Source organism: Pseudobutyrivibrio sp. UC1225, assembly GCF_900115215.1.
Classification (GTDB): Bacteria; Bacillota; Clostridia; order Lachnospirales; family Lachnospiraceae; genus Pseudobutyrivibrio.
This window is the reverse complement of the sequence record NZ_FOVQ01000004.1, coordinates 1-57671: the sequence shown is the minus strand read 5'-3', so window position 1 is coordinate 57671 and position 57671 is coordinate 1. Positions and strand designations below refer to the sequence as shown.

The following is a 57671-nucleotide window of genomic DNA, read 5'->3' as shown; positions in this document are numbered from 1 at the left end:
TCAGAATCATCAAGGTGCGAGTACACAGTTACTCGCTCTTGTTTTCTGTCGATAATCCAATATTCCCTAACACCTGCATTCTGATATTTTCCAAGCTTAACTATGTAGTCTTTGGTCTTTGAACTAGGAGAGACAACCTCAAGAACCCAGTCTGGTGCACCATAAATAACCCTGTCTTTTACTTTATCAGGGTCACAGACTATAACTACATCTGGCTCCACAACAGTTTTGTCATCCTTGTCTAGCTGGACTCCAACTGGCGAGATTAGAGGCAGGCAATTTCCACCTTTTTCTCTGACATATTTAATGGCTTCAAAATAGACAAGACCTGCTACACGCTGGTGCCAAATAGTTGGCTCAGCCATATCATAGAAAACACCATCAATAAGCTCAGCCCTTCTATCATCGGGAAGGTTTAGCCAATCTTCTACAGTATTATATTTTTTCTTTGCAAAGACACTTAAATCCAATGCACCGGATTCATCATTTATAAAATCCCTAATGGCATTTTCGATGGCCAATAGTTTATCTGCACGAGGTCGTTTTGTGGCACCGCTGAAAATCTTAGTAATAGTACTATATGAGACGCCTGAAAGCTCGGAAAGCTTTTCATTTGTAATTTGTTTTTCTTCCTTTAATTTTTTTAATTCTAAAATTTCCATATATTTCCAATCACCTTTCCATTTCTTTCTTGATTTTACCATCTGAATTTTGCTATGTCAATAAATCGTATAATCATATACAATATAAGTCATTAGTGTAAAATCGAAATAGGTAAGATATAAGAGAGTAAATGAAAAATGGAGAAATGCTATGAATAAAGAAGAAAAAAATGGTGTCACTTATATGACATTTAATTCACTTAAAAATGCTGGAGTTAAACATGCATTTTCTACTAGGCTAGGAGGTGTAAGCAAGGGGGTATTCGAATCCCTGAACCTGCGTACTAATAGTGAAGATAATGTTGATAATATACATGAGAATTATAGGATAATGTGCAAAGCAATTGATATGAATTACGACCGCATGTGCTTTTCAATGCAGACTCATACAGCAAATGTAATTGTTGTAGATGAAAAGGACGCGGGCAATGGAATTACAAAGCCTCTTCCATATAAGGATGTGGATGGAATTGTCACAAATGTCAAGGATATGCCATTAGTTACAGCCCATGCGGATTGCGTACCGCTGTTTTTTTATGACCCAGTTAAGCAGGTTGTGGGGCTGTCACATTCTGGCTGGAAAGGAACCGTTGGAAAAATCGGTAAAGTCACTGTAGAAAAAATGACAGAAGCTTTTGGCTCAAAGCCAGAGGATATCTTGTGCGGAATTGGACCAAGCATATGCAAAAACTGCTATGAAGTTAGTGCTGATGTGGCAGAGGCAATTGTTGGTGCATTTGGAGAAGCTCACAAGCCACAAATTCTTAGTAAGTCTTTATTTAATCCAACAGACAATAATAAATACATGCTTGATTTATGGGTAGCTTGCAAAATCGCACTTTTAGAGGCAGGTGTTATAGAGGAGCACATAGAAGTTACCGATTATTGCACCAGATGTCATCCAGATTTATTCTTTTCACACAGAGTGATGGGAGCAAACCGTGGAGGACAAGCTGCTTTTATTTCGTTGTAACTTTAAAAATTTTTAGGAGAATATTAATTATGAAAAAAGTTATTTTTATAGATGTTGATGGTACTTTGGTAGACTATGAAAATAATCTTCCAGAGAGTGCTGTTTCTGCCATAAGGAAAGCTAGAGAGAATGGGCACAAGGTATATATCTGCACAGGAAGAAGTGAGGCAGAGGTATATCAGAATATTTGGGATATTGGATTAGATGGAATGATTGGCGGAAATGGTTCCTATGTCAAAGATGGAAGCACAGTAGTTATGCATCAGCTGATAACAGCAGAACAGTGTAAACATATTGTTGACTGGTGTAATTCAAGAAATTTGGATTTTTATCTTGAAAGTAATAACGGACTTTTTGGCAGTGAGCATTTTGAAGAGAATTCCTTGCCAGTTTTACAGGAGTATTCATCACGTAAAGGAAGAGGTACAAACATAACTGTCCGTCAGATTTTTCCAGATATGATTTTTGATGGCGAGTTGTATCGCGGGGATGTAAATAAAGTATCTTTTGTTCTAAATAGTTATCAGGATCATTTAGATTCAATTGAAGAATTCCCTGATTTGACTGCAGGCACCTGGGGCGGTGCAGGTGAGAAAGCACTCTTTGGAGATTTAGGTGTAAAAGGAATATCTAAAAAGCATGCGGTAGATGTTTTGTTGGAGCATCTTGGTGTATCAAAAGAAGATACCATAGCCTTTGGCGATGCAAAGGTGGATATCCCTATGTTTGAAGCATGTGGTTATTCTGTAGCCATGGGCTCAGGCGGTGAAGAATGTAAAGATGCCGCAGACTATATTACAGATGACGTGGATAAGGATGGATTATACAAAGCCTTTGAATACTTAAATTTGATATAAAGAATACTTAATTTTACAAGGGAGAATAGGACACATGAAGAAGTTAAAACTAATCAATGATGACTACCAGGGTCATGTGGATATAATGAGACATGCCTGCAGAGGTATTGTGATAAGGGATGGTAAAATTCTTTTAAGTTATGTAGAGAAATATGATAACTATATGCTTCCAGGTGGAGGAGTAGAAGGGGATGAATCCTTAGAGGAATGCTGTGCACGCGAAGTACTAGAAGAAACAGGAATTGTTGTAAAACCCACAGATTACTATCTTGAGATAGAAGAACTATTTGATGTGTGGCAGCATTTTAATCATTATTTTATCTGTGAGTTTGTAGAAGATACAGGTGTACTTAATCTTACAGAAGCTGAAAAGCTCGCAAACTACAAGCATGTATGGCTTCCTATAGATGAGGCTAAGCAGATTTTTGGAGAGTACGAGAAGTATCATAATACTAAGATTGAGCTTTATGGACTTTACCGCAGGGAGTATGAGGCTTTAAAAAACTTGTTGTAGTTCAGATTACAGTTTTATTTGAAAAATTTAGAAAAACACTGTAGAGAAAATTCTTTGTTGAATCTTTGATACCTATATAAAAGATTAGTGTCTATTATTTGATGACAAGTTAGGAATACTGCATCATTATTATACTCAAAATATGTTAAAATGAGTATTATTAATTATTTCAGTACAGTGTTTTTTTATATTTTATAAATAACACTGTAACATCATAAATTTAAAATTTTTGACTACAGTGTTTTTGAGAATATTGGTAAAAAAACTGTAAAACAACACAATAGAAAAATGTTGTGACTCAGATAAAATATTATGAATATGGCATGAGGAGGGGGAATCATGCACTTCGTGGATGCAAAAGGAATATTAACAAATAGTGGTGGACACTGCGGTATGAATATTTACCGTGGCTGTTCTCATGGTTGTATATATTGTGATAGTAGAAGCAAGTGCTATCAGTTTACTCATCCTTTTGAGGATATTGAGGTGAAGCAGAATGCACCTGAGCTTTTGGAGAAGGCACTAAAATCTAAAAGGCAAAAGTGCATGATAGGTACAGGCTCCATGTCAGATCCATATATGCACTGCGAGAAAGAACTGGAGCTGACAAAACGATGCCTGGATGTGATTCGTAAATACGAATTCGGAGTCACCATAATTACTAAGTCAGATTTAATTCTAAGAGATATAGATTTATTGGATGAAATAAATCAAACGGCGAAGTGTGTAGTTCAGATGACACTCACTACCTATGATGATGACCTATGCAAAATTCTTGAACCAAATGTTTGCAACACAAAACGCAGAATAGAAGTTCTGGAGGAAATGCAGAAGCGTGGAATTCCTACAGTTGTATGGCTTACTCCTATATTGCCATTTATAAATGATACTGAAGAAAACATCTCAGCTATCTTACAAGAATGTGCTCGAGTTGGAGTAAAGGGAATTATAGATTTTGGAATGGGACTTACTCTTAGAGAAGGTGACAGGGAATATTATTATGATGCTCTCGATAAGCATTTCCCATGTCTTAAGGAGAAATATATCAAAAACTATGGAAATGCCTACGAACTACCAAGCCCTAATGCAAAAGCTCTATCTAAACTATTCCACAACTATTGCAAAGAACAGAATATTATGTCCAATCCAAATGATATATTTCAGTATCTAAATGAATTCCCAGAAAAATATTCCCAGTTAAGTTTATTTGATTTTTAATTGTCATATAAAACTATATTGGGTATAATAAATCTGTTCGAAAAAATCAGACAAAAGAGGTAACCATGAGAGAACGAGATAAATACTCGGTGCAGTTGTAATGCTGACAGCAGGTTGTACCGAGGTTATCAGTAATTGATGCTGTCACATATACTGCGCCGAATTAATTAACTAGATTCTAATTACTAAATATATAAGGAGCAGAATATGAACACAGAAAGAATAAATGAATTAAGAAAAGAATGGGAAGCTGAGGAGAAGATAGCTCATATCCATGGATGGGATTTTTCACATAACCACGGTCGCTATGAAGAGGAGGAAGACCTCCCTTGGGATTATGAAAGAATAATCGCAGAGTACCGCACCGATGACAAAAAGATGCTTGATTTTGACACAGGCGGCGGTGAGTTTTTATTATCTCTTAAGCACCCATATGAAAATACAGCAGCTACAGAAGGTTTCCCACCAAATGTGGAGTTATGCAAGGAAACACTTTTACCGCTTGGCATTGATTTCAAGGCATGTGATGATGCTGCAAACATCCCATTTGAGGATGATTCTTTTGATTTAATTATCAACCGACATGGTGATTTTGATCCAGAGGAGACTCACAGAATCCTAAAGCAAGACGGTTTGTTTATCACTGAGCAGGTTGGTGCAGATAATGACAGAGACTTGGCAGAGATGGTATTGCCTGAGGTAGAGGCACCATTTCCTGAACTTAAATTATCTATCCAGAAGGAGAAATTTGAGAAGGCAGGATTTGAAATCGTCAGAGCTGAGGAAGCATATCGTCCAATTCGTTTTTACGATATTGGTGCTTTTGTATGGTTTGTACACATCATTGAATGGGAGTTCCCAGGCTTCTCTGTAGATAAATGCTTCGACAAGCTTTTAGAGATGCAGGAAATAATAGATAAAAATGGAGTTTTAGAAGGAACAATCCATAGATATCTTATCGTTGCTAAGAAGAAGTAATGATATATAATAAATGTAAAAATACTAGGCAGGGCAATTCGCTCTGCCTAGACGTATATTAAGGGGGAATAATATATGAAGTTAGTAATCCATGATATGTCGGAAGAAGAATGGGAGAAGATATCAGACGACTATTTTCATTGGAAAGTATTATCACAAAGGAGAACTATACAGCCATGCGTAGGCTGTTTTGGCTGTTGGGTTAAGACTCCTGGGCAATGTGTTCTTAATGATGATTATGCGAATATGGGCTCGCTTATTCATGAGGCAGAGGAGATTGTAGTTATCTCCAAATACACATATGGCGGCTTTAGCAGCTACGTGAAAAATGTGTTTGATAGATGTATAGGCTGGCTGTTGCCATATTTTGAAGTGGTAAATGGAGAGACCCATCATAAGAAGCGCTACCCTGAGAAGAAGGCTATGACCTTCATTTTCAGAGGTAATGGTCTTACAGAAGAGGATAAGGAAAAAGCTAGAAGATATGTAGAGGCGGTTTGCCTTAATTTCCGTGGAATCATTAAAGATATTCGTTTTGAAGAATGTGAAGACGAAATAATCACAAAACAAAGCGAAAGCAATCCAATTGTTCAAAGCCACAAGGTAATCTTACTTAATGGCAGTGTAAGAGGTAATGAATCCAACTCTAAGAAGTTTTTAGACAGAGTTGCCAAGGAGATAGAAGGTTCTGTGGAGTCTATAAACTTATCTTCCTACAACAACCATTATGATAAGCTGTTGGAAAAGTTATCTACAGCAGATAGATTAGTTCTAGGCCTCCCAATGTATGTTGATGGAATCCCATCAGCCCTTCTTAGGTTAATGGAAAAGATAGAGAAGACTGATATAGGCTCGGGCAAAAAGATTTATGCTGTTGTAAACATGGGATTTTATGAGAGCTCGCAGATTAAAAATGTTCTTAGTTCAGTTAAAGACTGGAGCGATAAATGTGGCTTTGAATATTGCGGCGGTTTGGCAATTGGTGCAGGGGGAATGATGGGCTCGATGTCAACAGTACCAAGTTACGTAAAATGTCCTGCGCAAAATGTTGTTAACGGTTTGGAAGCCATTGGAATGTTAGTTAACACGTCGCAGAAAACAGATGATATTTATGCTGATGCTTTTAAGTACCCAAGATTTCTGTATATTAAGGCTGCTAATGCAGGTTGGCATAAATATGCTGAACAGTACGGACTTAAAAAGAAGGATTTAAAGAAGCGCCTAGGGTAGATAAGTAAAAAACGGGCGACACCAACTCGAAATCTCTTGATTCCTAGCTGATGCCGCCCCTGAAATTCGATCCCAATGGACTATACCTCTCATTCTGCTTTACTTTTCATTGTTGCTGTCCATTTGAAAACTTTTAATCATTGATGGACCTCATAATGAAATTGTCGCGTGTGTTAAATCTTAAATCTCTGGTGGACTGTACCCCCATTCTCTAGATTTTAACAAATAACTTTGGTTTTAAAATTAATCCTCTGGTGGACCATACCTCCAATCACTAGATTTTAATAAAACCATTTCAATAACTACTTAATGTTTTGGTGGACCGTACCTCCCTTTCTCTTTTTTCCTATAACATCTTTTGTACTTATTATTATAACGTGCACTTCTTAAATTGCAAGACAAAATTAGTGTATACAATATAATTGTCAGATAGCTCAATGTTCGAGTAGATGTTTTGTGAAAATTAACGGTTGTAAAAATACTGCTTTAAGTTCCTTACAATAAATGCAACAATTTCCTTGACTTCATACCTATAATTCCTTAGAATACTAAATGTTCGCAGGAATGGCGGAATTGGCAGACGCGCAGGCTTCAGGTGCCTGTGGTAGCAATATCGTGTGGGTTCAAGTCCCATTTCCTGCACACATAACCTAGACACAAAAAAGTGCCTAGGTTTTTTTATGCAAAAAAAAGGATATCCTTTTTTTCTGTGTAATTTGTTTTATAGAAGTGTCGTGTAATGCATATTTGGGAGGCTAAAATGGGCACAATTCGAGAGATGATTGAGCAGATGGAAAGGGAGACTTTGAGCCCTTATGCCACACTCAATGAAAATTCACGTGGCCGCGAAAAAGATGAGCCACAATGTGATATCCGCCCTCTATTTCAGAGGGATCGAGACAGAATTCTTCATAGCAAGGCATTTCGCCGTTTGAAGAACAAGACTCAGGTTTTTCTCACTCCTCAGGGAGATCATTACAGAACCAGATTATCTCACACATTGGAAGTTTCACAGAATGCCAGAACCATTGCAAAGGCTTTGAGACTTAACGAGGATTTGGTAGAGGCAATTGCTTTAGGGCACGATTTGGGTCACACCCCATTTGGACATGCAGGTGAGGCGCAGCTTAATGCTATGTGCTCCACTGGCTTTGTGCACTCTGAACAGAGTGTCCGCATTGTAGAAAAGCTTGAGAAGGGCGGTCAGGGCCTTAATCTTACATGGGAGGTTCGCGATGGTATTCGCAATCACCAGACAGAAGGTCATCCAGCCACTCCTGAGGGGCAGATTGTTCGCCTATCCGATAAGATTGCCTATGTAAACAGCGATGTGGATGATGCTATCCGCGCGCAGATTCTTACCGAGGAATCTATTCCTATGAGCGTAAGAAAGACTCTTGGAATGACTTCTGCAGTTCGTCTGGATACACTTATCCACGACGTTATCATCAGCAGTCAGAACAGCCCAGAGATTAAAATGTCACCTGAAATTGCCGAGGCCATGAAAGAACTCAGGGATTTCATGTTTGCAAATGTCTATAAGGATTCTATTGCAAAGGTGGAAGAGGTCAAGGCAAAGCGTATGATTCGTGAGCTTTTCGAGTATTATCAGGTTCACTTTGATGAGTTGCCTGACAGATATCGTGCCATGGAGGACGATGGAGAGACTCAGGAGCGTATTATCTGTGATTACATTTCAGGTATGACAGATCAATATTGCATCACAAAATTCAACGAATATTTTATGCCAAAGGCTTGGATTGTAGATGGATTTTAAAAATATAAATATAGTAAGTTAGGAAGAATAATGGCGATTTATCCAGAAGAAGTTGTTGAGGAGGTGCGTAATCGCACCAACATCGTTGATGTAATCTCACAATATGTTAACTTACAAAAAAAGGGCAGCCAGTATTTTGGTTTATGTCCCTTTCATAATGAAAAGACAGGTTCGTTTTCCGTAAGCCCTCAGAAGCAGATGTATTATTGTTTCGGTTGTGGCAAGGGAGGAAATGTTTTCAGCTTTTTGATGGATTATGAAAACATGACCTTCAAGGAAGCTGTGGAGGAGTTGGCACCGAAGTGTGGCGTCACCCTTCCTCAACGAGAAATGACAGCTCAGGATCGACAGCGAGCCGACAGGCGCAGCCGCCTATTTGAAATTAATAAGGAAGCGGCGGCCTACTATTATAAGATGCTTCGTTCAGATGCTGGAAAGCAGGCTATGGAGTATTTCACCAAGCGTGAGCTGACACCAGATACCATGCATAAGTTTGGTTTGGGTTGCACCAGCAAATATTCTGATTCCCTATATAAATATCTCAGGGACAAAGGCTACGATGACAATATTTTAAAGGACTGCGGTCTTATCACTATTGATGAGAAGCGAGGCGGTCATGATAAGTTTTGGAATCGAGCGATGTTTCCTATATTTGATGCCAACGGCAAAGTAGTTGCCTTCGGTGGTCGAGTAATGGGAGATGGAGAGCCTAAATATTTGAATTCTCCAGAGACGGAGATTTTCAACAAATCAAAGACACTTTTTGGATTGTATTTTGCCAGAAAGACAAGGCGCGAACAGTTTATACTGTGCGAAGGCTACATGGATGTCATTTCCCTGCATCAGGCAGGTTTTGATAATGCAGTTGCATCTCTTGGTACTGCCCTTACAGCAGGCCATGCCAGCATGCTCAAAAGATATGTTAAGGATGTTTACCTTAGCTACGATTCAGATGGCGCAGGTCAAAAGGCAGCACTTCGCGCAATACCAATTCTTAAGAATGCAGGTATTTCATGTCGCATCATCAACATGAGCCCTTACAAGGATCCTGATGAATTTATTAAGAATCTAGGGGCTGAAGAATATGAGAAGCGCATTCAGAATGCTGAAAACAGCTTCATGTATCAGGTTCGCATGCTTCAGAACAATTACGACATGACTGATCCTGAAAAGAAATCAGACTTCCAAAAGGAAGCGGCGCGTATGATTGTCACAGAATTCCCTACTCAGCTTGAGCGGGAAAACTACACAGAGTCTGTAGCAGCTAAATTCAACATCCCTAAGGATGCCTTGGCTAAATATATATTGGAGCTTGGACAGTCAGGCATTACAGCCAGAAGAGACACAGGCTCAGGTGAGGACTATCAGAAAAAGTCCTTAAAGCCTAAGGATGATGGCATGAAAATGTCACAAAGGCTATTACTTACATGGCTGGTTGAGACCCCAGATGTTTACCCAAAGATTTCACTTTATGTGAATCCGGAGGATTTCGAATCTGGTGTATACCGGACAGTAGCAGAGGAAGTTTTCAAATACTGTGATGAAGGAAATCCAGTGGACACAGCAAGAATCGTGGATTTGTTCATGGAGGACGAGGAGCGCAAGACAGTTGCAGCCCTATTCAATACCACAGTTGGAGAGCTTACCGATAACAGTGATCTTAGCAAGGCTCTTAAAGAGACCCTGCTTAGAATAAAGAAGAACTCCCTTGAGCTGGCTCAGAAAAATGGAGCCGATTTAAAAAGCCTCGTGGAGGGAAAAAAGACACTACAACGCCTTGAGCGTTTAGACATTTCACTTTAGAAAGGAATAAAAATGGCAAAGAAGAAAGTAGATGAGTTAATCGAAAACGGAGATTTAAATGCTGCTGCTGAGGCATTCTTAGCTGAAGCAGAGGCAGATGCTGAAGACGCAGAGGACATCGATGATGCTGAATCAGATGATAAAGATGTAGACTTTGGCGATCTCGAAGAAATTTCAGCTGAGGACCTTGAGTTCGATGAGCATGATTTCGACAACATCGATGAGACAGAGGATGACGATGATGTAGATGAGTTCCTTGCATCAGTAGGTGCAAAGACATCTATGGATATGGATGATGAGGACGAGGATGATGATATTGATTCCTTCGGTAACGATGAGCTTGACTCAAAGGTTACTGAGCTTATCAAAATCGCAAAGTCTCAGAAGAACATCCTTGAGGACTATGAGATTTCTGAGTTCTTAAAGGATTACAAAATTGATGCAAAGCAGATGGAGCGCATCCTGACTTACCTTGATAAGAAGGGTATCGATGTAAACTTCTCATCTGGCCCTTCAGATGCACTTTTACTTGCAAGTGATGATGAGGATTTAGAAGATATCGATATGTCAGTGCCTGATTCTGTCAGCATTGAAGATCCTGTACGTATGTATCTTAAGGAAATCGGTAAGGTACCACTTCTTTCAGCAGAGGAAGAGGTTGAGCTTGCTCAGCGTATGGAGGAAGGTGATCAGGAGGCAAAGAATAAGCTTGCTGAGGCAAACCTTCGTCTTGTAGTTTCTATCGCTAAGCGTTATGTAGGTCGTGGTATGCTTTTTCTTGATCTTATTCAGGAAGGTAACCTTGGTCTTATGAAGGCTGTAGAAAAGTTCGATTATCACAAGGGATACAAGTTCTCTACATATGCTACATGGTGGATTCGTCAGGCTATCACACGTGCTATCGCTGATCAGGCCCGTACAATTCGTATTCCTGTACATATGGTTGAGACTATCAACAAACTTATCAGAGTTTCTAGACAGTTACTCCAGGAGTACGGCCGTGAACCGACTCCAGAGGAAATCGCTGCAGCAATGGGTATTACTGTAGACAGAGTACACGAGATTCTTAAGATTTCTCAGGAGCCAGTTTCTCTTGAGACACCTATCGGTGAGGAGGAAGATAGCCACCTTGGAGATTTCCTTCCAGATGAGAACGTACCAGTTCCAGCTGAGGCAGCTACTTTCACACTTTTAAAGGAGCAGCTTCACGAGGTTCTCGATACACTTACAGAGCGTGAGCAGCGCGTACTTATCCTTAGATTCGGTCTTGAGGATGGCAAGGCTCGCACCCTTGAAGAGGTAGGTAAGGAGTTCAACGTTACACGTGAGCGTATCCGTCAGATTGAGGCAAAGGCACTTAGAAAGCTTCGTCACCCAAGCCGCAGCCGCAAGCTTAAGGATTATCTCGATCAGTAAAGGCATAACAAAATCCGAACATAAGTGAAGGATTTTATTATGCTCAAGAACTGCCCATTGCCGAAGGCAATTTGCATGGCAGTTTTTCCTTAGAAATAAAAACAAGGAAAGAACAAATTTTAATGATAAAATTGTCACCAAGATTACAAATTGTATATGACATGATTCCTGCCTGTGACACTGTTGCAGATGTGGGCTGTGACCACGGATATCTCAGCATCGCACTCCTTGAAAACGGTGTTGCAAAAAAGGTGATTCCAATGGATGTAAACAAGGGGCCTCTCAGTAAGGCCTCAGAAAACCTTCAGGCAGCAGGCTTTATGGCTCAGGCAGACCTTAGATTGTCAGATGGTCTTGCAAAGCTTTCGCCAGAGGAAGCAGATGTCATATGCATTTGTGGCATGGGCGGCGCTCTTATCCAGAGAATAATAGGAGCGGGTATTACTGTTGCCAAATCAGCCAAGCTAATGATTATCGAGCCACAGTCAGAATACCTTGAGCTTAGAACCTTCCTTATGGAACATGGCTTTGTTATTGATGACGAAGACCTTACCTGTGAGGAAAACAAAATTTATCCTATTATTAAGCTTCATTATGAAGCTGATGAGAGCAAACGTATTGCCTATAACACCGCTCAGCTAGAATATGGACCTAAGGTTATTGAAAAAGCACCAGAGCTTTTAATTAAGCTTTTGGATAAAAACGAAAGTGAATATAGCTCAATTATTAACAAGCTTGAGCAAGGGGGCGCTTCTGAAGCTGCAGCTGCAAGATGTCGGGAGCTTAGAGCCGAGCTTGAAATAATAAACCAGATTAAAAATTCACTGTAGGAGGAGAAGGGACTATGGCGAAAGTAATCATAGGCGGTAAGGAAGAAACTTACGAGGAAGGCACACGCTTAGTTGACATTGCAGAAAAGCACCAGTCTGAATACAAGGATGATATTGTGCTTGCAAAGTACAAGGGCAGCCTTACTGAGCTTAGCAAAGCTGTTACAGGTGTAGCGGAGTTACAGTTCCTTACCACAGCTGATAAGGATGGACGCAGAGCCTATAGACGAAGTGTAGTATTTCTTCTTCAGCGTGCCCTTATGGATGTTTATCCATTGCCAGCAAATCCATATCTTAGAGTTGAACATTCTCTTGGACAGGGCGATTTCTGTACTTTAGAGGGTGTTGGCGAGATTACAGAAGAGGATTTGCAGGAGCTGAAAAAGGTAATGCTTGATTTGGTCGAGAAGGACGTACCTCTTAAGAAGTATTCCATCAAGACTACGCAGGCCAAGGAGATGTTCCACAGCTTCAATATGAAGGACAAGGAACAGCTTTTAAAGTACCGTACCAGCTCAAATATTAATGTATATGATTTAGATGGCTGTATAGACTATTTCTATGGATATATGGTCCCATCTACCAGATATCTTAAGTATTTTGATTTACTTAAATTCGAGCATGGCTTCATGCTTATGTATCCAGACGGAAGTCTTCCTGGCATAGACACCAGAGTAGTTGCAGAGTTTAAAAAGCCTATGAAGCTTTTCAGCGTTCAGCAGGCTGCCTCTGATTTTGGTCAGATAATGGGAGTGCCTACAGTGGGTGCTTTAAATGAGGTTATTGCCAAAGGAAAGATTAGGGATTTAGTTCTTTCCCAGGAGGCCATTTTTGAGAGAAATATCGGTGAGCTCGCTGGTATTATCGCTTCTAATAAGGATGTTAAGTTTGTTATGATGGCAGGTCCTTCATCATCAGGTAAGACCACATTTTCTCACAAGCTTTCAGCTCAGCTTAGAGCTTTAGGCTGCGTGCCTCATCCGCTTCCACTGGATGATTTCTATTTAAACAGAGATCAGATGCCAATTGATGAGTATGGCGAGAAGGATTTTGAGGCTATAGAAGGTCTTGATATTCCTTATTTCAATGAATGCATGGTCAAGCTCCTCAAGGGAGAGCGTGTTCTTTTACCAAATTTCAATTTCAAAATTGGTAAAAGAGAGTATAATGACCATTATATGCAGCTTGGCAAGAATGATATTCTTGTTATCGAGGGTATTCATGGTCTTAACGACAGAATGAGCTCATCGCTTCCAGCAGAATCTAAGTATAAGATTTATCTTTCAGCGTTGACACAGCTTTCTATTGATGAGCACAATCCACTGTCTACAGCAGACGGTAGATTGATTCGTCGAATTGTCAGAGATGCTAGAACCAGAGCCACAACAGCAGCTGAAACTATTGCTATGTGGGATTCAGTTCGCCGCGGAGAGGAGAAGAATATCTTCCCATTCCAGGAAAAGGCTGATTATATATTTAATACAGCTTTAATTTATGAGATGGCTGTGTTAAAATTGTATGTCGATCCGATGCTTTACGCTATTGAGCCTGATCATCCTATGTATGCTGAGGCAAAGCGTCTTATAAAGCTTTTGGATTATTTCCTTCCAATGGCACCAGATGTTATTCCTAACAATTCACTGGTTCGCGAGTTTATTGGAGGTTCATGTATTCTATAAGAGTACACCTAAAAAAGTTCATAAAGGTCCGATGAGTAGTCGCTGCATAGTCGTAATAGCTATGGAGAGGAAAGTCCGGGCTTCACAGGGCAAGGATGCCGGCTAACGGCCGGTGGAGGTAACTCCAAGGATAGTGCAACAGAGATATACCGCCCGCTTTTGCGGGTAAGGGTGGAAAGGCGGTGTAAGAGACCACCGTGCTGCTGGTAACAGCGGTAGCCATGTAAACCCCATCCGAAGCAAGTTCTAAACGGTGCGTACGCGGCCCGCCAGCACCAGGTTGAACGCTTGAGGCTGTTGGCAACAGCAGTCCTAGATAGATGACTACTTTAAATGACATAACCCGGCTCACAGTCGGGCCTTTTTTTATCCGAATGAATTGTCTGACTATAGTTCATTTCTACCAATAGAGTATAGAGTTTCGTTAGTTTTCGTGTGAATTATTAACGAATGTGAATTTTCTGTGTCCTGATGACTAAAATCGTGCTATAATTACATTAAGTAATGGGAGAAAACGAGTTATGGAGGTACATATTGTTTATGCTTTAGAAGGATGGTGAAAAATGAATTATCAGGTAGGCGATTTTTTAGTTCATGAGGGAAGTGGTGTTTGTAAAATTGAGGACATCGATGATATGGAGCTTATGGGCAAGGGTTCAAAAAAGACCTACTACTGCATGGCACCTGTATTCAAAGCTGGAGCAAAAGTATTCACTCCAATTACTGGTTCTACAATCAGATTACGTCCGGTAGCAGAGGAAACTACATTTACTAAAATTCTTGATAATATTGATGATATCGAATGTATCAATGAGCCAAACGACAGAATGCTTCAGGAGAAGTTCAAAGAGGTTATGGCTGAGTTTACACCAGAGTCTCTTGCACGTGTGGTAAAGACGGTTCTTATCAGAAAATGGCAGCGTATTGAGTCAGGCAAGAAGGTTATGGCCTTAGATGAGAAGATTCTCAGTGTGGCAGGTCGTAAGCTTTACGAGGAAATGGCTTTTTCTATGGGAAAGGATATCCCTTATGCACAGCATTTGTTTGAAGATGCCGTTAAGATACATTTCTCAAATAAATTACTCATAGGTGCATAAATTTAATGAAGATTTCATATTCTGATTTATCAGCTTCAATAAAAAATAATAGTGGTCTTGTTACAGCGCTAAATGTGCTGGACAAGGCCATTACTTATATTACGATTTTATTTTATCTTGGGCTGCTAGTATACGCAGCTATCTCTATTCCTAAAATGGGGGCTACCCTTTTGTACAGAAGTATTGTCATTCCAGGTGTTTCCTTTATTATTGTGAGCCTTTTTAGAAAGGTTGCCAGCGCACCTCGCCCATACGAGGTTTATGGCTTCACACCAGCTCTCAATAAGGACACTAAAGGGAAAAGCTTTCCAAGCAGACATGTTTTCTCTATTTTCATGGTAGCAATCACATTTTTCCAGGTTTCCATTCCCGTAGGAGTATTTTTATTAGTGCTTGGCGTGGGTCTTGCAGTAATAAGAGTGGTAGGAGGAGTTCATTTTATAAGGGATGTCATAGCCGGAGCCATCATAGCCATAATAATTGGTGTGACCTGCTTTTGGTTTTTTTGTGGCGTTTTTGGACTCATTATGCTACCATTTTAATAGATACAATTTTACGGAGATTATATATGAAGAAGAATGCAAAGAGGGCGTTAGCTGTGCTGTTTAGCATTCTTGGCACAGTTTTAGGGTTGTACATAGGCGGATATCTTTTATTCGTGCGCTCTGTTTATTGGCTTATTATTGGATTTACAGGAGGCACTCTCACAGCGGGGATGATTCTTGTAAATGTTATTAAGATTTTTATAGCATCGACAGTTGGAGGAGCTATTTGGTGCTTGTGCGACATCATTGCAGGACATTTTCGCGATATTCCAGAGGATGATTAGCATATCAGCGGGTCTTTATCCTTTAATGGGGATTTGGGATAAGGGCATATGATTATTGGTCTTAATATTTTATGACAATAAATGATTGGGAGGTAATATGTAATGACTGGAAACGTAATTGTGGGACAATCAGGCGGACCGACCGCCGCAATTAACTCTTCTTTAGCAGGAGTTTACAGGACAGCAAAGGACCGTGGCGCTGGAAAAGTTTACGGCATGCTGCATGGTATCAAAGGCTTGATGGACGAGCAATACATCGACCTTTCTGATTACATCAAGAACGACTTGGATGTAGAGCTCTTGAAGCGTACCCCAGCAGCTTATTTAGGTTCTTGCCGTTTCAAGCTTCCAGAAATCCATGAGGATATGGAAACTTACGAGAAAATCTTCGCTATTCTCAAAAAGCTGGAAATCGAAGCTTTGATCTACATTGGTGGAAATGATTCCATGGACACCATCAAAAAGCTTTCCGACTATGCTATTCTTACAGGTTCTGACATCAGGTTCATTGGTTGTCCAAAGACAATCGACAACGACCTGGCTCTTACAGATCACACACCAGGCTATGGCAGTGCCGCTAAATACATCGGTACATCTGTCAAGGAAATCATCCGTGATAGCTATTGCTTAGAGTATGACAAGGGACTTGTTACAATCGTTGAGATTATGGGACGTAACGCAGGTTGGCTTACCGGAGCTTCCATCCTTGCAAAGGGAGAAGATTGTGAAGGTCCTGATTTGATTTATTTGCCAGAGGTTCCATTTGATATTGAAAAATTCAAAGAGAGAGTTCTCAAGCTTTTAAAGACACAGTCATCTGTTGTAATTTGTATTTCTGAAGGTATCCATACAAAGGACGGAAAATATGTATGTGAGCTTGGAAATAATGTAGAGTTCGTAGATGCATTCAATCACAAGCAGCTTACAGGTACAGCAGCTTATCTTTGCAATTACATCGCAGCTGAGGTTGGTTGCAAGACCAGAGCAATCGAGCTTTCTACATTACAGCGTGCAGGTTCGCACCTTGCATCACGTGTAGATATCCTTGAGGCTTATCAGGTTGGTGGTGCTGCAGTTCTTGCCGCAGACGAAGGCGATACAGGTAAGATGGTTACACTTACTCGTCATTCAGATGATCCTTATCAGTGTGGAACAGAGGTTAAGGATGTTCATAAGATTGCTAACGACGAGAAGCTCGTACCTCGTAACTGGATCACACATGATGGCACATATGTCACAGAGGCATTTATTACATATGTAAGACCACTCATTCAGGGTGATGTTTCACCAATTATGGTTGATGGTATTCCACGTCACATCTACAGACCAACAACCACAAAGAAATAATTTTTTAGATTTATTATTTTTTGGAGGGGACAAATGCAGGTATTTCATGGAACAATTTTAACTTGTGATGAAAACAATACCATTGCTAATTATTTGGTAGAGCGCGAGGGTCGTATTGCATACATAGGAACAAAGCTTCCTACTCAGTACGAGGTGGTTCCACCTATCGAGTTGGGAAATAGTGTTTTGGTTCCTGCCTTCGCTGATACCCACATGCATTATTCGGGCTTTTCCGTTTTGCATAAAATGTTTCCTATTAACGATACGGATTCCAACGCTAAGATTTTGGATCAGCTGAGAGAATACGCTACTCGTACCAGAGAAAATATAATTGTCGGCTTTGGCGCTACAGAGTTTGCCGTATCCGAAGGGCACCTTATTTTAAAGGAGCAGATGGATGTGGCATGCCCTGATAAGCCAGCCTTCATTATCAAGCATGACGCTCATTCTGGCGTAGCCAATAGCCTGTTTCTTGATGCAATCAAATCCAAGGTTTCAAATCTCAGAGGCTACAATGCCACCACAGGTGAGTTAAAGCAGGAGGCTTTCTTAGCAGCCTGTGAATTTATTACTCATGGTATGTCTACAAAGAAGGTAATCGATTCCATGGTTGAGACTTCTGATTTTCTTGCCAGCAAAGGTATTGGCTTGATTTGTTCTGCCAGTGGAATGGGATTTATCCGTGATTATGATTTTGATATGGAGCGTTCAGTTGCCAAAGGTCTTGATAATGGAATGCAGGTAAGGGTTGCTTATCAGTGTTCTAATATTGACAAGCTTGCCAAGAAGGATATGACCAGAGTCGTATTCGGCAACCTTGACGGAACCCTCGCTAATAAGGACGCAGCATTAAATGACAACTATGTAACTATAAATAATAAGGGCGTATCCTACTTCAGCGATGCTGATGTGCAGGAGTTCTGTATCAATGCCAACAGAGCAGGCTATCAAATTGCTCTTCATGCAGTTGGTGATGCTGCATTTGAACAGGCTGTCAATGCTATTTCAATGGCCTTGGAGGATTATCCAAGATACGACCATAGACACATAATTCTTCATGGTACGTTGCCTACTGAAAAGGCATTGAGAATTTGCGCTAAATACAACATTATGATTTCTGTACAGCCATCGTTGCTTTCGCATATTGATGGCGTTAAGGAATTTGTTGATGGAATACTTTCGGAGGATAGAGCAAAGGGAATTAATCCTCTGAAGACTATCACTGATATGGGTATCAAGGTTTGCTTCAATTCTGATGCACCAGCCTCTGATCCAGACCCAATCATGTGGATTCATGACGCATGTAATAATCCAAATCCAGAGGAGTCAGTATCCGTCTATGAGGCTCTTAGAATGGCCACTATTAACGGTGCGCTTTCTTGCTTCGATGAAAAGGAGCGTGGTACTCTCGAAATGGGAAAGAGCTGCGATTTGGCAGTTCTTGATAAGAATCCATATGAGATTCCGGTAGATGAGCTAAAGACCATAAATGTGTCCGAGCTTTATCTTAAAGGAAAACCATATAAACGTTCTCGAACCGGCTCAATGGCCACAATGCTTCGAGGAATGTTTCCACAATAGCGTAAATACGCACTAATTACAAATAAGAGAGCACCCGTAGCTATCAAGCTCTAAGTGTTGCTGAAAGGAACATCTAGTGACTGAAAGCAATATCTTAGGCTTGAGAGCGTGACGAGGTGCTTTTGTGTTTAGGGAGAATTAAATGTCATTATCTTTAATAGTCGGTAGCTCCGGCAGTGGCAAATCTACAAATATATACAGCAGGATAATTCAGGAATCCATGGAGCATAAGGATAAGAATTATCTTGTTATTGTTCCAGAGCAGTACACCATGTCCACACAGCGTCTGCTTGTATCCATGCATCCAAACAAATGCATTATGAATATAGATGTCCTTTCCTTCAATCGTCTGGCCTACAGAGTTTTTGAGGAGCTTGGCACTGCGGTGCAGTCTGTTTTGGATGATACGGGAAAGTCCCTTGTAATCCGTAAGCTGGTAAATAATAAGCTAAACGATATCAAGGCCCTTAGGAACAATATCACCAGAGTCAGCTATATCACTCAGATAAAATCTCTTATCTCAGAAATGACTCAGTATAATATCACCCCTGAAAAGCTTCAGGAGATGATGAGCTCGCCGGTGATGTCAGAAAGCTTCAGAAGAAAAGCCTCCGATTTGCTGGTAATCTATCAGGCATTTTTGGATTTCATCGAGGGCAGATATGTCACCACAGAATCCATTTTGTCTACTTTAAATGAGATGCTGGACAGCTCTGATATTGTCACAGGCTCTACCGTAGTTTTAGATGGGTTTACAGGTTTTACACCTATCCAGTATCAGCTTGTGGAGCACATGCTTCAGATTTGCGATGAGGTAGCAGTGACAATTACTGCAGATGAAAATACTGCGTTATTCGAGATGAAGTCTGAGGATGATGTTTTTGCCATGTCTTCAGAATTTGCTGTAAAGCTAAATCAGATTGCTAAAAGAATTGGAAAAGAGATTAATGAGCCAGTTTTCATTTCAGATGAAAATGGGTGGCTTTCTCAAAATCCTGCACTCCAGTTTTTAGAGAGAAATATTTTTAGAAATGACCTTCAGTTTCAGGGGGATAATGCTCCTGAATCTATCAAGCTCACCAGTCTTCGCAGTCCAAGAGACGAGCTAAAATTTGTGGCAATCACCATCAACAAACTTGTCCGAAACGGAATGCGTTACAAGGACATTGCTGTGGTTGCACCTAACATGGAAAATTACAGATATCTATTGCCAGGGATTTGGTCTGATTACCAGATACCTTTCTTTATTGATGCCAAAACAGAGATTTTGTTCCATCCTATGTCTGAGGCAATAGATTCTTTATTTGATATTTTTGATAATGATTTTAGAAAAGAAGATGTCTTTAGATTTTTAAGAACAGATCTTACAGTTTTAGAAACCGATGAAATCGATTATCTTGAAAACTATATTCTTGCAACGGGCATCCGTGGAAAAAAGAAATATTTTCATCCTTTTGCCATTCGTTCAAATCAGTTCAAAAGCGATGAAGATTTAATTCGTGTAAACGAAATCAGAAGTAAATTCATTCAGCCATTTATCGATTTTGATAATGCCGTAGGCAAGACAGATACTGTTCGAAACATTGCCACAGCCCTTTATAAATTTCTTCTATATTTTGATGTGGAAGGAAAGATTAATGAACGTGGAAATCTCTATCAGGATAGTAATGCGGTAAAGGCAAAGGAATACAGTCAGATTTATCCAATCATCATGGATATTTTGGACAAGATGGTTAACATTCTTGATCAGGAGACTATGAAGCTGGATGAGTTCCACGACATCTATGAGGCGGGTCTTTCAGCTGCATCCATAGGTGTTATTCCGCCTGCAAATGACAGCGTAATTTTAGGAGACATTGAGCGAACCAGACTTTCAAATATCAAGGTTCTTTTCTGCCTTGGAGCATCAGATGACGCCATCCCAAAGAAGGTGGAAAATGGTGGTATTCTTTCTCAGCTGGAGAGAGAACAGCTATTGGAGCAGGGCTTCGAGTTGGCACCTTCTGACAGACAAAAATCCTTCAGACAGCGATTTTATTTATATTTGATGCTGACAAAGCCAAATCAGAAATTGTATATTACAATGCCACGAGTGGATGGAGCTGGAAAATCTGTAAATCCTTCTTATCTTGTGGAGGTAATCACAAAGCTTTTCCCTCAGGTTTCTCTTAACGAGATAGAAGAGTTTGCAGTTTCAGATAAGCTCTTATCTAAAAAGAGTGCCGTAAATTATCTTATAGAGTTAATTAATCAGGCTTCGGCGGAAGGTGTTGAGTGCCTGTCTCCTGAGGAATTAAATACCTTTAAGGGGCTTATTGAGTGGGCAAAGGCAGAGGACAGTCTGTCCCTTGATACTATCCTTTCTGGAGCATTCTATCAGCATCAGCCAGAGTCAGTTTCAAAGGATATCATGTTGGCAGTTAATGAGGCCTTTAATTCAGATGAAACGGTATCTGGCTCAGTATCTCGTTTTGAGCTTTACAACGAGTGTGCTTATAAGTATTTCCTTACGTATATTATGAGGCTTCAGGAAAGAGAAAAATTCGAGTTATCCAGCATGGATATGGGTAACTTTTACCATGAGGCTATCCAGCGTTATTCTGATAATCTAAAAGCAGATGGAAAGAAATGGAAGAATGTATCAAATGAAGAAAGAGATGCATATTTAGATACTGCTTTCAATCAGACCTTTGAGGCAATGTCAAAGGTTTCTACCCTGGAGGATTACACTCAGAAATATATTGTGGAATCCATGAGAGAGACCTTGCGTCATACTGTGGAAATCATTACCACACAGGTTTCCAGAGGTGAATTTGAACCTGCATTTTTCGAGGAAAAAATATCCGCTGAAATTAGAGATAGAGAAAGTGATGAGCTGGTTGCAAACCTAAAAGGTAAGGTAGATAGAATTGACCTGACAGACTCAGCTGACATGGCAGTTCGTATCATAGATTATAAATCCAGCGGTCATAAGCTGGATTTGGAGGAGTGTTATTACGGTCTTTCTATGCAGCTTCCTATCTACATGAGTGTAGTTCTTGATAAGCTGAAAGAGAAATATCCAAATGCTACACTTCATCCATCCGCCATGCTTTACTATGAAATGGCAAATAAATATGTTGAACGTACAGGCACCCTTGCAGGCACGAATGAAGAGCGCTTAAAGCTCAGTCGAATGGAAGGTCTGCTGTCCGCAGAAGAGAGCGATTTACTTGCTAATGATTCCACAGTTGGTACTGATGATGGACAGACATCTAAATCATCTATCGTACCTTACGGTGTGAAAAAAGATGGTGAGGTAGATGCAAATACCAATGCCGTCAGTCTTGAGGGCATTAATACTGTTTTAGAGTATTCTAAATATTCGGCAGCTGAAACTGCCAAGCACATAATTGATGGTGATTTTGATTGTGCACCAGCCAGATTAGGTAATATCGATGCATGTCAATATTGTAGCTTTAAGAGCGTCTGTCATTTCAATGAAAATGAGGAAGGCTTTAAGGCTCGCAACCTTGAAAAGCTTGGTAAAAAAGATGCAGTAATAGAACTTATGAAAGAATCAATGGATTCAAAGGAGTAAATTAACGTGGGTCTTACTAAAGAACAGGAAAAGGTAAGGGATACCAGAAATAAAAATATGTTGGTCAGCGCTGCCGCAGGTAGTGGTAAAACCTTCGTCCTTGTACAGCGAATTATTTCAGAAATTTTGGACGAGAAAAATCCTATCGATGTAGACAGGATTTTGGTGGTTACCTTCACCAACGCTGCCGCAGCAGAGATGAAGGATAGAATTCGTCAGGCCATCGATAAGGCTGTTTCTGAAAAGGGTGTGGATAAGCGAATCAAAGCTCAGGCCACACTGATTCATAGCGCCCATATTCGTACCATAGACAGTTTTTGTAGCTGGATTGTTAAGAATTATTTCTATGAAATTGACCAGGAGCCATCCTTCAGAATTGGCACCACAGGAGAGCTGAAAATGCTTTCTGATGAGGTGTTTGACGACCTGCTTAGCAAGTATCTTCAATCAGATGATAAGGATTTCAGACTTCTGGCAGATGCATATATAACAGGTCGCAGAACAGATGAATTAAAGAAGATGGTATTTGATCTTCATGCGAAGGCAGTAAGCTATCCATGGCCTCATGAATGGTATCAGGAGGCACTTCGTTTATACGATATTAATTCTGTGGATGAGCTGGAAGAAAGCGAATTTGTTCAAAGTATAATCAGAGTCACTGATTTGGTTTTGGCAGATTTAATAAAGCGTTTAGAACCTTTAATGAAGTTATATAATGGCGATTATTCTACAAAGGATGGAACAATTATTTCTGAGGAATATTCCTATATTCAGGCAATTATAAATGCAAAAACTTATCGTGAAAAAGTTGTCTTATATGCTGGCTTTGCACCAGTAAGATGGGATGCAAAAAAGACACCTTTAAATCCTGATGAGATACAGCGAGTAAAATCTCTTAGAGATTTATATAAGGATGTTATTTCAGGCTATGCAGAAAAGTTTTTTGCAATGAATCCAGAGGAATTATTTGACTGTATTTCCTTTGTCAAAAAGCAGGCTACAGCTTTGATTCGATTCACTCAGGATTACACTGATACGCTCTTAAAAATGAAGTCGAAGAAAAATATTTATGACTTCAACGACATAGAACACATGGCCCTTGAAATCCTCAGGAACAAGGATTCAAAAGAGCATGAAAGACGACCAGTTGCTATCGAGCTTGCCAACCATTTTAAGGAAGTAATGGTGGATGAGTATCAGGATTCCAATGAGCTTCAGGAGCAGATTCTTACAGCCATCACGTCAGGAAATAATTACTTTACAGTTGGTGATGTAAAGCAATCTATTTATGCATTCAGACAGGCAAGTCCAAAGCTTTTCATCGACAAGCTGTATTCATATCCTATGGATGACAGCTCAGATTCTGTACGCATTGATCTTGATTATAATTTCCGAAGCCGTGGTGAAGTTTTAAATTTCTGCAACTATATTTTTGCGCCACTTATGCAGGCTGATATGGGTGGTGTAATTTACGATGAAAGAGCAGCTCTTAAGGTGGGAGATAAGACCTTTAAGGGTGATACGAGCGCCTACGAGTCCGAAATAATTGTGGCGTCACAGGATAGCGAGGCTATGAAAGAGCTTGATATTGAGGATGGAGATTCTCTTGAGGCTCTTGTGGTTGCAAAGCGAATTAAGGAGCTTAAGGAAGAAGATTTTCAGGTAAGTTACAAGGATGGAGACGAGCGTGCTCTTCGTCCTATGAAATATTCTGACGTAGTGATTCTTATGTCAGCTGTAAGTGGTCACGCTGAAAAGTTCATTAGCGTTTTGAAAGAAAAAGGAATTCCTGCCTATGTTTCTGAGGAGACAGGATTCTTTGAACGCGAGGAAATAGAGACGGTTTTATCAATGCTTACCTGTATTGATAATCCCTTCAATGACATCCCATTGGCGGCAGTTTTACATTCGCCAATGTTTGGTTTTTCCTCAAACAGACTTGCTCAGATTCGTGCAACAGACGGTGATGGCTTTTTATATAATTGCTTGCTTTCATATCAGGAAAAACATCCTTCTAAGGATATAGAAAAGTTTTTAGATATGTTAAATCGCTTCCGTGATATAGCAATCGACACACCTATCCATGAGGTTATTGAAATGCTTTTGGAGGAGACTGGTTACGGTTTATATGTACGTTCTCTTCCTATGGGAAAGATGGCTTATGCTAATCTTGAAAAGCTTGTGGATGAGGCTGTAAGCTTTGAAGGAACTAGCTTTAAGGGCTTGTCGCGCTTCGTAGAATACATTGAGGGACTTCGTACTTACGAAGAAGACTTAGGTCTTGCAAAGTCCGTGGGAGAGAATGACGATGCAGTAAAAATTATGACCATTCATAAAAGTAAAGGTTTGGAATTCCCAGTTGTTTTTGTCAGTGGATGTGGTCGTGGCGCAAGAGATGAGGGTGGAAAATTCTGCTATGATGACACCCTTGGTCTCGCTCTTAATTATCGCAATCCAGAAACAAGAATCAGCTGCACCACACCTTTTTACTCTATCGTAAAAACGAAGCTAAATGACAGTGCCAAAGGCGAGTTCTTTAGAAAGTATTATGTAGCACTTACCCGTCCTGTTGATAAGCTTATTATCACTGCCACAATCAAGCCTACCAAGGATAAATCTGTAGCAGATATTATAGAGGGATATACAGCCTCATCATCGGTAATTGACTATCTTACTAAGGCACGTGCTCAGTCTGCAATTGAGCTTATGATTCGAGGTTTAAATGCCTCAGCAGTGCCTTATAAAAAAAGAATTGTTGATTGCGGTGAGCTTTTTGTGGATGAGGTTGAACGAGCTGTTCTTCGAGAGGATGCAAAAAAGGTAATTGAGAAATTAGTGGATGAGGCTACGCTGTCATCAGATAACGAAATCGTAAATACGTTGTCCTTTAAATATGACGAAATCGAAGACAGCAAATATAAAAGTAAGTATTCTGTTTCTGAGATTAAGCATAATGCAATGGAGTCTATTTACGAGCAAAATTTAGATGCAGCACCAGCCTTCATCCACCATGAAGAGGAAAGATATATTCCTGAATTCATGCGCACAGAAATCTCTGAGGAACAGGATGAAAAATCTGGTTCAGCTATTCCAACAGGTGCTCTTTATGGAACAGCCATGCACCGCTTTATGGAATGTTTTGATTTCGCCAGAAGTGATTTTGAACAGTCCTTTGATGAGCAGCTTTCTTACATGAAAAATGTTCATATGCTTTCAGATGATGAGCAGTCCAGAATCAGTCCATATAAGCTTAAAAAATTCCTGTCAGATGACATAGCAAAGCGCATGTCTCTTGCCGCAGAAAATGGGCTTTTATTCAAAGAAAAACCATTTGTTTTCGGAAGCAATGGAAGAGATTTATTTGATGATAAAGATGCCTCTGACGAGCTGATTTTAGTTCAGGGAATCATCGACGTTTTCTTCCAGGAGGACGACGGAATAGTTCTTCTGGATTATAAAACAGATAGAGTAGACGAAGAGTCTGAATTAGTGCTAAGATATGAAAAGCAGTTACAGTTATATAAGTCTGCTATCGAAAAAGCATACAACACCCCAGTGAAGGAAACTTTGCTATATTCCTTCGCGCTAGAGAAAGGAGTTACGATATGTACGACAAATTAACAATCAAGGCTTTCCTTGACAACCAATTAAAGTTATTCCCAGAAAAGGTAGCCGAAGACGAGCAGGAGGCAGCAGAGTTCTTAGAGGACGTTTGTGCCACTGTTTGCAAAAATAAAAAAGAAGTAATGGAATATCTCGAAGATGCAATGGATATCTCAGGAATGTCTGAGGAGGAGATTCTTTCCTCTGAGGAAGTTTTTGCCATTGGCGATGGAAGATATCTTATTGTAGAGGGATAGAAATGAAGTTTATAAAAAGAATCTGCGCAGCATGTCTTGTGGCATCACTTTCTTTGTCATTTTCGGCATGCACCTTTCAGGATAAGACAGTGTATTTTGACACCTCCAGCAGACGAAATACAGTGTTCAAAATTGGTGATATGAAGTGCTCAAAAAAGGAGGCGCTTCTTTACCTTTTAAATGAAAAAAATATCTATGGTTCAGTTGATGGAGTTAACCTTTGGACAGATGATTTTGACATCGACACCATGACTGGTTCAATTAAGGATCTGACCATAGAACATCTCACTCGTGTATACGTTTTAAATTTATATGCTGAGGAGCAGGAAATCACTCTTACTGAAAAAGAAGAAAAGGCGTGTGAAGATGCAGCAAAGGAATATTATTCTTCACTTAATTCTGCTGAGAAATCTTTCACAGGTGCGAAGAAAAAAGATGTGCTTAAAGCATACAAAAAATATGCTTTAGCAACAAAGGTTTATGACGAGCTTATGAACTCAGTTGATGAAGAAGTTTCTGAGGATGAAGCACGTGTTATGGAAGCATTCGTTTTGTTTGTTTCTGACAAAGCAAAGGCAGATGAAATCCAGGGAATGATTGATTATGGATATACCTTTGAGCGTCTTGCATCCACATATACAGAGCTTGATTCATATCAGGTTACCTTTGCTCGTGGAGAGTATTCAAAAGAGATTGATGAAGTCGTTTTTAATCTTGATACAGACGAAGTTTCTACTGCGATTTCTGCTGATGGTGGCTATTATTTTTTCCAGTGCTTGGATAAGTACAATGAGGAATTATCAGAGGCAAATAAAGAGGTCATTATTGAGAAAAGAAGACAGCAAGTTTTGGAAGATATTGTGAAAGATTTAGAGGAGAAAAATTTCTCAAATATGAATACAAATCTTTGGGACAATATCGTATTTACGGATGACGTTTCTGAACTTACAAGTGCAACTTTTTTTGAAACATTAAATAAATATTTATAAATTATAAGTGCAATTTGTATTAAATCCATTTTATAATTTGTTTTTTATTGTTAAATTGGTAGAAAATTTTCATAATAGACTAGCATTTAAATAGAAGAATGACTATAATACTAACTAAATAAAAAACAAAAACTTTTATTGCTCAAATAGGAGGGTGAAAAATGGTAACAAATGCAAAGGTTACAGTTGATGATGTAAAGAAGTCTGCAGCATCTGCAGCTACAACTGTTAAGACTGCAGTAGCTAGTGCACCAGCGACAACAAAGAAGGTCGTTGACGAAGTTAAGAAAGAAGTAGCAACAAAGAAAGCAGCAGCCGCTAAGAAGGCTCCTGCAAAGAAGACAGCTGCAAAGAAAACAACAGCTAAAAAGACAACCGCAAAAAAGGCAACAACTAAGAAAGCTACAACAAAGAAAAAAGCAGTTGCAACAACAGCAGTTGTTCAGTATCAGGATCGTGAGTTTACAGAGGCTGAGTGCTTAAAGAAAGCACAGGCACAGTTCAAGAAGGATTACAAGGGTAAGACTCTTGAAGAGTTAAACATTTATATCAAACCAGAAGAGCGCAAAATTTATTACGTAGCTAATAAAGATAGCGTGGGATCAGTAGAGCTTTAAGATTTTGTTTTATTTATTTATGACGTAGCGTAGAGCTGTATCGTATATACGATACAGCTCTTTTTTTACCCGTTGCACACGTTATTAGCACTCTTATCCGTAGAGTGCTAATTTTTTATTGACTTCTCGTATACGTAGTATTATCATAATTTCTAGCGAATAGCTGTAGCGAACAAGCTCTTAGGTTTTTGAATGAGACATGTTAGTCGAATGAAAAAACACTAAGGCTTGTTGGCGTAACAGCGGATTAGAGAAGGAGTGAGGATAATGAGTAATAAAAAAGGTAGTTTATCAATTACAAGTGAGAATATTTTTCCAGTAATTAAGAAGTGGTTATACAGTGATCACGATATTTTTTATAGAGAGCTTATTTCAAATGGTTGTGATGCAATCACAAAGTTAAAGAAGTTAGATATGATGGGAGAGTATTCTCTTCCACTTGATTACAAGGCAAAGATTCAGGTCATCGTTAGCCCTGAGGACAAGACACTTACCTTCATCGATAACGGTCTAGGAATGACATCTGAAGAGGTAGATGAGTACATCAATCAGATTGCATTTTCAGGTGCTACAGACTTCCTTGAGAAGTACAAAGATAAGGCAGATTCAGATCAGATTATTGGTCACTTTGGTCTCGGTTTTTATTCTGCATTTATGGTTGCTGATGAGGTTCACATCGATACACTTTCATACAAGGAAGGTGCTACTCCAGTTCACTGGGAATGTGATGGCGGCACAGAGTTCGAGATGGGCGATGGTGAATGGGATCAGGTAGGAACAAAGATTACTTTATTCTTAAATGAAGATTGCCTCGAGTTTGCAAATGAATACAGAGCAAGAGAAGTAATCACAAAGTACTGTTCATTCATGCCTACAGAGATTTATCTTTCAAAGAAGGGCGAGGAGCCAAAGAAGGATGATGACGGAAATGTAATCGAGCCTACACCTCTTAACGAGACACAGCCACTTTGGACAAAGTCTCCATCAGAGTGCACAGATGATGATTACAAGGCATTCTATAGAGATGTCTTCCATGACTATAAGGAGCCACTTTTCTGGATTCACCTTAACATGGATTATCCATTCAATCTCAAGGGTATTTTATACTTCCCTAAGATTAATACAGAGTACGATTCTATCGAAGGTACAATCAAGCTATACAACAATCAGGTATTCATCGCTGATAACATTAAGGAAGTTATTCCAGAGTTCTTAATGCTTCTTAAGGGTGTTATCGATTGTCCAGATCTTCCACTTAACGTATCACGTTCTGCTCTTCAGAATGATGGTTTCGTTACAAAGATTTCTGAGTACATCACAAAGAAGGTTGCAGACAAGCTCACAGGTATGTGCAAGACTGATAAGGAATCTTATGAGAAGTATTGGGACGATATCGCTCCATTCATTAAGTTTGGTTGCTTAAAGGATACAAAGTTCTGCGATAAGATGAACGACTACATCTTATTCAAGGACATCAACGATAAATACACTACACTTCCAGAGCTTCTAGTTAAGGAAGATGAAGAGAAGGCTACAGATGAAAATGGTGAGACTGTAGAGGCAGAAGTTGTAGAAGATGCAAAGGATACTGATGACACAAAAGAGCCAGAAGATACAAGAAAGACAGTTTATTATGTAACTGATCTTCAGCAGCAGTCTCAGTATGTAAATATGTTCAAGGAGCAGGGAATGAATGCAGTCATTCTCGACCACGCTATTGATACCTCATTCATCACACAGCTTGAGCAGCGCAATGAGAACTACAAGTTCTGTCGTATCGATGCTGATGTTACTGACACTATGGTTGAGGAGACATCAGAGGACGAGCTTAAGACTGAGACAGAGACACTTACAGATGTATTCCGCAAGGCACTTAACAATGAAGGTCTCGAGGTTAAGGTTGAGAAGTTTAAGAACAAGGATCTTTCTTCTATGCTTACAGTATCAGAGGAGAGCCGTCGTATGCAGGATATGATGAGAATGTACGCTATGGGTGGCATGGATATGAACATGTTCGGTTCTGCATCAGAGACACTTGTACTTAATGCAAACAACGACCTTGTTCAGTACATTCTTAATAACAAGGATTCTGAGAATGTTCCTACCTTTGCAGCTCAGCTTTATGATCTTGCTAAGCTTGCTAACGCACCTCTTTCGCCAGAGGCAATGACAGAGTTCGTAGCTCGTTCAAACAAGATTATGATGCTGCTCACAAAGTAAAATATGTTGCAATAATTAGTGGTTTTGCACTTGCAAAAAACTATAACGGCAGACGGATATGTCTGCCGTTTTTTTACTATTATTACGAAAACACGCTATTTGTCGCAATAATTAATCACTAATGTGATGATTGTGTGATGAAATTGTTGAAAAACTATGTACTTTACTTTATTATAAATCTATGGGGAGAGCGCAGATGGGATTCATACTGCGCATGAGTATATGGGGGAACGATATGGCCGCAGCTGGTACAAAAAAATGGTGGAAGAACGCCATCGTATATCAAATATATCCGCGTTCATTCTGCGACAGCAATGGTGATGGTATTGGCGATATACCAGGCATCATTTCTAAACTTAATTATCTAAAGAATTTGGGAGTTGACGTCATATGGCTCAGCCCAGTCTATCCAAGCCCTGGCTATGATAATGGCTACGATATTTCTGAATATAAGGGCATAAATCCAGAATTTGGTACAATGGAAGATATGGATCGACTCATTAGTCGTGCTAAGCGTCTAGGCATAAGAATTATTATGGACCTTGTTATAAACCATACTAGTGATGAGCACGAATGGTTTAAGAAGGCCCTTGCGGGAGACCCTAAGTATAGGAAGTACTATTTATTCAGCGACAAGCCTAACAACTGGGGTTCTTTCTTCGGTAATCGCACATGGACTAAAACAGAGAATGGAGATTATTATCTACATCTGTTTAGCGAAAAACAGCCAGATTTAAATTGGCAGAATCCAGATGTTTATGATGAGATTGCAGATGTGATGCGCTTCTGGCTTGATAAAGGAATATCTGGGTTCAGATGTGATGTAATTAACATCATATATAAGAATTCTCTTAGTAACGGTAGGCGAAGATTAATTCTCACAGGTCGAGAGCATTATCTTAATACAGAAGGCTGTCACGAACTGCTACAGAGATTTAATAAGGAAATATGGTCAAATTACAAGACCTTTATAGTTGGGGAGACAATCCTTGTTACTCCAAATGAAGCAAAGCTTCTCTGTGATGAAAACAGAGGAGAGCTGGATGCTATCTTTTTCTTTGAACACATGGATGTTGATAGCAGGGGCGGTGTTAAGTGGCTCAAGAAACGATATAAACCTGATAAACTGATAAGGATTTTAGATAAATGGCAGAACGCTCTTGAGATTCCTGCCAACTATTTAGAGAACCATGATCAGGTTCGTTCTGTAAATCACTTCGGAAATACGAAGGAATATTGGGAGAAGAGTGCAAAGCTATTATGTGGTTTGAACCTTTCTCTAAAGGGAATACCATTTATTTTTGAAGGGGAAGAAATCGGAATGACCAACGGTGATTTCCGAGGACTTAGAGATATAAAGGATATTGAATCCTATAACATTAATCAGGCCATGAAGCGTATGCTTCTGACCCATAAGCTTAGAAGAAAGTTAATCCTTAGAACCTCAAGGGATAATGCCAGAACTCCGGTACAGTGGGATTCCTCTGAAAATGCGGGATTCACTTCAGGAGAACCTTGGCTTAGGATTAATGAAAATAAGTCATATATCAATGTGGAAACTGAGACTGAAGATGAGAACAGTATCCTGAATTTCTACAAACAGATGATAGACTTCAGAAAGAATTCCAAGGCGTTGAGCGAGGGTACCTATAGAAAGGTTGCAGCCCCAAGTGATGTGTATATTTTCACCAGAGAAGCAAAGGATGAACGCTTATACATTTACTGTAATCTTTCATCTTCGAACCGTTCTGTAGAATTCTACGGAGACAGAATAATCTTTGGAAACTATCCATCCGTTGAAAGAGATAATCAGTATCTCAAACCATACGAGTTCCGTATAATAGCATCGAACATATAACGAAAAAGCCAGCTCATGATGAGCTGGCTTTTACTATTTATGCCTCTTTTTTATCTAAGTTTTTATTTGCTGTAGAAAGCATAAGCTTAATTCTATTGAGCTGATTTACCTCTGATGCACCTGGATCGTAATCGATGGCTACAATATTTGCATCTGGATGCTCATGACGAATTCTCTTGATTACACCCTTACCTACTACGTGGTTTGGTAAGCATCCGAATGGCTGAATACATACGATATTGCTTGCACCATTTTCAATGAGCTCAAGCATCTCACCTGTAAGGAACCATCCCTCACCAGTCTGATTTCCGATTGATACAATATCCTTAGCCTGATCTGCAGTATCTTTAATGTAAGCTGGAGCTGTAAATCTCTTTGATTTATTAAACTCATCTCTAGCAGCACTTCTGAGCCACTCGAAGAATTTAATTCCAAGGTTTCCAATGTGCTTTGACATCTTGCTTGCTCCAAGATTATCAGCCTTGAAGGTTGAATCGTAGAAGCAGTAGAGTAAGAAGTCTGTAAGATCAGGTACAACTGCCTCAGCACCTTCCTGCTCAAGTAAGTCAGCAAGATGATTGTTTGCTGCTGGAAGGAACTTAACAAGAATCTCACCTACGATACCAACTCTTGGCTTAACAAGTCCTTCTATAATAGGAAGATTATCGAAATCACGAATTATCTCACGGCACATATTCTTGTACTTTCTATGAGAAAGCATCTTTGGAGTACCAACGAATTCTACAATCTTCTTTTTCCACTTTTCATGAAGCTCATCTGTTGAACCAGGAACTGCTTCGTATGGGCGAACTCTGTAAACACAACGAAGAAGAATATCTCCGAAGGTAAGAGCGTAAAGACCATGCTGGATAAGGCTTGGTGTAAGCTTAAATCCTGGGTTTGGCTCAAGTCCGCTAAGGTTAAGTGAAATAACTGGTACATCTGGATATCCAGCCTTAGCAAGTGCACGACGAATGAATCCGATGTAGTTTGAAGCACGACATCCACCGCCAGTCTGAGAAATCAAAAGAGCAGTACGGCTCATATCAAACTCACCTGTGTCGATGGCAGCCATAAGCTGACCAATAACCATAAGTGAAGGATAGCAAGCATCGTTGTTTACATATTTAAGACCAACATCTACACATGTACGTGTAGGGATGTCAGGTACCACAAGATTGTAGCCGGCAGCATTAAAGGCAGGCTCAATCAAATCAAAGTGGATAGGTGACATCTGAGGACAAAGAATTGTGTAATTCTTCTTCATATCCTCTGTAAACATTACACGGTTATAGTTAGCTGGAACGATAGTGCGCTCCTGCTTCTTCTTTTTCTTTACACGAAGTGCTGCAAGTAATGAACGAACACGGATACGTGCAGCACCAAGGTTATTAACCTCATCAATCTTAAGGCATGTATAAATCTTGCCAGAATGAGTAAGGATATCAGCAACCTGATCTGTAGTAACAGCATCAAGACCGCAACCAAATGAGTTAAGCTGAATCAAATCAAGGTTATCATGCTTCTTAACATAGTTTGCAGCTGCGTACATACGAGAGTGGAACATCCACTGATCCATAACGATAAGAGGACGCTCAACCTCACCGAGGTTTGAAATAGAATCCTCTGTAAGAACTGCAATACCGTAGCTGTTAATAAGCTCTGGAATACCGTGGTTAATCTCAGGGTCTACGTGGTAAGGACGACCTGCAAGAACGATACCGTGCTTTCCAGTCTCCTCCAAATACTTAAGAACCTCGGCACCCTTAGCATACATATCATTTCTGAAATGCTCCTGCTCAAGCCAAGCAGCATGGGCAGCGGCACGAACTTCACCTTCAGAAATATCAAACTCTTCCTTAAATACCTTTGCAAGCTGAGAAGCTAAAATCTCTTCGCTTGTGAATGCCATGAATGGATTAAGGAAGCGAACCTTTCCACTTGTAATCTCGTCTACATTATTCTTAATGTTTTCTGCATAAGAAGTAACGATAGGGCAGTTGTAGTGGTTGTTTGAATCTGGGAACTCGTTTCTTTCATATGGAATACATGGATAGTAAATGAAGTCAACATTTCCCTCGTTGATAAGCCACTGTACATGTCCGTGAGCAAGCTTTGCTGGGTAGCATTCCGACTCTGATGGAATTGATTCAATACCAAGCTCGTAAACCTTACGGTTAGAACGTGGTGATAAAACAACTCTGAACTTCAAAGCCTTGAAGAATGTAGCCCAGAAAGGATAATTTTCATATAAGTTAAGTACTCTAGGAATACCAACTGTTCCACGAGTAGCTTCCTCCTCTGAAAGAGGCTCGTAATCAAATAATCTGTTGTATTTATAATCGTAAAGGTTAGGGATGTTTTCCTTATTCTTAACACCGCCTGCACCCTTTTCACATCTGTTTCCTGTGATGAAAGAACGTCCGCCGGAGAAACGATTGATTGTAAGGAGACAGTGGTTTACACATCCCTGACAACGTGTAAGCTTTGTATCAAATGTAAGATTGTTAATCTCATCAATGCCAAGAGTAGTGGTAGTAGGATTTTCCTCGTAGCGCTCCTTAGCAATAAGGGCACAACCAAAGGCACCCATGATACCTGCAATATCAGGACGAACTACATTTACACCAGCTGTCTTCTCAAGTGAACGAAGAACAGCATCGTTGTAGAAGGTACCACCCTGAACTACGATATTCTTTCCAAGCTCTGAAGCATCAGAAAGCTTAATAACCTTAAATAAAGCATTCTTAATTACTGAGTAAGCAAGACCTGAAGAAATATCTGCTACTGAAGCACCTTCCTTCTGTGCCTGCTTAACCTTTGAGTTCATGAATACAGTACAACGTGTTCCAAGGTCGATTGGATTAAGAGCAAACAAAGCTTCCTCTGCAAAATCCTGTACGCTAAAATCAAGTGACTTAGCGAAAGTCTCGATGAAGGAACCGCAACCTGAAGAACATGCTTCGTTGAGCTGTACGCTGTCAACAACACCATTCTTAATGCGGATGCACTTCATATCCTGTCCACCGATATCAAGGATACAGTCTACCTCAGGATTGAAGAATGCTGCAGCATAGTAGTGAGCGATTGTCTCTACCTCACCATCATCAAGCTGGAGAGCTGCCTTTAAAAGTGCCTCACCATAACCTGTAGAGCATGAATGTACGATATGTGTATCCTCAGGCATGATAGAATAAATCTCTTTTAATGCCTTAAGGGATGTAGCAAGTGGGCTACCATTGTTGCTTGAGTAGAAAGAATAAAGAAGTGTTCCATCATCACCTACAACAGCAAGCTTTGTAGTAGTAGAACCAGCATCAATACCAAGGTAAACATTGCCATGGTAATTTGCCAAATCTCCCTTCTTTACTTCTGCCAGGGCATGTCTGTCCTTGAACTCACGGAAGTCTTCCTCTGACTCAAAGAGAGGCTCAAGTCTGGCAACCTCAAAGTCCATCTTGATTCCTTCTGAGAGCTTATCAATGAGCTCATCCATAGGAACATGATTCTCTTCCTTAGAATTAAGTGCAGAACCAATAGCTGCAAAAAGATGTGAGTTATCCAAGTCGATTGTATGCTCATCATCAAGCTTCAATGTACGAATGAAAGCTTCCTTAAGCTGATCCAGGAAGTGAAGTGGACCACCAAGGAAAGCAACGTGTCCGCGGATTGGCTTACCACATGCAAGACCTGAGATAGTCTGATTAACAACTGCCTGGAAAATAGAAGCTGAAAGATCTTCTTTAGAAGCACCTTCATTAATAAGAGGCTGAATATCTGTCTTTGCAAAAACACCACAACGGGCAGCAATAGGATAGATAGCCTTGTAATCTTTTGCATATGTATTAAGACCAGTAGCATCTGTCTGCAAAAGTGAAGCCATCTGATCGATAAAAGAACCTGTACCACCGGCACAGATACCATTCATACGCTGCTCAACATTTCCGTTTTCAAAATAAATGATTTTGGCATCCTCACCACCAAGCTCGATAGCAACATCTGTCTGTGGAGCGTAGTGAGTAAGTGATGTGGAAACAGCAATTACTTCCTGTACAAATTCAACACCAAGATGCTTTGCGAGAGTGAGACCGCCAGAACCTGTAATCATAGGTCTTACTTCAATCTGTCCAAGCATAGACTTGGCCTGTGTTAATAAATCTGTGAGAGTCTGCTGGATATTAGCAAAATGTCTCTGATAATCTGAAAATAAAAGATTGTTTTCATCATCTAACACGGCGATTTTTACTGTAGTAGAGCCGATGTCGATGCCGAGTTTAAACTGTTTGTTTTCCATAATCAATATTATTCTTTCTTATTATATGTAATAAATTCTAACCTTAGGTATTATAAATGTAGACGGGAAAAATGACAATAAACAAAACACAAATTTTGTCCTAAGGCTTCCCATTGAGGAGAAGCTGTCAAGTTTTATTTTCCCTCTTTACAAAAATTAAACCTTGTTGTATATTCTTTAAGTACAGGGCGTACATTTTTACGAGGAAGAAATTTCTTGTAAAAAAAAACGCTTTTTTTTATTTTTAGGAGGAAATATGTGGCAGCTATACCATTGTGCAATAGTTGGATTTCATATTTGAATAGTTAGGAGTTGAAAGCACCTTAGTCTAAGGGTGTACGTTTCGACTCCTTTTTTAGTTGAATAAAAAGGGCGTAGAAGTAAAAAAGATTATAAAGGAGTATATGATGACAAAACACGTATTTGTTACTGGTGGTGTAGTATCAGGTTTAGGAAAAGGTATTACAGCAGCGTCATTAGGACGTCTACTTAAAATGAGGGGATATAAGGTGGCTTCACAGAAGCTTGATCCTTACATGAACGTAGACCCAGGCACCATGAGTCCATATCAGCATGGTGAGGTTTTCGTTACAGATGATGGAGCAGAGACAGACCTTGACCTTGGTCACTATGAGCGTTTCATCGACGAGAGTCTTAACAAATATTCTAATCTTACTTCAGGTAGAGTTTACTGGAATGTCCTTAATCGTGAGAGAAAGGGTGAGTACCTTGGACAGACTGTTCAGGTTATCCCTCATATCACAGAAGAGATTAAGAGATTCATCTACATGGGTGCAGAGACTTCTGATTGTGATGTTCTTATCACAGAGATTGGTGGTACAACAGGTGATATCGAGTCTCAGCCATTCCTTGAGGCTATCAGACAGGTTTCTCTTGAAAAGGGACGTGAGAACTGCTTATTTATCCATGTTACATTAGTACCATGGCTTTCAGGCTCAGAGGAGCATAAATCAAAGCCAACACAGCACTCTGTTAAGGAGCTTCAGTCACTCGGTATCGCTCCAAACATTATTGTTTGCCGTGTTGATCATCCACTTGAGCAGTCTATTAAGGACAAGATTTCTCTTTTCTGTAATGTTAAGAAGGACTGCGTAATCGAAAACGATACACTTGATTGCTTATACGAAGCACCACTTATGATGCATAAGTATGGTCTTGATGATGTTGTTTGCCGTGAGCTTGGTCTCGAAAATCGCGAGCCGAAGATTCAGGAATGGGAAGACATGGTTAAGACTATCAAGGGTCTTAAGAAGACTACAAAGATTGCTATCGTTGGAAAGTATGTTGCTCTTCACGATGCATATCTTTCAGTTCGTGAGGCTCTTTATCATGGTGGTTATGCAAATAACGCTCACGTTGAGGTTGAGTGGGTTGATTCAGAAGAAATCACAAAGAAGAATGTTAAAGAGAAGCTTGGAATGTGCGATGGTATCTTAGTACCAGGTGGCTTTGGTGACAGAGGTATCGAGGGTAAGATTATCGCCTGCCAGTATGCTCGTGAGAATGATATTCCTTACCTTGGCATCTGCCTTGGTATGCAGGTTGCAGCAATCGAGTTCGCTAGAAACGTTTGCGGTCTTGAGGATGCTAACTCTAGAGAGTTCAACAGCACAGGAAAGAACTGCGTAATCGACCTTATGGAAGAGCAGATGGCAGTACTTCGTAAAGGTGGTACAATGCGTCTTGGTGCTTACCCATGTGCAATTCGTCCAGATACAAAGCTTCACGAGGCTTATGGAGAGGATAATATTTCAGAGCGTCATAGACATAGATTCGAGTTCAACAATTCATATAGAGAGATAATGACATCTAAGGGACTTACTATTTCAGGTACATCACCTAATGATGAGGTAGTAGAGGCAGTAGAGGTTTCTACAAACAAGTTCCATGTTGGTGTTCAGTTCCATCCAGAATTTAAGAGCCGTCCAAACAAGCCACATCCATTATTTAGTGCATTTGTTAAGGCTAGTATTAAATAATTAACATAAAAGGAGAAAAATATGTTAGAGAAAAAATTCAAGCTTAGTGCGAACAACACTACAGTGAAGACTGAGGTACTTGCCGGTCTCACAACATTCATGACAATGGCTTATATCATTGCCTTGAATCCAAACATCCTTACAAACTACAAGGCAGGCGGAGCTGAGCTCTGGAATGGTGTATTCCTTGCTACATGTATTTCATCTGCAGTTGCTATGTTTGTAATGGCATTCCTTGCTAACAAGCCATTTTGTCTTGCTCCAGGTATGGGTCTCAACTCATTCATGGCAATCGTTATTGGTCAGCTTGTTGCTACTACAGGAATGGGTTATGTGCAATCATTCCAGTCAATGCTTTGCATTATCCTTATTGAAGGTATTGTATTCCTTATCCTTTCACTTCTTAATGTACGTGAAAAGATTGTAGATGCAATCCCACTTGGTATCAGACTTGGTATCTCACCAGCTATCGGTCTTATGCTTCTTAATATTGGCTTTGGTTCAAATGTTTATATTGCTGATTCAAATTACAATCAGTTCTTTGTAATGAAGGATTTCTTTGGAGCTCTTACAGCTTCACATGCTAGAGACGTAATGACAGATGCTTATCCAGTAATGGTTCTTTCAGCTGTCACAATGTTCGTTGGTCTTTTCATTATTGTAGTTCTTGCTACAAAGGGATTTAAGGGTGCTGTTATCACTGGTATGCTTGCAGCTTCAGTTCTTTACTGGGTGTGCGATGCTGTTTTCCTTGGAAATAACCCATTTGCTTCACTTGAGACAGCTTCATTCGTACCAGCTTTTGGCGATATGGCAGCTACTACACTTTTCAAGTTTAATTTTGCAGGACTCGCTCAGATGGGCTGGTTCACAGCAATCACACTTGTTATCACATTCTGTATCATCGATATGTTTGATACAATCGGAACACTTGTAGGTACAGCTTCACGTGCAGGTATGGTTGACCGCGAGGGTAACATGCCAAACATGAAGGAAGCACTTCTTTCTGATTCAGTTGGTACAATCGTTGGTTCATGCACAGGTACATCTACAGTTACTACATTCATCGAGTCAGCTTCAGGTGTAGAGGCAGGCGGACGTACAGGTCTTACAGCACTTACATGCGGTATCGCTTTCCTTCTTTGCATCTTCCTTGCACCAATCGCTGCAATCATTCCAGCAGCAGCTACATCAGCAGCACTTATTTATGTTGGTGTACTTATGATGACAGGTCTTAAGAAGGTAAACTTTGATGATCTTTCAGTTTGTGTACCAGTTACTATCATGCTTATCGGTATGCCAATCTCTGGTTCAATCGGACATGGTATCGGTCTTGCTATGATTTCTTACACATTCATTAAGGTATTTACAGGCAAGGCGAAGGAAGTATCAGGACTTACTTATGTAATTTCAGTTCTTTTCCTTATCAAGTTCTTCTTAGCAGTTTAGTCTCATGCCTCCCGGCACCGAAGGTGACTGATGAGGTGTTATAAAGCCAGTGGTTTTCATACCATTGGCTTTTTTGATTTTAAAATATAGAAATGATATTAAATGCAAAAATCACAAACCATCACAAACAATCACAAAATAAAAAAATAATCACAAACCATCACAAACAATCACAAGATGTTAATCTATGGCGCTGATAAAAAATAAAGCGTATTGCATTTTGCAATACGCTTTTATTTTTTGTCTTTCTCCATATTATCTAAAGCATATTCACAGGCTTGTATTACAAATCCTGAGAAACTCACATCTTTTCCTACAATAGCTTTTTCTATTCTTTCGATAAGAGGAACTGGGAATCTTATTGTTTTAGTCTCAGTTTCTTTTCGCTCCGATTTCAAATGAAATGCCATATCTAGCCTCCTTACTTCATGAATGTTTCCACAATAAATATCAGCACTCAAAATTACACTCTGTATTCTTTCTATATATAAATTGTAAATTGTGTGAAAATATTATGAAATATTACGTTTAGTATGACTATACGTATTGCAAAAAGTAATACAAGTTATTAAAATACGAATTATAGGCGGGAATGAAATGGAATCCGGTCGAAAATAAAAAAATTTTAAATGTATAGAAAGGGGCAAAACGAGATGACACGAAACAAGAAATTAGTAAGACTCATGGCACTTACAGTTGCCGCTACAACAGTTGCAACAGCAGTACCAGCTTACGCAGCATTTGATGCAGCTTATTATGCTAAGCAGAATCCAGATGTTGTTGCTGTTGTGGGTACTACACCTAAGGCTCTTGAAGCTCATTACAACACATTCGGTAAGAATGAAGGTAGAGCTTCTAGTGCTGATGATCTTAGCAATTCACCACTTCGTCAGTTATTTGACGCACAGCTTTATGCTAAGCTTTATCCAGACGTAGTTGCTGTATTTGGTAATGATGCTGATGCTTTATTTAAGCATTTCATGACATTCGGTATCAATGAAGGCAGAAAGATTAACCCTTACTTTGATGTTGAAGCATACAAGAAGGCTTATCCTGATCTTGCTACAGCATTTGGCGATAATGTTGCTTCATATTATCTCCATTTTGCTAGTTTTGGTCAGAAAGAACATAGAACAAAGGGTGGCTTCCCTTCAGAGAAGCTTATGCCAGGTACAGTAGCTACTGCTACAGCATCATCTTCATCTAGCTCAGGAGGAAGCTCTGGTGGATCATCAGGCGGCGGTTCATCTAAGTCAGGTGGTAAGGTGACACCTACACCAGCTCCATCAGCTGCTAATGCTGAAGAAGCATATAAGATTGCAAAGGCAAGTGCTGATTCAGCAGCAAAAGCTTTGGCTGATGCGACTGCAGATTTAGCAACTGCTAAAGGTATAACTGATGCAGCTGTTACCGCATATAATGAAGACGGTACAGCAAAGACTGGTGGAGTTGTTACAGATAATGCAGCTGCTACATCTGCACTTAATAGTGTTAAGCAGGATAATGGTACATATGCCCAGACAACAGTTGCTAAGGGCGCAGCTGAAGAAGCAATAACAACCGCTAACGCTTCAATTGCAGCAATGAAGGCAGATCCAACTAATACAACAAAAGCAACTCAAGCAAAGACAGATGCTATCGCTGCAGCATCAGCTGCAAAAACATATGTGCAGAAGGCAAACGCAAATAAGAGCGCTGCTGATAGCGCATTGAGTACAGCAGAAACCGCTAGAGATGGTGCAAAGGTTGCATACGAGGCTGCGAAAACTGCACAGGCTAAGCTTGAGGAATCTAATGCAGCTGCTAAAGAAGAACTTGCTAATATTGAAAAGTTACTAGCAGATGGACAGCAGAGAATTACAGCAGCTGAAAGTGTTCTTGCTGAAGCACAGGAAAATCAGATTAAGGTTGCCGCAGAGCAGAAGAAAGCAACAGATGCTGCAGATGCTGCACTTACGGCTGCAACAGATGCTTTAGGAGCAGCTACAGAACCAACTACAGGTGCAGCTGATATCGCAGCATGGAAAAAAACTGCTAATGGTCAGTTAGCAACTGCTATTGATGATCTTGCTACAGCAATTAATACTGCAAATGGTAATAGTGCTGCCGATGCAACAGCTGTAAAGGCAGCGTTGGCTGACACCACTGGTACAAACATTATTACACAAGGAAAGAGCGTAGTAGATAATACATTAACTGATGCAGAAGCAGAATTAAATGGTGGAAAGAAATCAGATAATTCTAATGTCGCAAAGGGTGCAAAAGCCATTTTCTTAGAACTTGTTCCAAATGGAATCGATTCTGATGGTACAGTCAATGCAACTAAGGTTCGTGCTGCTAAGAGTGCAGCTACTACAAAAGCTGAGGATGAAATTGATGCTTTAGTTGATGAGTATAACACTCTAAAAGCTGCTTATGATCCTGATGCAACTGATGCAGCAACAAAGAAAGCAGAATTAACAGCAAAGGCTAAAGAAATAGGATTAAGAGCAGGATTATCTGATGCTGATGCTACAACATATGCTGGAGCCGTAGTAGGCTCAACAACAATAAAACCTATTGCAACTACTGGTTCTACAGTTTCAGGTACAACAGATGCATTAAATGTTAAGCAGGCTGCAGTAAATACAGATGTGGGAGTTATTACAACAGCAGAAAGTAATTATACAACTAAATTAGGTGCTGTTTCGACAGCACAGACTGCTGTAAATAATTTTGATAAAGCACAAGCAGACGTTGCAACAGGACAGGCTAATGTTAAGAAGGCCACAGAAGACAAGACATCAGCTGAAAAGGCACAGAAAGATGCACATGATAAGGCAGATGCCGCAAATCTGGCTGAGACTAGAAAGGTGAATGCAGCCCAGGATGAGTTAGATGCTGTTAAAGCTGAGGTTAATTCAACTCAGGTTAATGGACAGTCTGTAAATGCGGCTAAGGCAGATGCTCAGGCAGTTGTAGATAGTTATGAAACAGACAAGGCGGCAGCTGATAAAGCTGCAGCAGCTCTTGAAAGAGAGTACGCAACAGCTCAGGCTACTTATAGTGAGGCTTCTGCTGAAGTAACAAAGGCAGATGCTGCAGTTAATGATGCATATGCGCAGCAGCGTGAAGCTCAGAGACAGCAGGATTCAGCTGGAGTTGCTGCAGGTGATAAGATTGCAGCAGAGCCATAAGAGAGTTATTTTAATCTCCACATATCTAATATGTTAAATATCACCTAATCAGGGGCGCCCCATTTCGGGGCGCCTTTGATACGTTAATAGAACATATTATTATCCATAATCGCTATAGCTTTATCACAAAACATCCTATAAATCCTATAAATATTTTTAGCTGGGATAATCTAGCCTCATTTTGCACAGCATTTATCGCAAATATCTCAATCATCCTTAATAGAAGAAATCCCTGCGATAAAAGTAGCCACATTCTATGCTGATTTTATCGCATATCAATGAACCTAAGCGCCTTTACAAGCTTTCTTGCGATAATATTCCTTCATAGAGTAATCTAATAATTATCTGTAAGCCAACAGTGCCAAGCACCACGTGAGACTTCCTGAGATAAAATCCCTTCAAAATCGCCCACAAATTATCGCAAGCTCGCCTACAAATCCCGCAACCTATCGTTGCTCAATGACAAAGAACAGCTAATACTAGCCAATAATTGTCAAAGCCCGCCTCTCAATCCCGCAACCTACCGTTGCTCATTGACAAACATCAGCCAATACCATCCAATAATTGTCAAAGCACGCTGCTCAATCCCGCAATCTATCGTTGCTTTTTGACAAACATCAGCTAATACTAGCCAATTATTGTCAAAGTACGCCTCCTAATCCCGCAACCTATCGTTGCTTTTTGACAAACATCAGCCAATACCAGCCAGTCATTGTCAAAGCCCGCCTCTCAATCCCGCAATCTACCGTTGCTTTTTGACAAACATCAGCCAATACTAGCCAATAATTGTCAAAGCCCGCCTTCTAATCCTGCAAACTATCGTTGCTTTTTGACAAACATCAGCCAATACTAGCCAATAATTGTCAAAGCCCTCCTCTCAATCCCTCAATCTATCGTTGCTCAATGACAAAGAACAGCTAATACTAGCCAATAATTGTCAAAGCACGCCTCTTAATCCCGCAACCTACCGTTGCTCATTGACAAACATCAGCCAATACTAGCCAATAATTGTCAAAGCCCCCATCTCATTCCTGCATCCCTACGTTTTCAATTGACAAAAGTCCATTCAAATCCACCTCATATATCACAAGCCAACGAAGCCAAGCAGCCTGCGAGACTTGCTGTGATAAAATCCTTTCAAAATCGCCCACAAATTATCGAATTAAAAAATAGAATTTGTTCTAAAGCTTGCTAAAATGAGATAGTAAGGGCGCCACGTTGGGGCGCCTTTGGTACATTAATAGAACACATTATTATCCCTAATCACTATAGCTTTATCACAAAACATCTTATAAATCCTATAAAAAGTTCTATCTGCGATAATCTAGCCTCATTTTGCACAGCATTTATCGCAAACATTCCCAGAAACCTTAATATTAAATATCCCTGCGATAAAAGTAGCCACAAATCTCCGCATCTTTATCGCAAATAAACGAAGAAATCTCGTATGTAGACATCTCTGCGATAAACCTATCCAACCCCCATGCAAATAAAACTCACCTCACATAAAGAGGAAGAGATATCATCTCAAACATGTCTTGACTTCTATTATCTATGATAGTAATATCCTTCCTGTGATACTGACAATTTCTATATGGTTCATTGACTTGCAAAATTGCAGGTCTCTTTTGTGGTATTCAGCCACGCAATAATCCTATTTTTAATGGAAAAATAAAGAATAAATAAGAATTGGAGGTTTATTGACGATATGATATATATATCATATAATTAAAAATATTAAATGAACGAATTTAAGGTAGAATTATATCAAAAGGCTAATTTAGAGTGCCCAGTTGAAGAATTTTTGGATGCATGCACAAAAGAAATGAGAGCTAAGATTACTGGAGATATTTTGGTTCTACAAGAAAAGGGAAATGCAATGCGTGCACCATATACAAAGTATTTGGAAGATGGAATATTTGAATTGAGAACTAAACAAGGCTCAAACATTTCTCGGGTGTTATTTTTCTTTTATTATGGTGGAAAAATAATACTTACGAATGGATTTATAAAGAAATCACAGAAAACTCCTAGAAGAGAAATTGATTTAGCAAAGAAGTATCGTTCGGACTATTTAGAAAGGAATAGCAAGTGATATGAAGAGTTTTGACAGTTATTTAGATGAACAACTTAAAGATCCTGAGTTTAAAAAAGAATGGGATGCTATACAGCCTGAGCTTGATATTAAGCGTGCAATAATTGATGCTAGGATTCAAAGAAATCTCACACAGAAGGAATTGGCCGAAATTACCGGAATAGGACAGGCTGATATAAGTAGACTTGAAAATGGAACTAGAAATCCATCTGTTAATCTTTTGAAAAGGTTAGCTGATGGGTTGGGTATGGATTTAAAAATAGAATTTGTTCCTAGGCAAGCTAAAATGAGATAGTAAAGGCGCCTTGAGTACTTGAAATGTTAATAAGATTAGTTTCATATACTTACAAACAATATCTGAAGGAGGATGTTAGAAATGGAAGAAAATATTAAAAAGCCAAAAGCAAAGGAGCCATATGCATTCTCTGTAAACATATCTGAAGAAGAGCGTGCGGCTACAGCTAGAAGAGAGGCTAGGGCAGATGAACTTGGTATAAAACTATATTTGTTGGATGCTAATGATAAAATTGATGCAGAGCTACAACAACTCGAAGATTATATCCTAGAAAATTTTATTGATTTGGATTTAGATGTTCCAGAAGATTTAAAGGAAAAATATATTAAGTTAAAGAAAATTCTTGAAGATAATAGGTGATATTTTTATGGGGCGCCCCCACACGGGCGCCTTTGATTTTTACATGAGAACAAAGAAGATTTTTTCTGTTGCTTTATGTGCAATGCTTTCTTTTGCTATGTTCTTAAGCTTTGCTCCAACAGCAAAGGCTGACGAGCTTACACAGGCAAAAGATTCAAGTCAGGTTCAGTACGGAACAGTTTCTGCCGAGGACTAGGCAATGCTTGCTACACTTTTCAATGCTGATAATTACAAATATCTGAATCCAGATGTAGTTGCAGCATATCGTCATTATTCAACAACAGGTATTGCAGAAAAGAGAGACATTACCACTCTTCAAAAGGCGGCAGCGGAGAATAATATTGTTTAAATTTTTAGGATTATAGTTATAATAGGGCTCAGTGCATAGGCACTGGGCCCTGATTATGTACAAACTTTTTTAACAACTTATTGCATATCTAAAATTATTATGTTAATATTCTCATGCTCATATCTTTGAGTTTCGTTTTTTTATCTAAAGTTATATTGTTGACAGAGATTTCCCAAAGAAATTCTTAAAATTAATAGTTAAGTCATTTGTTATTTGTGTTGAGAATAGGGCAGGAGGTAATGATTTGAAGACCCTACAGGAATTAACACTACTGGACAAATTTTTATTTGATGAAGCAATGGAGGACAGCGAAACCTATGAAGCATTGCTCAGAATTATTTTAGGAGATGAGGAGCTGAATCTTCTTACGCAATCTCAGACTGAAAAGGAATTTAGAACAGCGCCATGGCTCAGATCTATAAGGGTTGATGTATTTGCCATGGATGAAAATTCCACCATTTATAATACAGAGATGCAAAAGGAAAAGAGAGATGATCTGATTAAGAGGTCAAGGTATTATCAGGCATTGATAGACTCATCTTTACTGGCGCCTGGAGAGGTAGATTTTAACAATATTAAAAACACCACAATTATAATGATTACTCCATTTGATATGTTTGGCTTGGGAAAATACGTATATGCTTTCGAATATGGATGTACAGATTTTCCAGAACTTAAACTTGAGGATGGTGCCAGACGAATATTCATTAATACTCATGGAAAGAATCATGAAGATGTTTCTTCGGAATTCCTTGCGCTCATGAAATTCATTGAATATAATGAAAATGAAGAAACTATCATTGAATCTTCGCCAAATCTGGACAAAATCAAAGCCAGAGTTTCACAGGTGAAGGCTAGTGAGGAAGTGGGTGTAAAGTTTATGCAAAGATGGGAAGAAGAAGCTATCATCAGGCACGATGCTGAAGAAAAAGGCATAGAAAAAGGGACAGATAATACCAGAATTGAATCCATCAGAAACCTCATGAAGAATCTAAAGCTCACCGCCGAAAAAGCGATGGAAGCTCTGGATATTCCTAAAACTGATTATGAAAAATATAAATCTATGCTTTAAGCTGACTTAAGAATCATAGGACTTGACGCTATCCGTCAGGTCCTTTTTGTATTTAGTAACTTGGTTCTTTCATAGAAATATGCATATGATTATTCTGCAATTATTGACGACATAAAACACTATATATAAAATAATACTCAGATATACAAAAATATGGCAAGGGGGGATTAATGTATGAATGTTGTTAGTTGGTTTGTTAAAAACTATGGTGCCATTTCAGCCGTCGTTGGCCCACTTATCATTATGGGATGGAGCCTGTGGCATGCCACGCAGATGAATGAGATAGAGGTGCTGATGGCTGGCAATGAGTGGCAGAAGAAAAAAGACATAGGAAGGGCGCTTGTAGTTTTCTTGACTATGTATTTTTGTAACTGGAGCATGGGGTTGTCTATGTCAGAAAACGTAGCCATGGTATTGTTGCTTATAGCTACATTGTTTTTAATAGTGTTTGTAGTGTGTTTGATTATTAATGCTATCAATAAAAGTAAAAAAGTTATGGGTGTAGGCAATGCTTTTTTACTTGTTAGTATTTTCTTTACAGGATGGCTTTTCTCTTGGTATGGCTACAGCTATGTAAGTGATGAGAAAAACACTCTTCCTAGTGGTAAATATGTGGTATATCTAGTGTTTATACTTGCGGTAACATTGATGGTAGGACTTTGCACACTGTTGTTTATATCTACTATTAAAAAGCACAGCCGTATTCTCTTGCGTTTACGTGATTTTAAGCCTGAGGATAAAGAACTCTACGTGTACTCTAGAGTAGGAGAGGATTTGATCTGTGGTACTGATTCTGATATTTATAAAGCAAAGGATATAATCATAGTACCTGCTGAACGTGTTAAGGAAAAAGGTTATTCCTACTGTTTTACCAATATCACTTCAGATGAATCTGGAGAGGATAAAAAGCAAAATAAAAAATCTACAATAATCAATATTGAAGCAGATAGTGTTATAGTGACAAAATCTGAAAAAAGTTCAGACGAGAAAGAAGATAGCGAGGCATAATATTAGGGGCGCCCATAACGGACGCCCCATATTTTATGTTTGGATTAAAGCATTTTTAAAAGACTTGCTCGCTCGTTCTCAGGAATTTCTAATATATCCATAGCCTGCTCAGTACTTATATTCATATTTTTTATAATTTTCTTTAGAGACTCAAGCTTACCTTCAAGCTTACCTTCAAGCTTGCCTTCAAGCTTACCTTTTAGCTCTTTTTCCTCCAATTCATCTTTAAACAATTCTCTTAATGCTTCACACATACCATCTTCCTCCTTTACTGAACCAAAAGATGCTCTGTTAATAGGGAAACACACATCCAATATGGCATCAATATTATTTATATCACCTTGAGTTCTATATTTTTTTGTCTCAGAAACAAATCTTTTAATATCATTGATTTTAGCTTGCTTCTTTAAAATCTTCAAAGCACAGCATGAATCATCTTTTATTTGGCTGGTTACAACTACTTGAACAGGTATTGTAAAAATCCCTTCTACAAAATAGATCCCAGGTGCAGGTTTAGAGATAGTTGCACCATCTATCTTCAGCTGCTGAAACATTTCCCTTGGATAACTATCCCTGAAAATTGAAACAGTTATGTCACATAAAGGTATTTCATTAACCTTCTTGCCAAGTCCTTTATAAATCAATGCATAGCCAACAGATTTGTAGAAATCATCTACAGATAATTCATCTTCTGGACTTTTATATTCTATTATATTGTATCTTCTGAATATGCTTGCAAAAGAAGAGGAGATTATCTCATCTGTGTTCTTCTTTATAATAAGCATATCCATTCTTAGCGGTTTTCTTGATAGTTCGAATTCAGTGATAAATTCAAGGCTATCTCTGTAATCTCTAAGCTCCAGCTCGATACCACTATAAAAAGCTGGATGCCATTGAATTTTCTTTTTCTTCAATTAAGTTCTCCTTCATTATAATTTAAAAATTTGTACATTCAAAGGAAAACTTTATCTAGGTTTTCATATTGGTTAACGCCTCCCTTCGACAGGAAAAATGGATATAAAAAACAGACAAACCTTCCTAGAAGTTTGTCTGCCCAATAATCAAAGCCAACCAAATATAAAATGCACCTAGTGATAAATTGTATTACGAAATCGTACTTAATGCTATACAAAAATACACTGCTTTTGTTTTTAAACTATTGTTGATGATGCTATCATCTATAATAGTTACAAAAAAGTTACAAAAATATTTAAAATATGTTATAATCGACAGGAACACAACTTTGTTGAAAGGAGAATTGATGAAGAAAAGATTATTATTGCTTTCCTCGGTTCTGGTAGCACTTGTTGCTTTGGGAAGTACCTCTATCACTACGGAAGCAAAGAATAGTCCAAAAGTTATCGAGGTAGGCAAGGACACTAAAACAATTACTCAGGCCATTGAAGCTGCTGAATCGGGGGATACCATTTTAGTTCCTGCCAGAGTGTATAAGGAACAGCTTTATATTGATCAGGAGAAAAGTGGAATCACTATTAAAGGTGAGAACGGTACAATTTTAGATGGTTCAGGTATCAAGCCCGGCAGAAACACTGGCACCATGGTTTACATTAATGCATCAAATGTCACTATAGAGAATCTGGAAATCACTGGTCTCTACATAAACAAGCCATCTGCGAAGGTTGCTCCTATTGGTATTGAGGTTGGTGAGTCTTCTTGTAATGTCACAATCTCCAGATGCAAAATCCATGATATGGGTTGCAAATATGTAGATGATTCCGAGAATTACAATGCTCACGGAATACTGGTTTCAAGTGATCCTGATGATAACAGGCACCCGATTTCTAATATTGATATATTAAATTGTGAACTATACAATCTTAACCTTGGCCAGAGCGAGACCATTGCCATTAATGGATATGTCAAAGGCTTTGAGATTTCAGGTAATTACATACATGACTGTGACAATATTGGAATTGACGCTATAGGTTATGAGCATTCCACTAAAAATAAAAACGATACCGCCAAAAGAGGTAGTATTCATGATAATACCGTTGTAAATATTTCTTCTGACCCAGCTACAAATGTTACTTATGATTGTAAGTGCGCCGGTGGGATTTATGTTGATGGAGGACAGGATATCGATATCTATGATAATTTTGTTATGAATTGTGATATTGGTATAGAAGTGTCCTGTGAGCACAAAGGAAAAAACACCCGTGATATTAATGTCACAAATAATACACTGGTCAATAATGATGGCTACGCTGGAATTAGTATTGGAGGTAGTGACAGAAGAAACGGAACTGCCGTTGATTGCAGATTTTCACGTAACACCGTGCTGAATTCTGAGAACAGCTGCATGGTGGTGCAGAATGCCAGCGATGCCACCAATGTCGTTGAAAACAATCTGTTTATTGCAGCCAATGATGCAAAGGTTTATTCAGAGACCCTTGGTAGAAAAAGTCATGGGAACACTATAAAGGATAATTTGGCTAATAAAAATATCCAGTCAGGCTCCAACAATCAGGTGATAAATATTGACAGCGTTGTTGTTGATGATAAGAATCAGCTTGTCACCGTAGAAACTGATGCATTCATTACTAATAACTCTTCTGATAGTACAGTTCTTCCTGGAGGAGTAGAAGATTAAACTACCTATATGATATGAAAGGATGTTGCTTTGGCGACATCCTTTTTTGTGTTCCAACACAATCAGCTGATATAACAAAAAGGAACATATATTCGTACATAAATAAGGACACTCGAAAGAATTATACTCTTATCATCCTAAAGATAGCTTATGAACGGAGGTACTTATTTATGAGAAAAAGATTAGACAAAGAACTGATAGTTTCTTTTGCTGTTTTGGCATTATCCTTTGCTTTAGGAATAATATTTCTTATTCTATTCATTTTTGGTATAGATTTGTCTGAACATACCGCTGGAATAGTAGGTTCTTATTCGGGATTATCAGGTGGTATATGGCTCTTTTTACTTTGCCGGAACTGTTGACTATGAATTGACGTTTATCTATAATTAAATTATCTATATATAGTGTGATATAAGGGGCTCAGTAGCAATCTCTAGTGTTGTTGCACCTGTCACAGGAAATGGAAGGTAATTTGTTATGAATAAATTGATGAGAAGAACAATTAGTGTTTTAGCTATAGTTATGCTCGTTTTTGCTATGAATATTGTGGTATTCGCTCAGGGCACCACTATGATTGCAGTTTCTAAGAATTCTCCTGCCGTTGGAGATAAGGTTACAGTGTCTGTTACAGCTTCAGAGTCAGGCACTATCACTGTCAAATATACATCTGCTATGCTTACCTTTGTTAGCTGCACAGGCTCTGGATACACCACCTCTGGTAATTCAGTTTCTTTCTCTGGAAAGTCAGGTGATGTTGTTTTCGCAGCCGCAGCATCAGGCACAGCATCTATCATAGTTTCATCTACTTCATGCTCAGGTAGCAGTACTACACTTTCAATAGGTGGCGGTGCCGCACCAGCAGAGCCAGCAGCACAGGAAACAACAGCAGCACAGGAGACTACAGAGGTAGCAGTAGAAGAAGAGCAAGTAGCAGAGGCGGCACCAGCGGAGGAGGCTCCAGCAGAAGTTGCTGCAACACCAGCAGAAGGTGCAGTTGGTACGCTTAATGGTAGCGGCGGCTTCGATATTAATGGTGTTTCATACGTTGTATCAGAACGTTACTCAGATTCAGAAATGCCATCAGGCTTTTCAAAGACTACAGTTACAATTGGCTCTAGCACTTATAGCGAGCCTACAAATGGAAGCATCACACTTCTTTATTTAAAGCCAGCTGATAATACTGCAGGTTCAGGTGTTTTCTATTTATATAATGCAGAAGCTGGTACAGTTTCAGAATTTTTAATGCTTGGTTCATCTAAGAATTATGTTATTGTTTCATCTTCAAACGAAGGTCCTTCAGCTGACTTCACACCTACTTCACTTGAGGTTACAGGTGGCACAGCTACAGCCTATACACTTGGCGGTTCAGATTTCTACTATGTATATGGTACAAATAACGCAGGCGCCACAGGTTGGTTTGTATACGATAGCGCTAATCAGACAGTTTCAAGAATGGACGAAGCGCTCCTTTCTTTAGCAGGTTCTGGAAGCAGTGCAGATGTAGACGATACAGCAGCTGCTGTAAATGATAATGTAGATATTTATGTTAGTAAGCTTGATACCTATCGCAAGGTAATCATGGGACTTATTATTTTCTGTGTCATCCTTGTATTCTTACTAATCAATTCTTTTGTTAAGTCTCGCGACAAAGAAGATGATTTCGATGGAGATGTATTTGCAGAAGCTCCAGAGAAGACAAAAACACCACGCAGATTACCTCGTTCAATCGTATTCAATCGTCATTCAAGGGAAGAGGATGAAGAGGAGGATTACGATGAAGAGGAATACGAAGATGAGGAAGAATATGATGATGAGTACGAGGATGCTCGTTCTACAACATATATTGAGTCAGCTTCAAACTATGATTCTCGTAGAAACTCAAGCTTAAATATGATGGATCTTAATGATCTTTAATAAAGGAGAAGATAATGGAATATTCAAAGCAGGCGAAACGAGCTATTTCAGGTGCATCAAAACTTTCAAAGTCACTGCAGCATAGCTATGTCGGTACAGAACACCTCCTTATCTCTATCATAGAACAGGAGAATTCTCTTGCTGCCAAGGTTTTGAATTCTAATGGTGTAGACAAACAGGCTCTTCTTAAGTTAGTGGAGGAGCTTATCTCTCCAGGTGGAGATGTGGTAATCAGGGAAAGAGATGGCTACACTCCAAAGATGGAGCAGCTTTTAGACCATGCAGCTGATGAGGCTGAAAAGTGCAATTCTAAAACTATAGGTACAGAGCACCTTCTTCTTGCAATGATTCGTATGCAGGATTGTTCTGGTGCAAGACTTCTCAATTCATTGGATGTTAACCCACACAAGCTTTTCTCAGAGCTTGTAGCAGGAATGGGTGCAGAAGGCACTGTATATAAGGAAGAAATGCAGGCTATTAACAGTGGCCGTGCAAGACGTAATGAAGTATCATATTTGGATCAGTTTTCTCGTGATCTTACAGCTATGGCTGAAGAGGGCGAGTTGGATCCTATAGTTGGACGTGATACAGAGATTCAGCGTGTTATTCAGATTTTATCTAGACGAGGAAAGAACAATCCTTGTCTTATCGGTGAGCCAGGTGTTGGTAAGACAGCCATCGTTGAAGGCTTGGCTCAGCGTATAGTTGAAGGAAATGTTCCTGATTCTGTTAGCGACCTTCGAGTGCTTTCACTGGATTTATCAGGTATGGTTGCAGGATCAAAATACCGTGGTGAATTCGAAGAGCGAATCAAAAAGGTTATCGCAGAAGTTGTTGAAGAGGGGAATATCCTTCTCTTTATCGACGAGATTCATACACTTATCGGTGCTGGTGGAGCAGAAGGTGCTATTGATGCCTCTAATATTTTAAAGCCAGCAATGGCTCGTGGCGAGATTCAGATTCTCGGTGCTACTACCATTACAGAATATCGTAAATACGTAGAAAAGGATGCGGCTCTCGAGAGACGTTTCCAGCCAGTTATGATTGAAGAGCCTTCTGAGGAGGAGACTATCGAAATCCTTAAGGGCGTTAGATATCTTTACGAAGAACACCACGGAGTTGTCATCCCAGACGAGGCTGTTGAAGCATGTGTTACTTTATCAGAAAGATACATTGCTGATAGATTCCTTCCTGATAAGGCTATTGATTTAATGGATGAAGCAGCAGCTTCATTGAAGCTTTCTTTTGTAAAGCGCGTACCTAAGGATGACACTCTGATTACTCAGATTCAGCAGTTAGCTGATGACATGGAGCAGGCTATCATTGATGGTGACATAGCTCAGGCTAGTATCATCAAAAAGCAAAAGGACGAGCTCGTAGCAAAGAAGGAAGCAGAGGACAAGAAGGCTGCTAAAAAGCGTAAAGCAAAATCTGCTGTTCTTACAGAAAATGATGTTGCTACAGTTGTAGCTCTTTGGACAAAGATTCCAGTTGCAAAGCTTACAGAGCAGGAGTCTGTGCGCCTTAGAAAAATAGAAAGCATTTTACATAAGAGAGTAATTGGTCAGGAGGAGGCTGTTTCTGCAGTTGCAAGAGCAGTCCGCCGTGGTCGTGTTGGATTAAAAGAAAAGGGACGTCCTATTGGTTCGTTCTTATTCTTAGGACCTACAGGTGTAGGTAAAACAGAGATTTCCAAAGCTTTGGCTGAGGCTGTCTTTGGAACAGAATCTTCTATGATTCGTGTTGATATGAGTGAGTACATGGAGAAACACTCTGTGTCAAAGATGATTGGATCACCTCCAGGATATGTTGGTTACGATGAGGGCGGTCAGCTTTCTGAAAAGGTTCGCCGAAATCCATATTCGGTAATCCTTTTTGATGAGATTGAAAAGGCACACCCTGATGTATTCAATGTCCTTCTTCAGATTTTGGATGACGGTCACGTTACAGATTCTCAGGGACGTAAAGTAGACTTTAAAAATACTATCATTATCATGACATCTAATGCTGGTGCCCAGGCTATTATTGAGCCAAAGAAGCTTGGCTTTGCATCAAAGGAGGATGCCAACAAAGATTACGAATTCATGAAAAATGGCGTTATGGAAGAGGTGAAGCGTATCTTCAAGCCAGAATTCCTGAATCGTATTGATGAGACTATCGTATTCCGTGCTCTTACCAAGGACGATATGAAGCAGATTGCCGGACTTCAGGTTAAGCAGTTTGTTGCACGTTGCAAGGAGCAGATGGATATCGATGTATCTATCCCTGTTGCTGTAAAGACATGGATTGTAGAAAAAGCATATGATCCTAAATATGGTGCCAGACCTATCCGCCGCAAGATTCAGACTTCCCTCGAGGATGTTATGGCAGAAGAGATTCTTGCAGGCAAATTCAAGTCTGGTGATTCCGTAAAGGCTAAGGTTAAAGCTGACACTGTTGTTTTTGAAAAATAATAATTTTCACGCAGTCATTTATTGTTAAAACCAAATTCCTTTGCTATAATTTGCATAAGACAATCTGCAATTAAGCAGTGGCATAGGAGGAGTAAGGATGGCTGTTATTAGCGAGTTAATTCGCACTGAAGCAGATGGAAGTATCAGCTTTGGCGATTACACCTTGGCTGACAAGAAAAAGCTTGAGGATTTTAAACACGAAGGGGATTTGTACAAGGTAAAGACTTTTTCAGACATTACCAAGCTCGAGAAAAACGGAATGTTTGTATACGAGTCAGTGCCAGGCACAGCAGTTGAAAAGTTCAATTGCACATCAGATGCTGTTTCCTTTACAGTAGAGGGTAAAGGCGATGCGATGATTACCTTGGAGCTGGAACCAGAAACAGAGTACGCTATTACTGTTGGTGGTTCTGATGCCGGACAAATGAAGACTAATCTTGGAGGAAAGCTTAATTTATCAGTAGAGCTTGATCCAGGGGTTGCTGTTGAAGTACAGGTAAAGAGAATTTAATAAACTATAAAATCAATTAATCAATCTTCCCATTTATATAATAAGTGGGAAGATTTTTTGTAAAGGAGAGAATAATTATGGCAAAGAAAAATGTTTCAGTTTTTTTCTGTCAGGAATGTGGTAACGAAACTTCAAAGTGGTCTGGTCAGTGCCCAGCATGTGGGGCGTGGAACAGTCTTGTTGAGGAGATAGTAGATAAGACAAAAGTTAAGGCTAGAGCGAAAGTGGCAGACGTTGCACCTACAAAGCTTATTGATGTTACTGCCTCAAACGAGCATCGTATATCTACTAATATAGAAGAGTTCGACCGTGTATTAGGCGGAGGAATTGTCCCTGGCTCCATGGTACTCGTGGGAGGAGATCCAGGTATTGGTAAGTCCACACTTTTGTTACAGACCTGCCGTCTGCTTTGCCAGTCAGGTGTAAATGTCATGTATGTTTCAGGCGAAGAGTCTCTCCAGCAAATTAAAATTCGAGCTGATCGTCTTGGTCAGTTCAATGATAAGCTTGATTTATTCTGCGAGACAAATCTCGATACAATAAAAGCCGTTGTAGAACGCGAAAAGCCAACGGTTCTTATTATTGACTCTATTCAGACCATGTACAATGAGGCTGTGGGTTCAGCTCCAGGTTCAGTTACTCAGGTAAGAGAGTCTACAAGTGTTCTCATGGAAATCGCAAAAGTACAGGGAATAGCTGTGTTTATAGTTGGACACGTTACAAAAGAAGGAACTGTTGCAGGACCACGTGTGTTGGAACACATGGTAGATACAGTTTTATACTTTGAAGGTGATAGACACGCTTCTTATAGAATTCTTCGTGGCGTCAAGAATCGATTTGGCTCTACAAATGAAATTGGTGTGTTTGAAATGCGTGACACAGGTCTTGCAGAGGTTAAAAATCCATCTGCAGTTATGCTGGATGGACGCCCAGAGAATGCCGAGGGCTCTATTGTTACTTGCGCCATGGAGGGTACACGCCCAATCCTTGTTGAAATTCAGTCTCTTGTTAGCAAAACAGCCTTCGAAATTCCAAGAAGAATGGCCACAGGCTGTGATTATAACAGAGTAAACCTTTTAGTTGCTGTATTAGAGCGTATGCGCGATACAAAAGCTAACAAATCCTGCGGAATATTTCTTGGTCGTTCAGATATATATGTAAATATTGCCGGTGGAATGCGTATCAATGAGCCCGCAATCGATTTAGCTATTGCCATGGCTATTTATTCAAGCGAAAAGGACATACCTATGGATTCAGGCACAATTGTATTTGGTGAAATAGGATTGTCTGGTGAGGTACGTTCTGTGTCTATGGCAGAACAGAGAGTCAGGGAAGCAAAGAAGCTTGGATTTAAAAAGGCGATTATTCCATATTCCAACCTCGCGGGTGTCAAGGGAATAGAAGGTATAGAGGTAGTTGGTGTGGCAAATGTAAAGGAAGCGGTAGATGCTATATCTCGTTAGCTAATATTGTGATTAGAGCTACATATAGGGGTGATACAGTTTAATTGTAAAAATAATTGATACAATTCACACAAATCATACAAATTAGCCTTTTGAGGCGAATAGATTTACTTTAAAAAATCACAGAATATCTGTTGACACTGGGGTTTCAGGATGATATTATAATCGAGCACTGAGGGACAGCAAGTCACACAGAGCAAACGAAGATTGATAACTGAACAGTGAAACAAACCTTGAATTAATACAAGTTTTTAAAACATGTATCCTTGAAATTCATTTAGTTTCTAAGACGAAACAAAAACCTTTATTAAAGGGTGAGGATTTTCAAAACTTGATTTTGAAAATCATTGCCTAGTAAGAATCTCTGATTCTTACATATCAAGTAAACAAGTCAGTTTTATACTGATTCGGAATTAAACTTTTAAACATGAGAGTTTGATCCTGGCTCAGGATGAACGCTGGCGGCGTGCTTAACACATGCAAGTCGAACGAAGCAGTTTATCACGATCCCTTCGGGGTGACGATTTACTGACTGAGTGGCGGACGGGTGAGTAACGCGTGGGTAACCTGCCTTGTACAGGGGGACAACAGTTGGAAACGACTGCTAATACCGCATAAGCGCACGGAATCGCATGATTTTGTGTGAAAAGATTTATCGGTACAAGATGGACCCGCGTCTGATTAGCTAGTTGGTGAGGTAATGGCC

The 57671-nt window shown here is 39.5% G+C and carries 43 protein-coding genes, 1 tRNA gene, 1 rRNA gene and 1 other RNA gene (1 of these 46 running past the window's edge); 42 read left to right on the top strand and 4 right to left on the bottom strand.

Going from position 1 to position 57671, the window contains the following annotated elements; all coding sequences use genetic code 11:
* Window positions 1-662, bottom strand: the 5' portion of a protein-coding gene (locus BMZ41_RS06800; RefSeq protein WP_072917652.1) for a Uma2 family endonuclease. It extends 97 nt beyond the left edge of the window; only the first 662 of its 759 coding nucleotides appear in the window; its start codon is at window positions 660-662; the stop codon falls past the left edge of the window.
* A 151-nt stretch (window positions 663-813) separates the two neighbouring features.
* On the opposite strand from BMZ41_RS06800, the gene pgeF reads away from it, so the two are divergent.
* The 25 genes from pgeF to BMZ41_RS06675 all read left to right on the top strand — a co-directional run bounded on the left by pgeF (window position 814) and on the right by BMZ41_RS06675 (window position 31915).
* Window positions 814-1635, top strand: a complete 822-nt coding sequence (gene pgeF, locus BMZ41_RS06795; protein WP_090528038.1) for a peptidoglycan editing factor PgeF — start codon at window positions 814-816, stop codon at window positions 1633-1635.
* A gap of 29 nt (window positions 1636-1664) precedes the next feature.
* The gene (locus BMZ41_RS06790) at window positions 1665-2492 is read left to right on the top strand and encodes a Cof-type HAD-IIB family hydrolase (protein WP_090528035.1); all 828 of its coding nucleotides are present in this window, start codon (window positions 1665-1667) and stop codon (window positions 2490-2492) included.
* A 34-nt stretch (window positions 2493-2526) separates the two neighbouring features.
* Window positions 2527-3006, top strand: a complete 480-nt coding sequence (locus BMZ41_RS06785; protein ID WP_090528032.1) for an NUDIX domain-containing protein — start codon at window positions 2527-2529, stop codon at window positions 3004-3006.
* Window positions 3007-3345: 339 nt separating this feature from the next.
* Window positions 3346-4224 (top strand): SPL family radical SAM protein, encoded by an 879-nt coding sequence (locus tag BMZ41_RS06780; protein ID WP_090528029.1) that lies wholly within the window; start codon window positions 3346-3348, stop codon window positions 4222-4224.
* A 207-nt stretch (window positions 4225-4431) separates the two neighbouring features.
* Window positions 4432-5202 (top strand): methyltransferase domain-containing protein, encoded by a 771-nt coding sequence (locus BMZ41_RS06775; RefSeq protein WP_090528027.1) that lies wholly within the window; start codon window positions 4432-4434, stop codon window positions 5200-5202.
* A gap of 75 nt (window positions 5203-5277) precedes the next feature.
* Window positions 5278-6432 (top strand): NAD(P)H-dependent oxidoreductase, encoded by a 1155-nt coding sequence (locus BMZ41_RS06770; RefSeq protein ID WP_090528024.1) that lies wholly within the window; start codon window positions 5278-5280, stop codon window positions 6430-6432.
* A 558-nt stretch (window positions 6433-6990) separates the two neighbouring features.
* A tRNA-Leu gene (locus BMZ41_RS06765) sits at window positions 6991-7074 on the top strand.
* Between the two features lie 118 nt (window positions 7075-7192).
* Window positions 7193-8209 carry a deoxyguanosinetriphosphate triphosphohydrolase gene (locus BMZ41_RS06760; RefSeq protein WP_090169410.1) on the top strand — a complete coding sequence of 339 codons (1017 nt, stop codon included), beginning with the start codon at window positions 7193-7195 and terminating at the stop codon, window positions 8207-8209.
* A 30-nt stretch (window positions 8210-8239) separates the two neighbouring features.
* Window positions 8240-10012: a DNA primase gene (gene dnaG, locus BMZ41_RS06755; protein WP_090169411.1), complete on the top strand. Its 1773-nt coding sequence runs from the start codon at window positions 8240-8242 to the stop codon at window positions 10010-10012.
* Window positions 10013-10300: 288 nt separating this feature from the next.
* Complete coding sequence (rpoD, locus tag BMZ41_RS06750; protein WP_090169464.1) at window positions 10301-11428, top strand: RNA polymerase sigma factor RpoD; 1128 nt, start codon at window positions 10301-10303, stop codon at window positions 11426-11428.
* A 122-nt stretch (window positions 11429-11550) separates the two neighbouring features.
* Complete coding sequence (locus BMZ41_RS06745) at window positions 11551-12258, top strand: tRNA (adenine(22)-N(1))-methyltransferase (RefSeq protein WP_090169412.1); 708 nt, start codon at window positions 11551-11553, stop codon at window positions 12256-12258.
* A 14-nt stretch (window positions 12259-12272) separates the two neighbouring features.
* Window positions 12273-13937 carry a nucleoside kinase gene (locus tag BMZ41_RS06740; protein ID WP_090169413.1) on the top strand — a complete coding sequence of 555 codons (1665 nt, stop codon included), beginning with the start codon at window positions 12273-12275 and terminating at the stop codon, window positions 13935-13937.
* Between the two features lie 23 nt (window positions 13938-13960).
* Window positions 13961-14304, top strand: an RNA gene (gene rnpB / locus BMZ41_RS06735) — RNase P RNA component class A.
* 196 nt (window positions 14305-14500) lie between these two features.
* Window positions 14501-15034 carry a CarD family transcriptional regulator gene (locus BMZ41_RS06730; RefSeq protein WP_090169414.1) on the top strand — a complete coding sequence of 178 codons (534 nt, stop codon included), beginning with the start codon at window positions 14501-14503 and terminating at the stop codon, window positions 15032-15034.
* 5 nt (window positions 15035-15039) lie between these two features.
* On the top strand, window positions 15040-15576 hold the full coding sequence (locus BMZ41_RS06725; protein WP_090528021.1) for a phosphatase PAP2 family protein: 537 nt from the start codon (window positions 15040-15042) through the stop codon (window positions 15574-15576).
* A 26-nt stretch (window positions 15577-15602) separates the two neighbouring features.
* On the top strand, window positions 15603-15863 hold the full coding sequence (locus BMZ41_RS06720) for a hypothetical protein (RefSeq protein WP_090169416.1): 261 nt from the start codon (window positions 15603-15605) through the stop codon (window positions 15861-15863).
* A gap of 102 nt (window positions 15864-15965) precedes the next feature.
* Entirely contained in the window at window positions 15966-17210 is a 1245-nt protein-coding gene (locus BMZ41_RS06715) for a 6-phosphofructokinase (RefSeq protein WP_090169417.1), read from the top strand.
* A gap of 33 nt (window positions 17211-17243) precedes the next feature.
* Complete coding sequence (locus BMZ41_RS06710) at window positions 17244-18791, top strand: amidohydrolase (protein WP_090169418.1); 1548 nt, start codon at window positions 17244-17246, stop codon at window positions 18789-18791.
* Between the two features lie 142 nt (window positions 18792-18933).
* Complete coding sequence (locus BMZ41_RS06705) at window positions 18934-22371, top strand: PD-(D/E)XK nuclease family protein (RefSeq protein ID WP_090528018.1); 3438 nt, start codon at window positions 18934-18936, stop codon at window positions 22369-22371.
* A gap of 6 nt (window positions 22372-22377) precedes the next feature.
* The gene (gene addA / locus BMZ41_RS06700) at window positions 22378-25992 is read left to right on the top strand and encodes a helicase-exonuclease AddAB subunit AddA (RefSeq protein WP_090528015.1); all 3615 of its coding nucleotides are present in this window, start codon (window positions 22378-22380) and stop codon (window positions 25990-25992) included.
* Window positions 25977-26231, top strand: a complete 255-nt coding sequence (locus BMZ41_RS06695; RefSeq protein WP_072917419.1) for a glyoxalase — start codon at window positions 25977-25979, stop codon at window positions 26229-26231. The genes addA and BMZ41_RS06695 overlap by 16 nt, the downstream gene beginning before the upstream one ends.
* A gap of 2 nt (window positions 26232-26233) precedes the next feature.
* Complete coding sequence (locus BMZ41_RS06690; protein WP_090528012.1) at window positions 26234-27220, top strand: peptidylprolyl isomerase; 987 nt, start codon at window positions 26234-26236, stop codon at window positions 27218-27220.
* Between the two features lie 161 nt (window positions 27221-27381).
* Window positions 27382-27837: a DUF6465 family protein gene (locus BMZ41_RS06685; RefSeq protein WP_090528009.1), complete on the top strand. Its 456-nt coding sequence runs from the start codon at window positions 27382-27384 to the stop codon at window positions 27835-27837.
* A gap of 267 nt (window positions 27838-28104) precedes the next feature.
* Complete coding sequence (gene htpG, locus BMZ41_RS06680) at window positions 28105-30057, top strand: molecular chaperone HtpG (RefSeq protein ID WP_090528006.1); 1953 nt, start codon at window positions 28105-28107, stop codon at window positions 30055-30057.
* A gap of 196 nt (window positions 30058-30253) precedes the next feature.
* Entirely contained in the window at window positions 30254-31915 is a 1662-nt protein-coding gene (locus tag BMZ41_RS06675) for a glycoside hydrolase family 13 protein (protein ID WP_177184168.1), read from the top strand.
* 37 nt (window positions 31916-31952) lie between these two features.
* Here the strand turns inward: BMZ41_RS06675 and BMZ41_RS06670 are convergent, their stop codons facing one another.
* Entirely contained in the window at window positions 31953-36209 is a 4257-nt protein-coding gene (locus tag BMZ41_RS06670; protein ID WP_090528359.1) for a 2-hydroxyacyl-CoA dehydratase, read from the bottom strand.
* 407 nt (window positions 36210-36616) lie between these two features.
* On the opposite strand from BMZ41_RS06670, the gene BMZ41_RS06665 reads away from it, so the two are divergent.
* Both BMZ41_RS06665 and BMZ41_RS06660 read left to right on the top strand, forming a co-directional pair.
* Window positions 36617-38209: a CTP synthase gene (locus BMZ41_RS06665; RefSeq protein WP_090169426.1), complete on the top strand. Its 1593-nt coding sequence runs from the start codon at window positions 36617-36619 to the stop codon at window positions 38207-38209.
* A 21-nt stretch (window positions 38210-38230) separates the two neighbouring features.
* Window positions 38231-39658 carry an NCS2 family permease gene (locus BMZ41_RS06660; protein WP_090528000.1) on the top strand — a complete coding sequence of 476 codons (1428 nt, stop codon included), beginning with the start codon at window positions 38231-38233 and terminating at the stop codon, window positions 39656-39658.
* Window positions 39659-39891: 233 nt separating this feature from the next.
* Here BMZ41_RS06660 and BMZ41_RS06655 read toward each other — a convergent pair whose 3' ends face one another.
* Window positions 39892-40068, bottom strand: a complete 177-nt coding sequence (locus BMZ41_RS06655; RefSeq protein ID WP_090527997.1) for a YlcI/YnfO family protein — start codon at window positions 40066-40068, stop codon at window positions 39892-39894.
* A 243-nt stretch (window positions 40069-40311) separates the two neighbouring features.
* Between BMZ41_RS06655 and BMZ41_RS06650 the strand changes: the two genes are divergently transcribed.
* From BMZ41_RS06650 to BMZ41_RS06625, 8 genes are all read left to right on the top strand, one after another.
* Entirely contained in the window at window positions 40312-42834 is a 2523-nt protein-coding gene (locus tag BMZ41_RS06650) for a hypothetical protein (protein WP_090527993.1), read from the top strand.
* A 1741-nt stretch (window positions 42835-44575) separates the two neighbouring features.
* Window positions 44576-44929, top strand: coding sequence for a type II toxin-antitoxin system RelE/ParE family toxin (locus BMZ41_RS06645; protein WP_090169432.1), 354 nt, complete (start codon window positions 44576-44578; stop codon window positions 44927-44929).
* 1 nt (window position 44930) lies between these two features.
* Complete coding sequence (locus BMZ41_RS06640; RefSeq protein ID WP_090169435.1) at window positions 44931-45224, top strand: helix-turn-helix domain-containing protein; 294 nt, start codon at window positions 44931-44933, stop codon at window positions 45222-45224.
* An 81-nt stretch (window positions 45225-45305) separates the two neighbouring features.
* Window positions 45306-45584: a hypothetical protein gene (locus BMZ41_RS06635; protein ID WP_090169436.1), complete on the top strand. Its 279-nt coding sequence runs from the start codon at window positions 45306-45308 to the stop codon at window positions 45582-45584.
* A 7-nt stretch (window positions 45585-45591) separates the two neighbouring features.
* Complete coding sequence (locus BMZ41_RS15430; protein ID WP_143071329.1) at window positions 45592-45780, top strand: hypothetical protein; 189 nt, start codon at window positions 45592-45594, stop codon at window positions 45778-45780.
* 3 nt (window positions 45781-45783) lie between these two features.
* Entirely contained in the window at window positions 45784-45933 is a 150-nt protein-coding gene (locus BMZ41_RS15585; protein WP_176754532.1) for a hypothetical protein, read from the top strand.
* A 244-nt stretch (window positions 45934-46177) separates the two neighbouring features.
* Window positions 46178-47005 carry an Rpn family recombination-promoting nuclease/putative transposase gene (locus tag BMZ41_RS06630; protein WP_090169438.1) on the top strand — a complete coding sequence of 276 codons (828 nt, stop codon included), beginning with the start codon at window positions 46178-46180 and terminating at the stop codon, window positions 47003-47005.
* A 174-nt stretch (window positions 47006-47179) separates the two neighbouring features.
* Window positions 47180-48013 (top strand): hypothetical protein, encoded by an 834-nt coding sequence (locus tag BMZ41_RS06625; protein WP_090527990.1) that lies wholly within the window; start codon window positions 47180-47182, stop codon window positions 48011-48013.
* Between the two features lie 44 nt (window positions 48014-48057).
* Here the strand turns inward: BMZ41_RS06625 and BMZ41_RS06620 are convergent, their stop codons facing one another.
* Window positions 48058-48927, bottom strand: coding sequence for a hypothetical protein (locus BMZ41_RS06620; RefSeq protein WP_090527987.1), 870 nt, complete (start codon window positions 48925-48927; stop codon window positions 48058-48060).
* A gap of 347 nt (window positions 48928-49274) precedes the next feature.
* Here BMZ41_RS06620 and BMZ41_RS06615 point away from each other — a divergent pair, with 347 nt between their 5' ends.
* From BMZ41_RS06615 to BMZ41_RS06585, 7 genes are all read left to right on the top strand, one after another.
* On the top strand, window positions 49275-50624 hold the full coding sequence (locus BMZ41_RS06615; RefSeq protein WP_176754533.1) for a right-handed parallel beta-helix repeat-containing protein: 1350 nt from the start codon (window positions 49275-49277) through the stop codon (window positions 50622-50624).
* Window positions 50625-50794: 170 nt separating this feature from the next.
* A complete protein-coding gene (locus BMZ41_RS15425; RefSeq protein ID WP_090169446.1) occupies window positions 50795-50986 on the top strand; it encodes a hypothetical protein in 192 nt (63 codons plus the stop codon).
* Window positions 50987-51101: 115 nt separating this feature from the next.
* The gene (locus BMZ41_RS06605) at window positions 51102-52538 is read left to right on the top strand and encodes a hypothetical protein (protein ID WP_090527977.1); all 1437 of its coding nucleotides are present in this window, start codon (window positions 51102-51104) and stop codon (window positions 52536-52538) included.
* 14 nt (window positions 52539-52552) lie between these two features.
* Window positions 52553-54991, top strand: a complete 2439-nt coding sequence (locus BMZ41_RS06600; protein ID WP_090527974.1) for an ATP-dependent Clp protease ATP-binding subunit — start codon at window positions 52553-52555, stop codon at window positions 54989-54991.
* A 97-nt stretch (window positions 54992-55088) separates the two neighbouring features.
* On the top strand, window positions 55089-55502 hold the full coding sequence (locus BMZ41_RS06595; RefSeq protein WP_090169453.1) for an endosialidase: 414 nt from the start codon (window positions 55089-55091) through the stop codon (window positions 55500-55502).
* A gap of 77 nt (window positions 55503-55579) precedes the next feature.
* Window positions 55580-56965 carry a DNA repair protein RadA gene (gene radA, locus BMZ41_RS06590; protein WP_090169454.1) on the top strand — a complete coding sequence of 462 codons (1386 nt, stop codon included), beginning with the start codon at window positions 55580-55582 and terminating at the stop codon, window positions 56963-56965.
* Between the two features lie 423 nt (window positions 56966-57388).
* Window positions 57389-57671: ribosomal RNA gene (locus BMZ41_RS06585) — 16S ribosomal RNA — on the top strand; the annotation flags it as partial.

What these genes read in the sequence shown, in the direction of transcription:
- dnaG (WP_090169411.1), top strand. Translation starts at nt 8,240, where the DNA reads ATGGCGATTTATCCAGAAGAAGTTGTTGAGGAGGTGCGTAATCGCACC.
- BMZ41_RS06775 (WP_090528027.1), top strand. Translation starts at nt 4,432, where the DNA reads ATGAACACAGAAAGAATAAATGAATTAAGAAAAGAATGGGAAGCTGAG.
- BMZ41_RS06745 (WP_090169412.1), top strand. Translation starts at nt 11,551, where the DNA reads ATGATAAAATTGTCACCAAGATTACAAATTGTATATGACATGATTCCT.
- BMZ41_RS06725 (WP_090528021.1), top strand. Translation starts at nt 15,040, where the DNA reads ATGAAGATTTCATATTCTGATTTATCAGCTTCAATAAAAAATAATAGT.
- pgeF (WP_090528038.1), top strand. Translation starts at nt 814, where the DNA reads ATGAATAAAGAAGAAAAAAATGGTGTCACTTATATGACATTTAATTCA.
- BMZ41_RS06675 (WP_177184168.1), top strand. Translation starts at nt 30,254, where the DNA reads ATGGGATTCATACTGCGCATGAGTATATGGGGGAACGATATGGCCGCA.
- BMZ41_RS06720 (WP_090169416.1), top strand. Translation starts at nt 15,603, where the DNA reads ATGAAGAAGAATGCAAAGAGGGCGTTAGCTGTGCTGTTTAGCATTCTT.
- BMZ41_RS06760 (WP_090169410.1), top strand. Translation starts at nt 7,193, where the DNA reads ATGGGCACAATTCGAGAGATGATTGAGCAGATGGAAAGGGAGACTTTG.
- BMZ41_RS06770 (WP_090528024.1), top strand. Translation starts at nt 5,278, where the DNA reads ATGAAGTTAGTAATCCATGATATGTCGGAAGAAGAATGGGAGAAGATA.
- BMZ41_RS06710 (WP_090169418.1), top strand. Translation starts at nt 17,244, where the DNA reads ATGCAGGTATTTCATGGAACAATTTTAACTTGTGATGAAAACAATACC.
- BMZ41_RS06645 (WP_090169432.1), top strand. Translation starts at nt 44,576, where the DNA reads ATGAACGAATTTAAGGTAGAATTATATCAAAAGGCTAATTTAGAGTGC.
- BMZ41_RS06615 (WP_176754533.1), top strand. Translation starts at nt 49,275, where the DNA reads ATGAAGAAAAGATTATTATTGCTTTCCTCGGTTCTGGTAGCACTTGTT.
- BMZ41_RS06705 (WP_090528018.1), top strand. Translation starts at nt 18,934, where the DNA reads ATGTCATTATCTTTAATAGTCGGTAGCTCCGGCAGTGGCAAATCTACA.
- BMZ41_RS06690 (WP_090528012.1), top strand. Translation starts at nt 26,234, where the DNA reads ATGAAGTTTATAAAAAGAATCTGCGCAGCATGTCTTGTGGCATCACTT.
- BMZ41_RS06785 (WP_090528032.1), top strand. Translation starts at nt 2,527, where the DNA reads ATGAAGAAGTTAAAACTAATCAATGATGACTACCAGGGTCATGTGGAT.
- BMZ41_RS06635 (WP_090169436.1), top strand. Translation starts at nt 45,306, where the DNA reads ATGGAAGAAAATATTAAAAAGCCAAAAGCAAAGGAGCCATATGCATTC.
- rpoD (WP_090169464.1), top strand. Translation starts at nt 10,301, where the DNA reads ATGGATGATGAGGACGAGGATGATGATATTGATTCCTTCGGTAACGAT.
- BMZ41_RS06780 (WP_090528029.1), top strand. Translation starts at nt 3,346, where the DNA reads ATGCACTTCGTGGATGCAAAAGGAATATTAACAAATAGTGGTGGACAC.
- BMZ41_RS06790 (WP_090528035.1), top strand. Translation starts at nt 1,665, where the DNA reads ATGAAAAAAGTTATTTTTATAGATGTTGATGGTACTTTGGTAGACTAT.
- BMZ41_RS06595 (WP_090169453.1), top strand. Translation starts at nt 55,089, where the DNA reads ATGGCTGTTATTAGCGAGTTAATTCGCACTGAAGCAGATGGAAGTATC.
- BMZ41_RS15430 (WP_143071329.1), top strand. Translation starts at nt 45,592, where the DNA reads ATGGGGCGCCCCCACACGGGCGCCTTTGATTTTTACATGAGAACAAAG.
- BMZ41_RS06695 (WP_072917419.1), top strand. Translation starts at nt 25,977, where the DNA reads ATGTACGACAAATTAACAATCAAGGCTTTCCTTGACAACCAATTAAAG.
- BMZ41_RS06640 (WP_090169435.1), top strand. Translation starts at nt 44,931, where the DNA reads ATGAAGAGTTTTGACAGTTATTTAGATGAACAACTTAAAGATCCTGAG.
- BMZ41_RS06685 (WP_090528009.1), top strand. Translation starts at nt 27,382, where the DNA reads ATGGTAACAAATGCAAAGGTTACAGTTGATGATGTAAAGAAGTCTGCA.
- BMZ41_RS06650 (WP_090527993.1), top strand. Translation starts at nt 40,312, where the DNA reads ATGACACGAAACAAGAAATTAGTAAGACTCATGGCACTTACAGTTGCC.
- htpG (WP_090528006.1), top strand. Translation starts at nt 28,105, where the DNA reads ATGAGTAATAAAAAAGGTAGTTTATCAATTACAAGTGAGAATATTTTT.
- BMZ41_RS06670 (WP_090528359.1), bottom strand. Translation starts at nt 36,209, where the DNA reads ATGGAAAACAAACAGTTTAAACTCGGCATCGACATCGGCTCTACTACA.
- radA (WP_090169454.1), top strand. Translation starts at nt 55,580, where the DNA reads ATGGCAAAGAAAAATGTTTCAGTTTTTTTCTGTCAGGAATGTGGTAAC.
- BMZ41_RS06625 (WP_090527990.1), top strand. Translation starts at nt 47,180, where the DNA reads ATGAATGTTGTTAGTTGGTTTGTTAAAAACTATGGTGCCATTTCAGCC.
- BMZ41_RS06600 (WP_090527974.1), top strand. Translation starts at nt 52,553, where the DNA reads ATGGAATATTCAAAGCAGGCGAAACGAGCTATTTCAGGTGCATCAAAA.
- BMZ41_RS06655 (WP_090527997.1), bottom strand. Translation starts at nt 40,068, where the DNA reads ATGGCATTTCATTTGAAATCGGAGCGAAAAGAAACTGAGACTAAAACA.
- BMZ41_RS06665 (WP_090169426.1), top strand. Translation starts at nt 36,617, where the DNA reads ATGACAAAACACGTATTTGTTACTGGTGGTGTAGTATCAGGTTTAGGA.
- BMZ41_RS06730 (WP_090169414.1), top strand. Translation starts at nt 14,501, where the DNA reads ATGAATTATCAGGTAGGCGATTTTTTAGTTCATGAGGGAAGTGGTGTT.
- BMZ41_RS06740 (WP_090169413.1), top strand. Translation starts at nt 12,273, where the DNA reads ATGGCGAAAGTAATCATAGGCGGTAAGGAAGAAACTTACGAGGAAGGC.
- BMZ41_RS06605 (WP_090527977.1), top strand. Translation starts at nt 51,102, where the DNA reads ATGAATAAATTGATGAGAAGAACAATTAGTGTTTTAGCTATAGTTATG.
- BMZ41_RS15585 (WP_176754532.1), top strand. Translation starts at nt 45,784, where the DNA reads ATGCTTGCTACACTTTTCAATGCTGATAATTACAAATATCTGAATCCA.
- BMZ41_RS06660 (WP_090528000.1), top strand. Translation starts at nt 38,231, where the DNA reads ATGTTAGAGAAAAAATTCAAGCTTAGTGCGAACAACACTACAGTGAAG.
- BMZ41_RS15425 (WP_090169446.1), top strand. Translation starts at nt 50,795, where the DNA reads ATGAGAAAAAGATTAGACAAAGAACTGATAGTTTCTTTTGCTGTTTTG.
- BMZ41_RS06715 (WP_090169417.1), top strand. Translation starts at nt 15,966, where the DNA reads ATGACTGGAAACGTAATTGTGGGACAATCAGGCGGACCGACCGCCGCA.